This window comes from Lachnoclostridium sp. An131, from assembly GCF_002160825.1.
Lineage (GTDB): Bacteria > Bacillota > Clostridia > Lachnospirales > Lachnospiraceae > Laedolimicola.
The window spans coordinates 57,052-105,497 of sequence record NZ_NFLI01000015.1 but is presented as its reverse complement, the minus strand read 5'-3'; the positions used below and the strand labels follow the sequence as shown (position 1 = coordinate 105,497).

Sequence of the window (48,446 nt, the reverse complement as noted above, 5' to 3'; positions counted from 1 at the left end):
TTGTAGTATACCGAGCTCCCTACAAGAAGAATTATAAAGAAAAACTAAGCTCAGGAAAAACATTTTCATAACGTTTTGTGCCTGAGCAAAGCGAAAGGAATGGATATAAGGATGAAAAGTTAAGAAAGATTTTATAGGAAATGGCAGAACTTCTTCACGGTGTGTATGGAAATCTGCTGAAGGTGTTTTCCATTATTGATGTAAATTTTGTGTACCGGTTAGCATTTAAAGAATGTAATAGTTGAACGGAGCTGCAGAAAATATGTTTGATGCAGATGCGATAAAAGGATTCCTTGACCAAATGAAAAGCAAATCTCAATGGTCGACAGCAGGGAAAATATTCTGCCTGGCGGCTGTACTGTGCCTGTTTATTTTTATTGCACTGGATAAAAGGCTGACAGTGCGGACATACCAGGAGACAACGCCTTTTCTGCGGGAGCCTGTACGTCTGACGGTGATCACAGATCTGCATGCTGGCATCTACGGGGAGGGACAGAATGATTTATTAGATGCGATATCCAGACAAGAGCCAGATGCTGTTTTACTGGCCGGAGATATCGCAGATGATGAAGTGCCAGGCGACGGCGTCTGGATGCTGGTTTCGAAGCTTGGTGGGAAATATCCGTGTTTTTATGTGTCAGGAAATCATGAATTCTGGAGCGGCAGAGCGGAAGAAGTGAAGCAGGAAATGGAAACATACGGTGTGGAAGTTTTGGAGGGAGAAGGCAGGTTACTGGAAGTACAGGGACAAAAGCTCCAGATCTTTGGCGTGGACGATCCCGACTGCTTTGGAAATGGTGCCCGCTTAACCGACGGAACGTCGGAAGAATGGCAGGCACAGCTTGCCTCCTGTAAATACCAGAGGGAAGAGGGTGTCTATTCGATCCTGTTGTCTCATCGACCGGAATTGGTACAGGATTATAAGGACAGCGGATTCGATCTGGTGATTTCCGGACATGCGCATGGAGGCCAAATCCGAATTCCGTGGATATTAAACGGACTGTATGCGCCCAATCAGGGATGGTTTCCTGAATATGCAGGAGGAAGATATGAGCTGGGAGAGCATACAACGATGATTGTCAGCCGGGGACTATGCCGAAATGAGCTGCCAAGGGTGTTTAATCGTCCGGAATTGGTTGTGGTGGAAATCACTCCTGAATAGACAAAGCTTCTCATAGGATAAGCTTTTGATACTCGTAAGAATACTGCAAAACAAAATTTACCGGAAATACATAGGTTACCCAAAGGTAACCATCTGACAGAAAAGTGCCTGCTTGCTAAGATCCTGCGGTTTTTATAAAATATCAATAAGAAAAAAGAAAACGAGAGAAAGCAGGTGGACGCATGAATCCAGCAGAGTTTATGGTTAATGATAAGTGCATTGGCTGTGGTAAATGCATCCGGGTATGTCCCGGAGGCATTCTTTATATGGGAGAGGACAGAAGACCGCGGATAAAAGAATTTGAAGAGTTTGGCTGGAATGGCTGCTGGCAGTGTGAACACTGCCTGGCTGTCTGTCCGGAAGCTGCGGTAAGTATCCTGCATCACCGGCCGGAGGACAGTCTTCCAGTGCCGGAACCGGATACAGCGACCCCTGTCATGGATGCACTCACAGCCAGCCGCCGCTCCTGCCGCAGATATCAGAAGCGCAATGTGCCGCGGGACGTGATCGAGGATATGATATCTAGGCTTGCCAATGCTCCGAACGGCGGAAATAAGTAGCTTGTAGAATATACTCTGATAGATGACATGGAGCAGATAGACTATTTCCGGAATATCGCTTACAGAGAAATGGAGCGCCTGGCGGCTCAGGGGCTCTATCCGGAAGGCTTTGGGAAAGAAGCGTATGAAGATATGAAGCGCTGGGAAAAAACAGTGAGGCCGGACATGCTTTTTTGCGGAGCGCCTCATATCCTGATTCCGCACGCACCGCTTGGACGGGGAGAGCCTGTTCAGGATGTCGTGATTGCGGGCACCTATTTTGAGCTTCTGTGCGCCTCCAGAGGACTCGGGGCCGTGATGATGACATTCCCGCTCAGTGTTCTGAACCTGATGCCGGAGATTAAGGCGATGCTGGAAATACCGGAAGAACATTATATCGGGATGATGATAGGATTTGGATATCCGCAAATCCCTTATGCGAGGGGGACGCAAAGGACTGTGGAGCAGAAGCGGGTGCACCGTCTTTCCTTCACAAACAGCGATACATAGAATACGCGTCAGGAGCTATGGCGACGCTTTTTCTGTTTGCAGATAATTAATTACCTGTGACAGAGAATCGACGACAGCCAGCGACTTTTCCAGAAATTCTTTTCCTGGTCTTTTCATATCGGGCACGCAGATCACCGGGATGTCGGCTGAAAACGCAGCCTGTATGCCTGCTTCGCTGTCTTCCAGCACCAGGGAATGTTCGGGCGCAATCCCGGTTTTCCCGCAGGCTGCAAGAAAAATATCCGGGGCAGGCTTCCCATTGGGAACTTCATATCCAAAGGTCAGCGTGTCAAAATAGTGGTCTACATCGTGATGTTTTAATATGGTAAGCGCTCTTTCCCTTACGCTTGAGGAAGCGAGAGAGATTTTATATTTGTGTGTTTTCAGAAATTCAAGGAGCTCTTTGACGCCTTCTTTCAAATCGAATCCTGTCTGGACATATTTTTCTTCCAGAGCCGTCGAAATGGCCAGTCCCTCTTCCAGGGAGAGGGGCAGATGAAAATCCTGTATGACAAGGTTCATGTTATGTACGGAGGATCTGCCGCACAGATTCTGCGCATAATAGTCGATCGGAAAACCACAGCCATATTTTTTCATCCATTCCTGATAGATCTTATAGGAGACGGCTTCGCTGTCGATCAAAAGTCCGTCCAGATCAAAAATCACAGATTGAATCATAAGTTATCCCTCCCTGTTTTTATCACCCCATTCGCACATTCCGTCCAGAATCGGAATCAGAGATTTTCCCCGTTCTGTCAGACTGTATTCGACTTTGGGCGGAATCTGGGGATATTCCTCTCTGTGAACGAGCTGATCGGCTTCCAGCTCCTTTAAGCTGGAGCTGAGCGTTTTGTAGGAGATGCCTCCGATATATTTTTTCATCTCATTAAAGCGGACGACACCGAATTCCATCAGGGTATAAAGGATCGTCATTTTATATTTTCCGTTAATCAGAGACAGGGTATAGTTGAAGCCGGTAGTCTCTAAGGATTCGTTTGAGATACAGCGTTTTCCCATTTTATACTCTCTTTCAGGTAAGTATATAAAGTATATGTTAGTATCGCACTTTTATGTGCGTACTTGTTTTTTGTTTCATTCTGATTATGATTATAATATGAGAACTGGAGACAGTCAATCAGAGATTATGGAGGAATGAATGTATGAGTAAGAAAATTGTGATTTTAAATGGAAGCCCCCGCAGAAACGGAAACACCTCAACCCTTGTAAAGGCTTTTACGGAAGGAGCCGGGAGCGCGGGCCATACGGTGACAGAATTCTTCCTGGACCGTATGGAAATTCATGGCTGTAAGGGCTGCTTCGGAGGCCGCAGCAGCCGGGAATGTCCCTGTGTACAGAAGGATGATATGATACAAATCTATGCGGCAGTACGGGAATGCGATGTGATTGTCATGGCATCTCCGCTTTATTACTGGAATATGAGCGGACAGCTCCGCACCGCCGTGGACCGGCTTTTTGCACTGGAGGAAGGTGATGGCAATCTTCTGAGAGGTCATGACCGGTCCTGCGCGCTTCTGATGGCAGCAGAAGGAAACGGATTTGAAGATGTGGTTCAGTATTTCGATCATCTGATGGAACACCTGAGATGGAAAAATCTGGGCCATGTGCTGGCCGGTGGAAATGGAGATGTCGGTGATATCCAGGGAAAGCCGGAGATCGAGCAGGCCAGAGCACTTGGCCGGGCGGTGTGAAACGCTGGCCCCGCCGCATTCCTTCCTCGAGATACAGAAACAGGAGCCTTCACAGATGCCTGGGCTTACCAGGCCTATGAAAGCTCCTGTTTTTCTTCTGGTTCTCATTGACGAATTTTCAGAGGACCGATATAATAATATTAAACAATTGGTATTGTGCTGTAATACCAATTTGCGAAGCTGCTGAACAGAACAACACAGGCAGGAAGCTGCCGGAGAAACGATATGGTGAGTTATGGAAGAAATCATTCCTGAAACAGGAGCAGAAGAAAAGAAGCAAACGCTGAAAATTTTTCAGAAGGGCTTCAACTATTCTCAGGACGGCGCAGGAAACCGGCTGGTCTACCATCTGCAGGGCTGTAATATGAAATGCCCCTGGTGCTCCAACCCGGAAGGCATGGATAGAAAGGGCGTACTTCTGACAGAAAGGGAGTGGCTGACAGAGGAATGCTGCCCCAGGGGCGCCGTGCAAAACGGGCGGCTTGACAGAACCGTCTGTGAAGGCTGCAGCGACTATGCCTGCATCCGGAGCAAAAGACAGAAGGGCCTCCGCTTTTCCTGCCAGACCTTCCGTGTGGAAGAGATAGTAGAAGAAGCCGTCCGTGCCAGGCCGATGTTTTTTGACGGAGGAGGAGTAACTCTCACCGGAGGCGAGATCAGCATGCAGTTCGATGCAGTAAAGGAGCTGCTGCAGGAGCTGGGAAGAGCCGGAATTCACCGCGCCATCGAGTGCAATGGCAGCCATCCGCGAATGCCGGAGCTGATTTCTCTCGTGGACGAATGGATCATGGACGTAAAGCATTACGATGAGGAGATACATAAGCAGTGGATTGGCGCCTCCGGCAGGCAGACCCTGGAAAACCTGGAGAAGGTGACGGCTGTGCATCCCCATGTGCTGATCCGGGTGCCGCTGATTCCGGGCTTCAATGATTCTCCGAGGGACGCTGCAGGCTTTGCGGCCCTGTTTGAGGAAAAAATCCGGGGACCGCATACCAAAGTGGAATTTCTCGTCTACCATGAATTTGGAAAGGCCAAGTGGGAGCAGTGCGGAGAGGAATACCGGATGCCGCCGGGCCGCATAGCGCCGGGGACCGTAGAATATTTTGAAAGGGCGCTTCAGGAAAAGGGAATTTCCTGCATCCGGACCTGAAGGGCTGCTGTTTCGTAACCTTTATTACCACAAAATCCGTATTGGGGAAAGGAGCTAGTCATGAGAATTGAAACTGTTTATTCTGCAGAGGAAATTACGGAACTCGCAAAAGCGCGTTTTAAGGAGGAGAGAGCCCTGAATCACCTGGAAGGCTGGTTCCTTGCCAGGGAGATTGCCATGGAATGCGACAGAACCTTTGCGTCTGAGCCGGACTGTATCCGCATAGGACGTACGCTGGTGGAGGTGATGACACGTATTCCGCTGACGCTGGGAGATTATCACCTGTTTGCAGGCAGCCAGGATGATGCCTTTGCCCGTTCCTACGCGCTGATCAATCCTTCCTTCGAGGTGAAGTCCTTTGAGGGATACTGTGATCCGGTTCAGGTATTCGGGGATATCAGCCCGATCGGTGATATCACGGCAGAACGGATCGAGCATGTAAAGGATTACTATTCAAAGAACGATTTTGCAAAGACACTGACGGCAGCCTATGCTTCCGCAGAAACCTATACAGAAGAAGTGATTTTCTTTATGGAGCAGGTGACCGGACATGTAGTTCCGGATGTGAGAGACTATCTGAAAAGAGGAGCCCTGGCAGTCCGCAGGGATATCGAAAAGAAGCAGGATGAGACGGACGACGCGCAGAAAAAGCAATATTATGAAGCGATGAAGTACAGCATCGATGCGCTTCTTGTCCTCGCAGGACGCTATCAGCAAATGGCGCAGGAAAAGGCGGACGCCAGCGAAGGAAAGACAAAGGAGCGTTACCAGCTGATGGCAGATACCCTGCAGAAAGTGCCTGCTTATGGAGCGGGAGATCTCTATGAGGCCATACAGTCCTTTATCCTGATCTGGCAGAATATGACCGTAGAGCAGACGCCGAATCCCTTTGCCCTTTCTGTGGGAAATGCAGACCGGATCTTTGAGCCATACCGGGCCGCAGAAGACACAGGCCGGGATATGACAGCCGCCCTTTTGAAGCATCTGCTGGTATTCTTCAACGTAGCAGACCGGAGCTGGGCGATTTCACAGAGCCTGCTGGTCGGAGGAAAGGACCGCGCAGGAAATGACCTGACAAACGCCACCTCCTATGCGCTCTTTGACGCCTATTTTGACATGAACCTGCCCCAGCCCATCCTGTCCGTAAAGCTGCACAAAAACACGCCGGAGAAGCTGTACGAGGAGATGGGAAAATTCTTCTTTACGCCGGGCGTGCTGACCCCCTCCCTGTTCAACGATGACGCCCTCTTTGAGGTGTTGCGGCGCAGGGGCGTGGATGAGGAGGATCTGGAAAACTACTCCGTCGCAGGCTGCCAGGAGCCGCTGATTATGGGAAAGGACAACGGAAACACGACAAATTCCTGGCTGAATCTCCCGAAGGTTCTGGAGCTGGTTCTGCAGGATGGAAAATCAGAGATATCCGGAAAGCAGCTGGGAAAGACCTGGAAGGAGCTGGGCTATGACAATAGCCTTGACGTGCTGAAAAATATCCGCGAAATCTATTATAAGGAGCTGGAACGCTATACGGGAGAAATGGCCAGTGCAGCGAACGGGGCCTCTCAGGCGGTTTCTCTGTATCAGGTGCCGTTCCTCTCCTCGATGATGGGCGGAATCGAAACCGGCATCGATATGAGGGACACCAAGCGGCAGGGCACGAAATATAACGGAAGCGGCTGCCTGATTCACGGAACAAGCGTGCTGGCAGATTCCTTTATCGCCATCGATACTTTGCTTGCGGAGCGTCCTCAGGATGCAGACCGGATGCTGGAGGCCCTGCGCACGAACTTTGAACAGGATGAAGAGATGCGCCAGTACCTGCTGGCCTGCGACAAGTTTGGAAACAATATCCGGAAGGTGGATGAAGAAGCCGCTCAGATCGTAGAAAGGACAGCAGCAATCGTAGCTTCCCAGAAAAATTACCTTGGGAACCCATTCCGGCCGGATTTCTCTTCTCCCTCCACACATCTGATGTACGGATACTGGGTGGGAGCAACGCCGGATGGAAGAAAGGCAAGAGAAATGCTGAACTACGGCGTAGATCCTCTGTTTGGAGATGCTTCCGGCGGCCTGGGCATGCGGATGCTTTCCAACAGATACCTTCCGTTTGAGACGATGAGCGGAGGCTGCGCGTCCCATTTCGGAATCAATCCTGGTTATTTTAAGGGAAAAACCCTGGAGGAGAAAGGGCTGGAATTCCGGGACAAGATTTTCCGTCCGCTGTTTTTCAACGAGTACGACGAAGGAAGGGTTTCGCCGTTCTACCTGTATGTAAATGTCACGACGCCGGAAATGCTTCGAAAGGTCTTGAAGGATCCAAAGAAACATGCGCCCAGCGGCGTATATATCGTCCGTATTCACGGAACCTTCGTCAATTTCCTGGATCTTTCACCTGAAATTCAGGAGGATATTATCAAGAGGCTGGATCCTGCTTCTACCGCAATGAGCGCTTAAGAGCAGCTTCCACGGATTTGCAGAAAGGAAGAGAGGACCGGAAGTACCGGCCCTCTTCAGGGCAAAAGAGATGCGGCAGAAATCAGAGAACCTTTATGGAGATGTCAGGGGATATCTATGCAAGGCAATCTACAAGGGACAATATGAAGATGGAGAGCTGCTTCCTCCGGAGCGGAAACTGGCGGAAGAGCTGGGGGTCAGCAGGGTGACTGTACGGAGGGCGCTGGATCTTCTGGAGCAGGAACGCATTATTTCCCGCGTACAGGGGAGCGGAACAAGAGTCTCCCTGTATTATGGGCCAAGAGACGGACAGATGGATATTGTGACTGTAGTAGCTCCTGCACAGAATGAATTCTTTTCCAGAATGATTGACGCAGTGCAGACCAGGGCCGATGCGCAGGATTCCCTCGTCCTGTTTCAGCAGAAGCCGGCCGCTGTGCCTCTGGAAAGCTGCCTCTACCGGATTTACAGCAAGGGATTGAGAAACCTGATTCTCTGGAAGGAGGACATGGCGCTTTCGGAAGACGCGGTCCGGAAGCTGAAGGGCCTGGGTATGAACATCGTTTTATTTGACGCGGTAGACGGAGGCCCATATGTGGATGCCGTCTGCCTGGACAATGCCGGGACAGTACGCAGGCTGCTCACCTATATGAGGCGCAAGGGCTGTAAAAATACAGCCTATGTCAGCTGGGACAATCTGCAGATTGGCAGCCTGAAGCTCCGGGAGGACACCTTTCGGAAGTATGCGCCTGACGGAAAGGTGATTCCTATTCCCTATGAATACCACAACAGAACAGAGCGGATTCCGCAGGAGCTTCTGCGGGATGCACTGGAGCAGATCGAAGCGTGCGACAGCATCCTCTACGCAGTAGGAGAGCTGGGAATGGTCTGTGAAGGGATTCTGCATGACAGGGGAAGCTCCCGGCCGGCTGCCATGATTGGAATGATGCAGGGAGCGGGAGAGCTTGGGATCCATGTGATAGAGCAGGATTTTCCGGCAATGGCGGATCAGATTTTCCGGCGTCTGGCACAGCAGAACAGCCAGGACAGCGGATGGGCGCCGAAGACCTGCCGGGTCAAAGGAAATACGGTTGTATAAGGATTGGAAGCGGCGGGACAAAAAAGCCCTGCCGGACGGAGGAATAAACGATGTATGCTGCTGGAATTGATATCGGAACCACTACGATCAGTATTCTGCTGTTAGATCCGGACAAAAAGACCCTGATCGGGCGCAGGACAATGGAGCATAATTCTTTTTGTGAAGGAGATGCCGCAGACAGCAGGCTTCAGGATCCGGAACAAATCTGGAGCATAACCCGCGGCGCCCTTCGGGAGCTTTTCGCGGAGTACGGAAAACCGGATGTAATCGGCCTGACAGGGCAGATGCACGGCATGCTCTACGTGAACGCTGCGGGAGAAGCGGTAAGCCCGCTCTACACCTGGGAGGACGGCAGCGGAAACCGGCTGCTGAAAAATGGGCAGACCTGTGCAGAGCTTTTAAAGGAGCAGGTGGGAACCGCCGCCTCCGGCTATGGGCTCACTACCCATTATTATCTGCAGCAGACCGGACGGATTCCCAGAGAAGCTGTAAAAATGACGACGATCAGCGATTATATCGCAATGAAGCTAACCGGGAACAGGGAGCCTGTGATCGCGGCGGACATGGCGGCGAGCTGGGGCTGCTTTGATCTGGAACGAGGTACCTTCTCCCTGGACAGGCTGCGGGCAGTGGGAGCAGATGTCTCGTATCTTCCGCCCGTCTGTGCCTCCCACTGTGTCATAGGGCGGACTGCGGAAGGGATTCCCGTGGTTTGCTCCATGGGGGATAATCAGGCCAGCGTGGCAGGAACCCTGCAGGATCTGCAGGATACGCTTGTGCTCAACATAGGGACAGGAAGCCAGGTATCCATGCTTACCTCCGCTTATCTGGACTGCGGCACAAGCGGCATAGAGCTTCGTCCCTTCCCTCCCGAGAGTTACCTCATGGTGGGAGCGGGCCTCTGCGGAGGCAGGGCATATGCCATGCTGGAGCAGTTTTACAGGGAGGTATCAGGCGTACTGTCCGGACAGATGTACGATCAAATGCTCCGGCAGGGCGAACAGTTTCTCGAAAAATATGGAAGAGACCGCGCCTGGAGGATTTTTACAACCTTTTCAGGTACCAGAACAAATCCGGAGGCATGCGGGAGAATGGAAGGGATCCGCGTGGAAAACTTTCATCCAGGGGCGATGACTGTCGGCATGATCGCCGGCATTCTGGAGGAGCTTTACGGATATTATGAAAGGATGTGCCAAATCAGCGGACAGCGCGCAAAAAGAATGGCCGGATCCGGAAATGGCCTGCGCCGGAATGCGCTGATGCAGCAGCTGGCGGAAGAAATATTCGGGATGCCGCTGCAGATGGCGGCCTTTCAGGAGGAGGCGGCCTGCGGAGCGGCATTCTGTGCATCTGGAATCCTTAATCTGTAAGTATGGGTACGGCGCATCAATTCTATATCACAAAGCTTCGGGACATTTTCCTCTTCGTATTTTCGGAATGATCTTCGGAAGCCTGCTTCTGATCGGCGGTTTTCATACACAGATCGTCGTAATGTTTGATAACTGTGACAGCAGGCTTTTTGCCGGATATATGAAAGAATATGAAGGAGGCCCTCCGGCTTTACTGCCGGAGAGCTGGCCGGCTCCTGAAAACGCGGAAGAAAGGAAGAACGCAGGAGGTATGAAAAAACAGTTGCAATCCTTTTGATTTGATAATACAATAAGGTCTGGAGAGGAACCGACACGTCAGCTCCTCTCCATTTTTACGGACAAAAGCGAAATCTGAAAGGAGCAGCGAATGATACGATTTTTCAGGCGGCATAAAATTCTCTGCCTGCTGCTGTTCATACTTGCCTATCTTATCATGGGGGCCACGGCTCCCTTTTTGTCGTATAAAAAGATAGAGGAGAACACGGTAAACCAGTTTGATCCGGCAGCCTTCCGGATGGAGGGCGCAGGCCCTGAGCGGGTCGCGCTTCTGGAAACTAACATGAGCGCCTGGGAGGAGCGCATGCGCCTTCTGGAGCAGGCCGAGGAGCGGATCATTCTTTCTACCTTTGACATGCGGGAGGGGGAAAGCACCCGGGACATTCTGTCCGTCCTTCTGGCGAAGGCGGAGGAGGGCGTGGAGATTCGGATTCTTGTAGACGGCGTCAGCGGTGCGGTGCGTATGCAGGGGCGGGAGCTTTTCTATGCGCTTTCTTCTCATCCAAACGTGGAAATCCGGATTTATAATCCTCTGAATCTGCTGACCCCGTGGAAGCTCATGGGGAGAATGCATGACAAATATGTGATCGTAGACGAAAAGGCCTACCTTCTGGGCGGGCGGAATACCTTCGACTATTTTATTGGAAATTATACAGAGGAAAATGTAAGCTATGACCGGGAGGTTCTCGTCTATAATACAGAGCCTGGAAATCCGGACACCTCTTTAAAGGAGCTTGAGGCATACTTCGAGGGCGTCTGGAATCTGGACGTATGCAAGCCCTTCCATGACAATGAAAAGCTGGCTGATAAGAAAAAGGTAAAGGAAGAAAGAGAGCTTCTTACAGAGCGCTATCATAATCTGAAGGCCGAATATCCCGAGCTTTTCGACGGCTCCTGGGACTACGAGGCACATGCCTATGAGGCTGGAAGGATCAGCCTTCTCTCAAACCCCACGCACATCTACGGCAAGGAGCCTGTGCTTTTTTATGAGCTGATCCAGCTTATGAGCCAGGCGGAGGAACGGGTGATTTTTCAGTCGCCCTATGTAGTCTGCAATTCCTGGATGTATGAGGAGCTTGCAGGCCTTGCAAAAAAGGTTCCGGATACCCGGATCCTTCTGAACTCTGTGGAAAATGGGGATAATTTTGTGGCCTCCAGCGATTACCTCCGCCATAAAGATGAGGTGGTCGCTACGGGAATCCAGCTCTACGAATACGATGGAGGAACCTCCAATCACGGAAAAAGCGTGCTGATTGATCAGGATTTGTCTGTCGTCGGATCCTATAATCTCGATCTGCGGAGCACCTACCTGGATACGGAGCTGATGCTGGTGGTACAGAGTGAGGAGCTGAACCAGGAGCTGGAAGGCTATCTGACAGCGATGCAGGAAAGCTCCAGGAAGGTCATTGACGCAGACACCTATGAGCTCCCTGAGGGGCTGGAGGTGCAGACTGCACCGGTTTCAAAGCGGATCGCCTGGGCGGTGTTTGGATTTATTCTCCAGCCGTTCCGGTGTCTTGTCTGAAGGCTGTCTGCAAAGCAGGCAAAATACAATAAGCGAGGAAGAATGTCATGAGCAATTATGCGGAAATTCAGGCGCAGGCCCCTGCTGCGGAGCCTGAACGCCAGTACTATTTCATAGAGGTATGCCGCCAGAAGGTTCAGGAGGAAAGCAAAAGGCTGGGCCGTCCCCTGACCTTCTGTGTAACCACCTTTGGCTGCCAGATGAACGCCCGGGATTCGGAAAAGCTGGCCGGGATCCTGGAACAGGTCGGCTATCAGCCTGTACAGGAGGAGGATGCCGATTTTGTGATTTACAACACCTGCACAGTCCGGGAAAACGCCAACCTGAAGGTGTACGGCCACCTGGGACTTTTAAAGCACCGGAAAAAGGAGCGGCCCCAGATGCGGATCGCCCTCTGCGGCTGCATGATGCAGGAACCGGATGTGATAGAAAGGCTGAAAAAAAGCTACCGTTTCGTAGATCTGATCTTCGGTACTCACAATATTTTTAAGTTTGCAGAGCTTCTGGCCGAAAGCCTGGAGTGCGGCGGCCAGGTGATCGATATCTGGCAGGGGACAGACCAGATCGTGGAGGATCTGCCCATTGAGCGGAAATATTCCTTCAAATCCGGCGTGAACATCATGTTTGGCTGCAACAATTTCTGCAGCTACTGCATCGTTCCCTATGTGCGCGGCCGGGAGAGAAGCCGGAAGCCGGAGGATATCCTGAAGGAAATCCGTTCTCTGGCAGCAGACGGCGTGACGGAGATCATGCTGCTTGGACAGAATGTAAATTCCTACGGGAAGACCCTGGAGGAGCCTTTGTCCTTTGCGGAGCTCTTAAGGAGAGTGGAGGAAATTGAGGGAATCCGCCGGATCCGTTTTATGACCTCTCATCCAAAGGATCTTTCTGACGAGCTGATTGCGGTGATGCGGGATTCCAGGAAAATCTGCCGCCATCTGCATCTTCCCCTGCAGTCCGGAAGCAGCCGGATCCTGAAAGCCATGAACCGCCGCTATACGAAGGAGCAGTATCTGGAGCTGGCAGGGAAAATCCGCAGGGAAATTCCGGATATCTCGCTGACGACGGATATCATTGTGGGCTTCCCGGGCGAGACGGAGGAGGATTTTCTGGAGACTCTGGATGTGGTGCGCCAGGTTCGTTATGACAATGCCTATACCTTTATATACTCAAAGCGGACAGGCACGCCTGCGGCTGTCATGGAGGACCAGGTGCCGCCGGAGATCACAAAGGACCGCTTTGACCGCCTGCTTGCGCTGGTACAGGAATCTGCAAAGTCTCAGACCGCCCGCTTCGCCGGGACGGTTCAGGAGGTGCTGGCAGAAGAGGTGAACGATCACAGGCCTGGCTTCCTGACCGGCAGAATGAGCAACAATCTTCTGGTACATTTTCCCGGAGATGAGACACAGATAGGAGCGTATCTGAACGTACGCCTGGAGGAATGCAAGGGCTTCTATTATATGGGAAAGGTAATAGAATAAAACCATATTTTATCCGGTCATCAGCCGGGGGCTTTTTTAATGACAGCGACGTGAAATTGTGCTATACTTTTTATTAGAATGCAGAAGAGAAGCGAGGAAACATGTATGGAAATGAAGCGCTGCTGCCTGCGGTACCCATATCTCACGGTAAAGACGCAGAACGGACCTTCTTTCGGCGGAAGCCAGACCTGGTGCAGCTCCCGCATTATGCGCAGATCCGGCTGCGGGGTCGTAGGAATGGGAGATATCTTACTTTACATGGGGCTCCACCGTCCTTCCTGCAGCACTGATCTGCAGTATGGAATCCAGAGGGAGGACGGAGACCTGTCTTATCCTCGGTATGAGCGCTATCTGCGCAGGATCCGTAGAAAATATCTGGGTATTATTCCTGGTCTTGGCGTTCCGGGTTTTCTGATCCCGCATGCCATGAACCGCTATTTCCGCCATTATAAGATGGAATTTCGCGCCAAATGGTGCATCAGCCAGGGAAAGCTGTACGAACGGGTAGAGAACAGCCTGGCCCATGATCTTCCTGTACTTCTCGCTATCGGACAGAACATACCGTTTTGGAGCCGGCATAAGCTTGTACTGTACCGCCAGGAGAACGGGGAATATCTTCCGGCCACGGAGGTAAAGGCTCATTTCGTGGTTGTGACCGGACTGGAAAACGGGTATTTTCAGGTATCCTCCTGGGGAAAGGAATATTATATTTCCTGGCAGGAATACCAGAAATATGCAAAGAAATACAGCAGCTTTCTGGTGAGCAACATCTGCCTGATATCTGCGAAGGAGGCTTCCGGAAGCAAGAAGCGGAAAAAGAAGGGCTCCGGCGCCGGCACAGATGACGTTTTCAGTTGATTCTGTCAAAGAAAGAAGGGTATGATGAACAGCTTTTTTGCAATGATGTCCCGTATGAAATATATTGACCGCTGGGCGCTGATGCGCAATTCCAGGCAGGAAAACTTAAGCGAGCACAGCCTGGAGGTCTCCATGATCTCTCATGCTCTGGCGGTGATTGGAAATTCCTGTCTTGGGAAAAGCCTGGATGCGCAGAAGGCGGCTGTGCTTGGCATGTACCATGACGCCACGGAAATCATCACGGGCGACATGCCGACACCGGTAAAATATTATAATTCGCAGATCAAGGACACCTATAAGGATATCGAACATCAGGCAGCGCAGAGCCTGCTTTCCATGCTGCCGGAGCCGATGCGGGAGGCATATCTGGAGATTTTTGAAAAGCAGGAGGAGGACGCCTACCTCTGGAAGCTTGTGAAGGCCGCCGACAAGCTTTCCGCCTATATCAAATGCATCGAAGAGGAGCAGGCGGGAAACCGGGAATTTACAAGTGCGAAGGAGATGGCGCTGAACCATATCCAACGCATGAAGCTTCCCGAAACAGAGCTGTTTTTGGAATATTTTATAGACGCTTACGGAAAAAATCTGGATGAACTTACAGGAGGAGAGAAATGAGTGAGAACAGAGATTATGGCTTCTGCCCCCGCTGCGGAGCTCTGATGCGGGACGGTGTATGCAGCAGCTGCGGCTATACCAGCCGGCCTTCGGCCCAGCCGAATGTGCCTGGCGGCGCCGGACAGGGACAAGCCGCCCAGGGAAATCCCGGTCAGCAGCCTTATGGAACAGCCGGCCAGCCCTATATGCAGGGAACACCCTATGTGCAGGCTCAGGAGCGCAAAAAAAGTAAAAAGGGGCTCTTTATTGCACTTGGCGTTATCGCTGGAGTGCTCCTGTTGATCGGCCTTATCCTGGCGATTGTATTCTTTGGCCAGGCAGTGGGAAGAGCAGTCTCTTTGGAACAGGAAAGCTCCAATGACAGCTATGACGACTATTATGACGACGGCTATTACGATGATTACTATGATGATTACGAGTATTATGAGCCCAGCGAGGACGATCCCTACTACCGGGAGATTGTAGATTCCACAAGAACGGATCTGGATTATGGAATCTCCTGGATCGTGGATTCGATTACCCCGGACGACGTTGAGGATTACTGCACCTACTATTCCACCTATCCTCTGCTGACAGGCGGCGACGGCGCCTATGACGCAGTCAATGATACCATTGCAGAGAAAGCGCTGGAATACAAGGATACCTACAGCGATTATTCAGGCGGCTGTACCACCTACGGATATGTCACATATATGGATGAGACCAGAATCAGTGTCGTCTTCCAGCACAGCATTTATGAGGAAACTCAGACTATTCCGCGCGTAAGCGCTCTGACCTTTGATCTGGAGACAGGGCAGGAGATCACCCCGGACCAGATGACAGAGATTGATGATGAGCTTGTAATGCGTTTCCGTTCACAGAACGAAACACAGAACGGCAGCATAGAGTTTATAGACAATGCAAGCGATGAAGAGCTTCTTGCGCTTCTGCAGGATCCGGACCAGAATATCTTTTTCTATTCTCCGGTAGGACTGGAGGCAGGCTTTAATTACGACAGCGAGGAATATGGCGGCGGCTGGGTCACCGTCACCCTGAAGGATCTGGCCTTATGAGCATGAAGATAGGAAGCCATATCTCGTCAGCCAAAGGATATGAGGCCATGGGAAAGCAGGCCCTGAAGCTTGGGGCCTCCACCTTTGCCTTCTTTACCCGGAATCCCCGGGGAGGAAGCGCCAAAGCGATCGTACAGGAGGATGTGGAAGGATTTCTGGCGCTCTGGAGAGAAAAGGGATACGGAAAAATCGTCGCGCACGCACCCTATACGCTGAATGCCTGCTCGGACAAGGCGGAGGTTCGCCGGTTTGCCAGGGAGGCGTTTGCTGAAGACCTGAAACGCATGGAATATACGCCGGGAAATTACTATAATTTTCATCCGGGAAGCCATGTAGGGCAGGGCACAGAGGAAGGCATCCGCCTGATTGCAGAGCTCTTAAACGAATGCCTGTATGATGAGCTGACTACAACAGTACTTCTGGAGACAATGGCCGGAAAGGGCAGCGAGATCGGAAGAAGCTTTGAAGAGCTGCGCGCCATCCTCGATAAGGTTGTGCTTTCAGAGAAGGTGGGAGTCTGCCTGGATACCTGTCATGTCTGGGACGGCGGCTATGATATCGTAAATGATCTGGACGGCGTGCTGGAAAAATTTGACCGAATCATTGGCCTTGGCCGCCTGAAGGCTGTCCACATCAATGACAGCATGAACGGCCTCGGCAGCCATAAGGACCGCCATGCCCGGATAGGAGAGGGGCAGATAGGCTGGGAGGCCTTTGTACGCATCATCAACCATCCGGCTCTCAGGGATCTTCCTTTTATTCTGGAAACGCCAAATGACGATGCGGGCTGGACAAAGGAGATTGCCATGCTCCGCAGGGCATACAGGGATTAGCCCCGGTTGCCGGAATGCATGGAAACGTTGAAAATAAACGTTCGTCCATATTTAATATGAGAAGGGGCGCCGGCAGGCTGTAAATCTTTTGTTTCACAGCCTGCCGGCGCCCCTTCTCATGCATTGCAATGATTTAAATTTATTATTTTTCTTCCTTCTGTTCCTCCTCAGAAGAGGCCTCGTCCTCCGGAAGCTTTGTGACAAGCACCTGTTCAATCCGCTTGTCCTGAATTTTCTGAATCTCAAAGCGGAGGCCGTCTACCTCCACCGTCTGAAGATCATTTTCCTCCGGAATATATCCAAGCTCATCCAGCAGAAGCCCGGATATGGTATCATGGCTTTCGGATTCCAGCTCGGTATCCAGCTCATCATTCAGATCGTTGATGCTGACAAGGCCCTTCAGCAGCCAGGTATGATCGTCAATCGCCTCAATCTTAGGCTCATCATCATCATCCCCGGTATCATCAATAGGTCCCATCACTTCCTCAACCAAATCCTCGATGGTAACGATGCCTGAGAAGCCGCCATACTCGTCAATCAGTACGGCAATATACTGATGCGATTCCTGAAGCTCCTTAAAGAGCTCATCGATATTCTTGCTTTCCAGTACAAAATATGGCTTGTGCAGCAGCGAACGGATATCCACATGCTCAAAGCCGCAGCGGCGCGCTTCCAAAATGAAATCCTTCATATAGAGGATACCGATGATATTGTCGATGTCCTCCTCGTAAACCGGAATCCTGGAATGGCGGGTCGCCAGCATCTCATCCAGATAAGAGGAGAGCGGTTCGTCCACGTCGATTGCATAGACGTCGGTGCGTGAGGTCATGACCTCTCTTGCGAGAATATCATCAAATTCAAAAACCGAATCCAGCATTTCAGATTCATATTCGTCAAACAGACCGGATTCCACACCGTTTTCGATCAGAGCGCGGATCTCAGCTTCCGATACTTTTTCCTCTGATACTTCATCGTGCATTCCCACCAGACGGAGCACCAGCCCTGTGGACACGGAAAGCAGCTTGACAATCGGCGCCGTGATTTTGGAAAACACCCGAATCGGGCCGACTACAAACATACTGAAGGATTCAGCTTTCTGCTGAGCGATGCGCTTGGGCACCAGCTCTCCCAGCACCAGGGTAAAATAAGACAGAATCAACGTGATGATGACTACAGATATCGTATCACTGTTCGGGATATGTAGATTCACCAGCACAGCCTCAAGCCGTTTGGAAATACCGGTAGCGGCAGAAGCACTGTTGAAAAATCCTGCCAGTGTGATTACGATCTGGATCGTCGAGAGAAAACGTGAGGGTTCCTTCAAAAGCTCCAGAACGAGGGCGGCTTTCTTATTGCCCTCCTCAGCTTTTTGCGACAACTTGCTCGGGCTGGCGGATACAAGCGCCATCTCCGCTCCGGCAAAAAACGCGTTCAATGCCGTCAGAAATACAAGCAAAAGTAACTGCAGCCATAAATTGTCAGGGTCAGGATCCATAGAAATAAAACCTCCTAAAAATAAAATAGAAATATATAACGCTTTCCATTCTAACACAAATCTGACTTCCGCTCAAGAAATTTTTAATTTTTCCTGAATTTGTTGTTTTTTATATTACCTAACGGTATAATAAAAAGAAAGTGAGTCTTGAAATAAAAATCATAAGGAGATGAGACAATGAAGCTGACATTTCTCGGTGCGGCTCATGAGGTTACGGGAAGCTGTCACATGCTGGAGGCCTGCGGCAGAGTGATGCTGGTGGACTGTGGTATGGAACAGGGACCGGATATCTATGAGAATCAGGAAATTCCTGTGGATGCAGCACAGATCGACTATGTGTTTCTGACCCACGCCCATATTGATCATTCGGGGCTTCTGCCGCTGCTCTACAAGCGGGGATTCCGCGGCACCATTTTTACGACCTATGCTACCTGGGATCTCTGCGATATCATGCTTCGCGACAGCGCGCACATTCAGATGTTTGAGGCAGAATGGAGAAACCGGAAAGCCAAAAGAGCCGGGAAGCCGGAGTATGTTCCCCTCTATACGATAGAGGACGCCGACGGCGCCGTAAAGCTTTTCTGCGGCTGTCCTTACGGAGAACGGATTCAGATCACGGAGGAAATCAATATCCGTTTTACAGATGTGGGCCATCTGCTGGGCTCATCCTGTATTGAAATCTGGCTGAAGGAGGGCAGGGAGGAGGTCAAGCTGCTGTTTTCCGGCGACGTCGGCAATGTCCACCAGCCTATTCTGAAGGATCCCCATACTGTGGACATGGCGGACTATGTAATTATGGAATCCACTTACGGAGACAGAAGCCACGGGGAACGCCCGGACTATATTGCAGCCTTAACTCAAATTCTTCAGGAGACCTTTGACCGGGGCGGCAATGTGGTCATTCCCTCTTTTGCCGTAGGGCGCACGCAGGAAATGCTCTATTTTCTGCGGGAAATCAAAAGCAAGGGGCTGATAAGCGGGCATGGAAGCTTCAAGGTCTATGTGGACAGCCCGCTGGCAGTTCAGGCTACGACCGTGTTTAACAAAAATATGTATGAGTGCTTTGACGAGGAGACTCTTGCGATGGTAAACGCAGGCGTCAATCCTATCAGCTTTCCGGGACTGAGGCTCTCTATTACAAGCGACGAATCCAAGGCTATCAATTTTGACGAAGAGCCAAAGGTCATTATTTCCGCTTCGGGCATGTGTGAAGCGGGCCGTATCCGCCATCACCTGAAGCACAATCTGTGGCGTCCGGAATGCACGGTTCTTTTTGTAGGATATCAGGCCGTCGGAACGCTCGGCAGGGCGCTTGTGGAGGGCGCAAAGGAGGTAAAGCTTTTCGGAGAGCCGGTGGAGGTACAGGCCCGGGTGAAGACGCTGGCAGGAATCAGCGGCCATGCAGACAAGCAGGGCCTGATAGACTGGCTGGAAGGGCTCCGCACAAAGCCCCGGCGTGTGTTTATTGTACATGGAGAGGACCATGTCTGCGATTCCTTCGCGGACTGCCTGCGCAGCGAATACGGCTACAGCACAGTGGCTCCTTACAGCGGAGAGAGCTGGGATCTGGCCTCCAACGTCCGCATCGCAGAAGGCAGCCGGGAGCGCGTCCTGAAGAAAACAAAGGCAAGACAGGCTTCTACAGTATACGACCGGCTCGTGGAATGCGGAAAGCGCCTGATGAGCCTGATAGAAAAGAGCAAAGGCTTAGCCAATAAGGATCTGGCGAAATTCGCAGATCAGATTCAGGCACTTTGTGATAAATGGGAAAAATAATGAGGGGAGAATAAAAGACATGGATACAAATGAAAAGCAGCGCCTGACTCCGGAGCAGCGCCGCCGGAAAATGGAAATCAAGAAAAGAAAGCAGAGGGAGCTTAAGCGCAGAAAAAGAAAAAAGAAAATCCTGATCGGAGTGGGAATTGCGGCAGGCGTATTGGTTCTGGCGCTTGCCATCTACCTGATCATAACGCTTCTGGGCGGCGGCTCTCATGAGATTGCCGCTAAGGGTGAGACCTTTGTGATTGCTCTCGATCCGGGACATGGCGGCGAGGATACAGGCATGACAAACGGCGAAGCCGTAGAAAAGGAAATAGACCTTAAGATTTGTTCCAAGCTCAAAATCATGCTGGAAAGCCAAGGCTATCAGGTTGTCCTTACCAGAGAGGACGATACCCGCCTTTCCAAAGAGGAGAGGGTTTCTCTTGCCAACGAGTCAGACGCGGATCTGCTGGTCAGCGTACACTGCAACTATTCTGAAAGCGATGACAGCCTCTCCGGAGCAGTAAGCTGTTACCAGGAGGGCAGCAGCCAGAGCCAGGCTCTGGCAGAAAACATCCAGTCCCATCTGATATCGGAGAGCGGAGCTTCGGATCACGGAACTGCAGCCGGCAGCTATTCCATCCTGAACGACACAGAGATGCCGGCAGTTCTGATTCAGCCGGGATATCTCAGCAACGAATCGGATGCTTCCAGCCTGGCAGATGACAGCTATCAAAATGATGTGGCAAAAGGAATTGCTTATGGAATCATAGCAAGCCTGGACAGGAGGTAAGCAGTATGCTGAAGGAGCTTGTTTTAAAAAACAGAAGCTTCCGCGGATATGACGGAAGCTTCCAGCTGAGCCGTGGGGAATTACTGGAGCTGGTGGATCTGACACGTTACACAGCGTCTACCGTCAATGCACAGCCGCTGAAATATTATATCGCCTGTGAAAGGGAAGAGGTAGAGAAAATTCTTTCTCTGACCTTGTGGGCAAAGGCCCTAAAGGACGTGCAGCTGCCGCATCCCGGCATGGGGCCCTCGGCATTTATCGTCATCTGCCAGGATATGAGCATTGGCTCCGGCACTACCCGGTTTTTGAGGGATATCGGAATCGCGGCTCAGACCATTCTGCTGGGAGCTGTGGAAAAGGGGCTGGGAGGCTGTATGATCGGAAGCTTTCGAAAGCCTGAATTAAAAGAGCTTCTGTCACTGCCTGAGGAGATAGAGCCAAACCTGGTGCTTGCTCTGGGAAAACCGGCAGAAAAAATCGTGCTGACAGAAGTAAGCGCAGATGGAGATACCACATATTACCGCGATGAAAACGACGTCCATTACGTGCCGAAACGGAAGCTGGAGGATTTGATTTTGTAAAACACCTGTTTCATCCGCAGAAAGCGGATATTGGAAGAAAATTGTCAGATATCGTTGTGTGAATATTATATATTGCATATTTAATTTTTCTTTTATATTTAATTTATGGTTTCTTTATAAATATTAGCACTCGTTAATTGACAGTGCTAACAAAAAGGACTATGATACTTATTGTCAAGAGGAAAGGAAAAGAGAACCGAAAGAAAGGGAGCTCTGATCCGGAACCTTAAGACAAAACATAATGTTTATGGTTAAAGAAAAGGAGCGATATATATGTTGACACCGAGCGTATTTGGAAAAGATTTCCTTGATGATTTTGATGACCTTTTTGATTTCCCGTTCTGGGACGATCGCGATATGAAGAGGCTGGAAAAGAAGCTTTACGGCCGCAGAGGCAAGAACCTGATGAAGACAGACATCAAGGAGAGCGACACCGGCTATGAGCTGGAGATGGATCTGCCGGGATTCCAGAAGGATGAAGTAAAGGTAGCTCTGGAGAACGGATATCTGACCATCAGCGCCGCAAAGGGCCTCAACAAGGACGAACAGGATAAGGACACTTCAAAATATATCCGCCGGGAGCGTTATGCTGGAGCCTGCCAGAGAAGCTTCTATGTGGGCGACGCGGTAAAGCAGGAGGATATCAAGGGCGAATTTAAGCATGGTATCCTGAAGCTGACGATTCCGAAAAAGGAAGCAAAGCCGGAAGTGGAAGAGTCAAAATATATTACGATTGAGTAATGGGAGGCACAGACCGTGCGGAACGGCTGATTGAATCCTCATAAATATGAAGCAGGAGCCCGGAAGAGTAAAGCAGCTGCCTTACTCTTCCGGGCTCCTGCTTTTTGCGCGCTTGCTGAAAGCTGGCATGTGCCAGATGTGTGACACAAAAAAATCATTTGTATTCACACTTTTTATGGAAAAATTATGATATACTTGGCACTACATGAGAGTTCTGAAATGGGGGGGATGCTTTTGCAGTTATTCAGCGAATATCTTAAAGAGCTGATCAAGAAAAAGGGGATGACAGTTTCGTCTTTGTCGCGGCTTTCTGGTGTGGAACGTACAACTTTATCAAAAGTTCTGACAGGACAGCGAGTGCTTCCATATGATAGTTTGGAACTGCTCGCATATCACCTGCGTCTGACTCTGAACGAAGAAGAACGGTTCCGGCAATATTACGATATGCAGTTCGAAAAAGGAGAAAATCTCAGAGCCAGGGAAATGATATCCGAGCTGTTCGCCGATTTGGCAAATCTGAATTTTTCTGCTCCAGCCTTTGAGGAAACACGACTGCTTATGTCGCTGAACGCCTATGCTGGCGGACGAAGTATTTTTTCAGGAAATACTAACGTTCAGCCTTTGTTAAGAGGCGTACTGGCAGAAGAGATTGCACGTACAGACGCCAGAGTAGAATTAACGGTGCCGCCGTCCGCGGCATTTATCAACGATGAAATTCTGCGCTTATACCTGAACGGGAAGACACCGGCAATCACACAGATTACCATGTTTGCTTCTGTTGGCATGCCCGATGAGATCAGTATTCATAATCTGGGCTGTTTTCAGAAAATACTTCCTGTCTGTCTGCTTTCAGCACAGAAATATCATCCTTATTATTACTATGAGGAAACAGATCGTACCAAATATATGGATCCATTCCCATATTTCCTGCTTACACATACCTGCGTTGTCTGTCTCTCAGAAGACTGTACCCAGGCCATGCTGCTGAGAAAAGAAGATCAGGTTTCCCAGTATCACAGGCATTTTCAGATGCTTCTGTCCCGATGCCGAAGTCTGATCCAATATACCTCAAATCCTCTGGAAATTCTGAATGCTTATCAGACATGTACAGATTCAGACGGGTTTTATATGATCATGGACCAACCTTGTTTTGGCCGTTTTTATACGGAAGAAGCTGTTAATCAATTCTGCCGGGAGGAACTTCCGTTTTACGAACAAATTGTAGAAGCTGCGCAAAGGCGTTTCAGGCTTCTGCGATCGGTTGAAAAGTTTTATACTCTGTTTTCCGCATCCGGTATTCAGCGTTTTGCCGAGACAGGTACACTGGACGATTACCCGGTAGCTGTAGTCAGCCCTTTTCCGCTGGAATGGCGTATTCAGCTGCTGAGGAAAATGGCAGAAGGGATTCGCTCCGGTGAAGTGACGGGACGCCTTTTGGAACACGGAGTATTTCCAGATTATCTGAGCATGTGCACATCCAGAGAATCCGGCGTGGGATTTTTTACAACAGAGCAGTTTCCATTGACAGAAGGCCTTTGTTCCGTGCAGATACGGGAACCCGGATTATGCCAGGCATTTCATGACTGGCTGATACATCTGCCCGGAGGGGAAAAAGTCCTAAGTACTGAGGAAACAGCTGATTTTTTAAAAGCAACAGCCGATAGACTGGCTGCTGAAGAAAGAGGGAGTAAGAAATGAAAAGAAGAATTTTTAGCGTCTGTCTGGTATGTTCCCTTGTTTTGGGAATGAGTGCTCCGGCAAACGCGCAGGAAGCAGTTTCTCTTCAGGAGATAACAGAAACATCGGATTCTGAAAATCTTACCGAAACAGAACCGTCAGATTCCTCAAATACAGAAGAATCAGGAGAAAATACTGGTTCGTCTTCAGAAGAATCAGAAACGATTTCTGATTCCGAGACTTCCGAAAAGTCAGAAAAGGACAACGCACCTGTTATACCCGAAACTGTTGTTCTGGAAGATGAAAACAGTGATCAGTTCCCTGTGCAAAATGTGGAAGAAGATGTAACAGAGTCTGCGGAAGAAACTGAAGGAACTGAAACCGGATCAGGTAATGAGGATGAGCCTGAAACTCCCCCATTTTCCGGAGTCTGCGGAGCAGACGAGGATCATGCGAATCTGACCTGGGTTTTTGATGAAGCGACTGGAACGCTTACTATCAGCGGAACAGGGGAAATGGATAATTATACAGCCCCCTATAAAGATCCAGATCCTGTATTCCTTTTAGCGGATGAAACTTCTTCTGAGAATGAACAGGATGAAAATACTGGAGAAGAGGATGAGAAAGATGAATATTTACCTCCCTGGGAAGTTCTCAAGGAAGATATTTTCACAGTTATTCTGGAAGAAGGTGTCACTTCTCTGGGAAGTTACGCTTTTTATGAATGTACTGCTCTGGAAAGCATTCTTCTTCCGGAATCATTAATGAAATTAGGAGAATATGCATTTTCGGGATGCTATCAGCTGAATTTTGTAGAGATTCCCTCAAAAATCACGAGTATTCCGGAAGGAATTTTTGAAGCTAATGAAGCGCTTTCTGATATTTCGCTTCCTGGTACAATCACTGAAATTGGAGCAAAGGCATTCGAATACTGTGGATTTACACAATTTAAAGTTCCGGAATCCGTAAAAACGATAGGGGAATATGCATTTTATGATTGCTTACAAATGAAAGAAGTTTTTCTGCCTGAAGATCTGGAAAACATCGGAGAATGGGCTTTTGCTTCTACTGGTCTTATACAAATCGAAATTCCTCAAAATATCACTGCCCTGAAACGTACATTTACTAACTGTGAGAATTTAGAGCAGGTGATTCTGCCACACGGATTGATCACTTTAGGAAATGAAACCTTCTGGAAATGCAGTAGCCTGAATACAGTCACTCTGCCAGACAGTGTTCAGGAAATAGGCTTTCATGCATTTGCCGAGTGCACCAGCCTGGCAGACATTCATCTTTCAGCAAATTTAACAGTGATAGGAGATGGAGCTTTCTACAAATGTATAGCGCTTAGAACGATTGAAATTCCTGAAGGCGTTACCCTAATCGAACGCGAAGCCTTTCGGGATTGTGAAAATCTTTTTTATGTAAATTTGCCTAGCAGCGTAAAAATCATAGAATACGATGCGTTTGGCAGTACAGCAATTGAGAACATTGATTTAAGCTATGTAACGGACCTGGGAGACCTGGCATTTGCCGGCTGTAACCAGCTGAAAAGCGTTCAGCTGTCTGACCAGCTGACAGAAATCAAAAGACGTACTTTTATAAACTGTTCTTCCTTGACAGATATTAATATTCCAGACAGTGTTACATCAATCGGGGAAGGTGCATTTATGAACTGTGACTATCTCCCGTCTGTAGATCTCCCAGATGGGATTACGAGCATCGGAGATAGAGCGTTTGCCGGTTGTATTCGAATGAAAGAAATACATATGCCTGCTAATCTTACAGAGCTGGGAGAATGGGCTTTTACGGAGTGCGGCTTCCTTACAGAAATAGAAATACCGGAACAGGTTACTGTATTGAAGGAAGCTGTTTTTCAAAACTGTTATGATCTGGAGAACATTTCTCTTCCCAAAGGCCTGAAAACCGTTGAAGCCTATGCTTTTGCAAATTGCCGCAGTCTTACACGCGTCTATTACGGCGGTCTTTGCGCAGAATGGGATGCGGTTGAAATAAATGGGACGAGCAACAGTGAGCTCGAAAATGCCCTGATTTACTGTGCAGATGGGTATTACGGGGTGGATATTCCGGACAGGCAGCCGGGAACGATCGATATGGTGTTTTTTCATACGATAGTGAATCCTGAATCAGAAGCGCTTCCCTTGTATTCATCGCCGACTGTAAAAATATATCCGAGCGGCTCCTGGTTCACAGATAACAGTGACTTAATCAGGGGGCAGACAGGAGAAGAATATTTACATGTAGCAGTTAAGATTTTGGCAGAAGATGGATCAGAGGTGTATCGCTATATCAAGCCGCGATATACGCCACAACAGGAACTGTATCCTGACAGCTTTGATGAAAGGCAGTTTATTTCCTTTAATATGACACCTGGCGATTTACAGCAGCCCATACTGCCAAACCAAACCTACACACTGCAAATTTGTTATCCGGAAGATACTGTATTAGGTGAATATAAAGTTCATTCTGCCCGTTATCAAATGACGACTGTGGGGAACCCCGATGAAGAAATTCCCAAAGACATGATTGATGACATGTTCGGAAAAGAAAGAAGCAGAGAACTGAGAAAAAAGGTAAAGAATCCAATAGGCTCCACTGGACAGTGCTTTGGTGTCTCTCTTGTATCTTCTCTTATGAACGAGGGCGGCTCCTTGAGTGTCGATCTGCTGGATGGCTGTGCAGTTTTGGATCAGGCTCGTCTTAATACAACTATGTCCAAAACTTCTACGGAAAACTTTGGGACTCTGATTATGGAAGCCCATTTGCTGCAGTTCATGGAATCTATTCAAAAAGAATTGGCGGATAATAAAGGTAATTATACCGGTCTTATAGATGAAATTCAGGGATTTAAACAAGGAAAAAACGCCATGCCGCTTATTTACATTACAGATCCTAAAGGTGTTCAGCACTGTCTGCCTGCATTTGACTACAACATTGATGGAACTATTCTTTACATAAATGCTCAGGAAATTAACATTACGGGAAGAATAGCTGAACTCAGGATTATAGACTATACTGATTCAGATAATGCCAGCTGGATGTATACGAACAATTCAGTATACCACGGGGAATCCGATACTTTCAGCTGGGTTTCAGCCAGTGGTGTAAAAAACGACGGGCAGCAGCATCCTCTTCTAAGCACTCAAAAAAATTACATTGCTGGCTCCTTTGGTATAGACAGAGTCAATATTATGCATATAGCCAATGATTCAGAAGGTACAGAACTTTTCAACACCGGCGTGGTGCTTTCCTGGATTTCGGGAACTGGTGCAATGGAGTTTAATAATATTTCTGATGACGTATCGGTGGCCGATGACGATGGAATCTTTGTCATCACCAGAGGTGAGAAAGGCGCTATCGCCATGAAGGAGAATGAAATCCAGAATATTTCTGCAAAGGGAGAGAAGATTACTCTTTCACACCAGATTATTATAACCAGGCCAGACGGCACGGATCGTCTCGTTACTGTAGGATTTACAGGAACACCAAAGGTGGATGGTGGAAGCGTAATTCTAACCTATGATCCGGACAGCAACAAGACAAAAATAGATGGCGCAGGAAGCGGAACAGTGAAGGTTTCTTATGGAACAGAAGAAAATCTTGCGGAGAATGCTGTCTGGACAGAAGAAATAACAGAAGATGGTACAATTTCTATATCTGCAGATGGGATGGAAAATCCGGATATTCAAATTGCAAATACCGGGGAGCATCCAGATAATCTGCCGGACGAAAATCCCTCTGACACGGATAGACCTTCCAGCGAAGAAGGCTCCGATTCTGGTACTTCGAACGGAAGCAGCAGTTCGTCAGTCAGCTCGTCCTCTGGATCCGATACAACAAAGGCTGGAAATGCGGCCACCGGCGATTCATCACCTGTGCTGGCTCTTGTTGTTACAGCTTTTACTGCAGCCACTATTGCAGGATGTATTATCATAAGAAACAGACGTGTGAAAAAAGAAGTGAAGTAACAGCATTAAACCGGTTTTGAAACTGAAAAATTTTACAGTTTCAAAACCGGTTTAATTTTGAAGAAAAATTATTATACACAGTCAGAACAGAGCACCAAAGCTGCTGGAAGATAAGATACCTTTACCAGCTTGGAGTATGACTCAACAAATAGATTTTCATTTCCAAATCCGTCTGGATTATGCTATAATGGAGCCAGGCTGAGGAAAAGCTGAAGAAAAGCCCGCTGGGATTCTTCCAGACATTTTTCTTCGGAAATTTCTGTCAGAATATCAAAGAAAAGGAGCGGTTTTGCATGGATAAGCAGGTACTTGATTTTGTAACAGAGCAGACTCACGCCCTGATCGCAGCTCCCAGCTGCTGCAAGGAGGCAAAGGAGGCAGCTCAGAGCTGGCTTGCAGCTGTGGGCACAGAAAAGGAAACGGAAGAGACAAAAAAATATATTGCAGAGCTCGAGGAGGATCTGGTTTCTATCGATGCGCTGATCGGACTTGCAGAATCTGAGATGGGCGCTAAAATCTTTGGTGACAACGCAAAGAACGTGGCTGAGGAGGGACGCAAGGCAAAGGCTGCCGGAGCGAAGAACTGCTTTTGTGACGCCTGCAGAGCTGTGGAAGCGATTCTATCCAAAAAGAATGAAATGCTGGCATAGAGGATAAGGAGGCTTTTATGGGCGAGACATTGAAAACTATCAGGGAGAGAAGAAGCGTAAAAAGCTATAAGCCGGATATGGTTCCGGAAGAGATTGTTCAGAAGATCGTAGAAGCCGGAACCTGGGCTCCCAGCGGAATGGGGAGACAGTCCGCAATCATCGTGGCTGTCACCAATAAGGAATTGCGGGACAGGCTTTCCCGCATGAATGCCGAAATTATGGGGACCAGCATCGATCCCTTTTACGGTGCGCCTGTTGTGCTGATTGTACTGGCGGATAAGCGCGTGCCCACACACGTATATGATGGTTCTCTCGTGATGGCAAACCTGATGCTGGCAGCTCAGGATCAGGGGATCGGAAGCTGCTGGATTCACCGGGCAAAGGAAGAATTTGAAAGCGCAGAAGGGAAGGAGCTTCTGAAGTCTCTGGGAATTGAAGGAGATTATGAAGGAATCGGCCACTGTATCCTCGGCTATCCGGAAGGAGAGCCAAGAAAAGAGGCTGAGCGGAAGGCTTCTTACGTGTATTATGCCAGATAATTTCGGCTGTTTTTCGAAGAAATCAGGAAAGAACAGGAAGAATTTTGCGAACTTCCGGTTTTCTTTTGGTTAGATATGTTGTATAATATATACAAGAAATACTGGAAAGGAGACGGAGGTATATGGCAAATAATACAATCATCACAATTGCCCGCCAGTATGGAAGCGGTGGACATGATATCGGGAAAAAGCTTTCGGAGGAGCTGAAGATTCCTTTCTATGACAAAGAGCTTCTGGAGCGGGCCGCAAAGGACAGCGGATTCTGCCAGGAGATATTCGAGAATTACGACGAGAAGCCGACAAACAGCTTCCTGTATTCTCTTGTTATGGATACCTATTCCATGGGATATTCGACAGCCGCCTTTGCGGAGATGCCTTTGAATCACAAGATTTTCCTGGCACAGTTTAATGCAATTAAGGATATTGCCAAGGAAGGCCCCTGCGTAATCGTAGGACGGTGTGCAGATTATGCGCTGGCAGATTTCCCGAATGTAGTCAATGTCTATCTGTATGCGGATATGCAGTCCCGTATCGCCCGGATTGCCCGCCGTCATGATGTGACAGATTCCAAGGCAAAGGATCTGATTCAAAAGACGGACAAAAGCCGTGCCAGCTACTACAATTATTATACGAATAAGAAATGGGGCGAAGCGACAGGCTACGATCTCTGCCTGAATACAGCCAGTCTCGGTATTGACGGAACCATTCACATGATCCGGGAATTCGTGGCTTACAAAGAAAGGGATCACGAAAAAATCTGACAGACAGCAAAGGAATCGCAGATGAAGCTTGTAATACAAAGAGTTTCCCGCGCATCGGTGACGGTGCGCGGGAACGTGATAGGCCGCATCAGCCAGGGCTATCTTGTTCTGGTGGGCATCGGTCAGGGAGACACAAGAGAGGACGCAGACCGTCTGGTTCGCAAAATGATCGGCCTGCGTATTTTTTCGGACGAAAACGGGAGGATCAATAAATCGCTGAAGGATGTGGACGGCCAGCTGCTGATGATATCGCAGTTTACGCTGTACGCAGACTGCAGACACGGCAACCGGCCCGGATTTACAGACGCGGGCGATCCGGAAGCAGCCAGAGAGCTGTACGAATATATGATAGCATCCTGCCGCCGGGAGATTCCTGTGGTTGAGCAGGGAGAGTTTGGCGCCAAAATGCAGGTAGAGCTGGTCAATGACGGCCCCTTTACCATAATATTGGATTCAGAAATGTACAGGGAGAAGAAAAAATGAGTAAAAGACAGGACATCCACAAGGTATTGATTATCGGTTCAGGCCCCATTATCATTGGTCAGGCCTGCGAATTCGATTATTCCGGCACCCAGGCCTGCAAGGCTTTGAAAAAGCTGGGTTATGAGATTGTACTCGTAAATTCCAATCCGGCCACGATCATGACAGATCCGGGAACGGCCGATGTCACCTATATTGAGCCGCTGAATGTGGAACGGCTGACACAAATCATTGAAAAGGAAAGGCCAGACGCGCTCCTTCCGAATCTGGGAGGCCAGTCCGGTCTTAATCTCTGTTCTGAGCTTTCAAAAGCCGGTGTACTGGACAAATATGGCGTAAAGGTTATTGGCGTTCAGGTAGACGCTATTGAACGCGGCGAGGATCGGATTGAATTTAAGCATACGATGGACAGCCTTGGCATTGAAATGGCACGCAGTGAGGTGGCCTACAGTGTAGATGAGGCAGTGGCTATCGCAGAAAAGCTGGGTTATCCGGTAGTGCTGCGTCCCGCATATACCATGGGCGGCGCAGGCGGCGGCCTTGTATATAACGTAGAAGAGCTGAAAACAGTCGTTGCAAGAGGCCTGCAGGCCAGCCTTGTGGGCCAGGTACTCGTAGAAGAGTCTATCTTGGGCTGGGAGGAGCTGGAGCTGGAGGTAGTCCGCGACAGCAAGAACAATATCATTACCGTATGCTTTATTGAAAATATCGATCCTCTTGGCGTACACACGGGCGATTCCTTCTGTTCCGCGCCCATGCTTACGATTCCGGAAAACGTCCAGAAGCGTCTCCAGGAAAAATCCTACAAGATTGTGGAAGCAATTCAGGTCATCGGCGGAACCAATGTACAGTGGGCCCACGACCCGGTGACAGACAGAGACATCGTCATCGAGATCAATCCCCGTACCTCCCGTTCCTCTGCTCTGGCATCCAAAGCAACTGGCTTCCCGATCGCACTGGTTTCCGCGATGCTGGCCTCTGGTTTGACACTGGATGAAATTCCCTGCGGCAAATACGGAACACTGGATAAGTATGTGCCGGACGGAGATTATGTGGTAATCAAGTTTGCCCGCTGGGCCTTTGAGAAATTTAAAGGCGTGGAAGACAAGCTGGGCACGCAGATGCGCGCCGTAGGTGAGGTCATGAGCATCGGAAAGACCTATAAGGAAGCCTTCCAGAAGGCTATCCGAAGCCTGGAGATTGGCCGCTACGGCCTTGGCTTTGCGAAAAACTTCCATGATAAGACAAAGAAAGAGCTCCTGAAGATGCTGGATGTAGCTACAAGCGAGCGTCAGTTTATCATGTATGAAGCTATCCGCAAGGGAGCCACCACAGAGGAGCTTTATGAGCTCACCAGGATCAAGCCTTACTTCATCGATCAGATGAGAGAGCTGGTGGAAGAGGAGGAGGAGCTTCTGAAGTCAAAGGGAAGCGTTCCGTCTCCGGAAGCTCTGAAAAAAGCAAAGCAGGACGGATTCTCCGACCGTTATCTGGCTCAGATTCTGGAGGTTTCCGAGGATGAAATCCGGAAGGCCCGGACAGAGATCGGTGTGACTGAGGCCTGGGAGGGCGTACATGTAAGCGGCACAAAGGACAGCGCTTATTATTATTCCACCTACAACGCGCCGGACAGAAGTACCGTCAATACAGACCGGCCCAAGATTATGATTCTGGGCGGAGGCCCCAACCGAATCGGCCAGGGAATTGAATTTGACTACTGCTGCGTACACGCGGCCATTGCTCTGAAAAAGCTGGGCTTTGAGACGATCATTGTAAACTGTAATCCGGAGACTGTGTCTACAGATTATGACACCTCAGACAAGCTGTATTTTGAGCCCCTGACGCTGGAGGATGTATTAAGCATTCACGAAAAGGAAAAGCCTGTGGGTGTGATTGCACAGTTCGGCGGCCAGACTCCCCTGAACCTCGCGGCGGATCTGGAGAAAAACGGTGTGCGCATTCTGGGAACCAGTCCGGAGATTATCGATCTTGCGGAGGACCGGGATCATTTCCGGGCTATCATGGAAAAGCTGGGAATTCCCATGCCGGAAGCCGGCATGGCAGTCGATGTGGAAGAAGCTCTGGAGATCGCTGAGAAGATCGGTTATCCTGTTATGGTGCGTCCTTCCTACGTGCTGGGCGGCCGGGGTATGGAGGTCGTTCACGATCCGGAAAGCATGAAGGAATATATGCGGGCCGCTGTCGGCGTGACTCCGGACCGTCCGATTCTGATTGACCGCTTCCTTCATCACGCGATGGAATGCGAAGCCGATGCCATCTGCGACGGAACCCATGCCTTTGTGCCGGCCGTCATGGAGCATATTGAGCTGGCCGGCGTACATTCCGGAGATTCCGCCTGCATTCTGCCTTCCCTGAATATTTCTGAGGAAAATGTAAGGACTATCAAAGAATATACAAAGAAGATTGCGGAAGAGATGCATGTCTGCGGCCTGATGAATATGCAGTATGCCATTGAGGACGGCAAGGTATTCGTGCTGGAGGCAAATCCGAGAGCCTCCCGTACTGTGCCGCTGGTATCGAAGGTTTGTGATATCCAGATGGTGCAGCTGGCTACTCAGGTTATCACAGAAGAGCTGACCGGAACTCCGTCCCCCGTACCGCAGCTGAAGGAAAAGAAATTCCATCATTACGGCGTAAAGGAAGCAGTCTTCCCGTTCAACATGTTCCAGGAGGTAGATCCGCTGCTTGGACCGGAAATGCGTTCTACAGGCGAGGTGCTGGGACTGGCCTCCAACTTCGGAGAAGCCTTCTACAAGGCTCAGGAAGCCACTCAGACGCCTCTGCCCCTTGAAGGAACGGTTCTGATCAGCGTAAGCGACCGCGATAAGCCTGAGGTGGTGCAGGTTGCCCGGGGCTTCTACGAGGACGGCTTCAAGATTCTTGCGACAGGCCGCACCTGTGATATGATCCGGGAAGCAGGGATTCCTGCCGAAAAGATCAAGAAGCTGCAGGAAGGCCATCCGAATGTATATGATGTCATTGCCAACGGCCAGATCCAGCTGATCGTCAATACGCCTTCCGGTAAGGAAAGCCGTTTCGATGACAGCTATATCCGCAAGGCTGCCGTAAAGGGTAAGATTCCTTATATGACCACCATGGCGGCGGCCATCGCTACGACAGAAGGCATCCGCAAGGTAAGGGAAAAGGGCGGCAAGCTGGAAGTAAAATCTCTGCAGGAATTCCACAGCGAGATAGAAGAGGCCTGAGAGCCAGGGCCGCAGGGCTGAAGCACATGCAAAAAGAATTTCCTGGATATAAGAAGGGAGCGTTCTCCAAAATCAGCGGAGAATGCTCCCTTCTTATATGAATATTATGGTTTGGAATGAAATGGATTCCGAAGGCTCTGGATATATTCCAGCTCTCGGTAGGGACTGTAAATTCCATCCACAACAGCCCGGAACATCCGTTCCTTGGCGCCGGGATTTTCACGGCAGAGCTTCTGCAGAAGCTCTTTTGCATATTCCCGCTTGGTATGTCCGTCCGCAGGACAGGGGCTTTTGCAGACGGGAAGCTGGTATTTATGCTGAAATCCGATGACATCCGCTTCGTCCACGTACATCAAAGGCCGGATTACAGTCAAATCCATACGGTCCAGATAAGTGACCGGGGCAAAGGAATGAAAACGTCCCTCGAAGATCAGGGAAAGCAGCATGGTTTCCACCACATCATCCTTATGGTGGGCATAGGCCACCTTATTGCAGCCGGTTTCCTTGATTGCCTGATTAAGCGCGCCCTTTCGCATTTTTGCGCAGAGAGCACAGGGGCTGCTTTCTTTTCGGACATGAAATACAACCTCATAAATATCTGTTTTTACGATTGTATAGTGAACATTCAGCTCTCTGCAGAGAGCCTGAATCTGGCTTAAATCAAAGTCCGGAAAGCCCAGATCCACCGTAATCGCCTCGATCTCAAAGGGCGCGGGATAGAAACGGCGTAATCCGTGAAGGGCATAAAGCATCGTAAGGCTGTCCTTTCCCCCAGAGATGCCCACAGCGATTTTATCCCCAGGCTCTATCATGTGAAAATCATCTACGGCACGTCTCGTATAGCTTAAAAGCTGCTGCAGCTTCATATGATTCCTCCCTTTTCTGATTCTGAAAATCCTGTATCCTTGTCAGCTTAAGGTACACCTTTTCCATTATACCTGCATGAGGAGGGGCTGGCAAGAAAAAGATGAGCCGTTGACTTTTTTGTTCTGGAGCGGTAAGATACCCTTAAATAAAATTGGAGAAAAGGAGATTATCAGAATATGGCAGTTATTTATCATAATATCATGGAGCTTATCGGAAATACGCCTCTGGCAGAAGTGGAAAACATCGAGAAGGAGCTTGGACTTTCTGCCTCCGTTCTGGTTAAGCTGGAGTATCTGAATCCATCAGGCAGCGTCAAGGATCGTGCAGCAAGGTCCATGATCGAGGATGCAGAAGATAAAGGACTTTTAAAAGAGGGGGCCGTGATCATAGAGCCCACCTCTGGAAATACAGGCATTGGTCTGGCCGCCATTGCCGCAGTCAAAGGCTACCGCATGATATTGACGATGCCAGACACGATGAGCGCAGAGCGCAGAAATATTTTAAAGGCATACGGTGCAGAAATCGTGCTGACTCCTGGCTCTGAAGGAATGGCTGGCGCTATCCGTAAAGCGAAGGAGCTGTCTGCAGAGATTCCTGGCAGCTTCATTCCCGGACAGTTTGACAATCCTGCCAACGCGGCAGCTCATAGAGCCGCGACAGGTCCGGAAATCTGGAAGGATACAGACGGACAGGTGGACATCTTTGTGGCAGGCGTAGGGACAGGCGGCACATTGACAGGAGTGGGAGAGTACCTGAAGGCCCAGAAGCCGGACGTTAAAATCGTAGCTGTAGAGCCGTCAGATTCCCCGGTATTATCCCAGGGCAAAAGCGGTCCTCACAAGCTTCAGGGAATCGGCGCGGGCTTCATCCCGGCTGTACTGAATACAGAAATTTATGACGAAGTCATCCCTGTAAAGAGTGAAGACGCTTTCGCCGCAGGCCGTCTTCTTGCCAGGAAAGAAGGAATCCTGGCAGGGATCACATCAGGCGCCGCGCTTTGGGCGGCCCTGGAATTGGCCAAACGGTCCGAAAATAAGGGGAAGACCATCGTGGCTCTTCTCCCTGACTCCGGCGACCGGTATTATTCCACGCCGCTGTTTACTGCCGAATAAATCCCTTTATTGCCAGGGACCGCGTGCGCGCTTGCGGTCTCCCTATTCTATGTTGTGTTCTCAAAACAAAGCTCTTCGAAAATCGAACACATTTTCCGAACATATGTATTGACAAACGAATGTTCGTGTTTTATAATACATTCATAAGAACAGTTGTTCGTTTCTATTGAGTCAGATTATTTGAGGACATGTCTGGAGAACATGTTTTGGGGAGGCACATCTTATGTACGAAAGAAAGAATGCTTACGCGAGAAGAAGGCAATACAGAAGACAAAAGAACCTGATGATCCTGATCTCATCCCTTTGCCTTGCTTTGGCCCTGGCGATTCTTTTCGGCAGCTTTCTGTCAGAAGCCGAGGCAAAGGAACCAGAGGTCACATATTACAAATATTATGCCAATGTAGAGATTCAGCCCGGAGATACCATCTGGGAGCTGGCAGATGATTATATGGATGAACAGCATTATGAATCCCGCGAGGCTTACATTCGTGAGGTACAGGAATTAAATTCCCTGGCAGATACGGATTCCATCGTTTCCGGACAATATTTAATTCTTCCATATTATTCGACAGAATATAAGCTGTAATCGAGAGATTGCAGCTTTCTTTTTTAATCTGTTTTGCGGTTCCTTCGAGTGATCGCTGATTGGCATGCCTGTTCACGCAGGAAGATAGGCTCAGAGATCTATACGACAAATCCATGTTTTTCTCATAGATTGACATAAAAAGCACCGGATGCTATACTTATCCTATAGGCTTTTACACAACTGAAAGGAGAAATTACCGAAATCATGGAATACAGAAGCTACCACGAACAGACAGACATGACAAATATTCAAAAGCTGAGGGAAATCTTAAAGACGCTTCCTCCATTTGCCAAAGACTATTTCCGAGCTGTGGAGCCTACTACATCCACCCGTACACGAATTTCCTATGCATACGATATCAGAGTCTTCTTCCGCTTTTTGATGGAGGAAAATCCATACTACAAAAATTACCAGATCACAGATTTTAAGGTGACTGATCTGGACAGGCTGGAGGCTGTGGATATCGAAGAATATGAAGAATACCTGAAATTATACCAGAGGGATGAAACGGACGGCTCTACCGTCTCTGTGACAAACGGAGAACGCGGACTGAAACGGAAAATGTCGGCCCTGCGAAGCTTCTATGCCTACTATTACAAACGTCAAATGATCCAGACGAACCCTACCGTCTTTGTGGACATGCCGAAGCTCCACGAAAAAGCCATCATCCGTCTGGACGCTGATGAGACCGCACGCCTGCTCGATTTTATCGAGCACGGCGGAGACAGCCTGACCGGTCAGCGAAAGGTATATTATGAAAAAACAAAGGAGCGCGATCTGGCGATTGTCACGCTTCTTCTGGGTACGGGAATCCGCGTGTCAGAATGTGTTGGACTGGATATCACAGACATTGATTTCAACAATAACGGCATTAAGGTGACGCGAAAAGGCGGCTCTGAGATGATCGTCTATTTTGGAGAGGAAGTGGAGCAGGCACTCAGAGGCTATATCGAAGGCAGCCGGAAGCTGGTGATCCCTCAGACCGGTCACGAGCGGGCCCTCTTCTATTCCACGCAAAACCGGCGTATCAGCGTAAGCGCGGTAGAAAACCTGGTAAAAAAATATTCACGCCAGGTGACGCCGCTGAAAAAAATCACGCCTCACAAGCTTCGGAGCACCTACGGTACAAGTCTCTATCAGGAAACAGGCGATATTTACCTGGTAGCAGACGTCCTCGGACATAAGGATGTAAATACCACAAGAAAGCATTATGCGGCGCAGGATGAAAACCGGCGGAGAAGGGCCGCAAAGGCCGTCAGGCTCCGTGAAACCTTGGATTGAATGGAATATCATCCTCGTTCCCAAACCCCATCCATGCAAAATAAAATTCATGCAAAAGCGCAGACAAGACTGAACGTTTGTCTGCGCTTTTTCTGATATAACATCTATGTATCTATCGATTACTCAATTACCAGCTGATCCCACACTTCATCAGCCACAAAAGCGATATAAGTCTTTCCAGTATTGACGGTGATTTCATCGCCTGTCATATCATAATAGATCGTGCGGTCCGTATCGGAAATCTTGCTCCAGGTAATCGGTATCGCCTGACCGTTTGTAATGTAATAGCCTTCCATTCCAGTCGCCAGGCAGTTCCAGACCATATAACCATGATCGTCAAGCTGATTGTAGCTCATTTTCTGAAGAATGACATTCTTGAATGCCAGCTGCTGGTTTCCATTGCCCGGATCCAGGTGTGCGGAGCCATATTCGGAATACAGATAGGTTCCGGAGGCCTCGTCGTAATTAAGCTCTGAGCCGTTGTGCGGGAACGGAAGATCCACCAGTGTGCAGGCCTTGCTTCCGATCTCATCCGTCAAATCTACCGGATTGCTCTCAGAAGCGAATTCAAAATGAGGCTCTGTGGGAGCATATTCATTGTAATTACGATCTACGTCAGAATTATTGAAATTCTTGTCCATATCACCCGGCAGTATGTACTCAGTGAATTCCCGGGGCTTTCCATTGTCTACGCGGGAAAAGGTACCGCTGAAATGATCTACGTAATCATTTTCCAGGAAGCTGTTGATATAGAAAGGTCCTCCGTCGTGGCATACGATAGCGTTCCACTCAGGAGCAATCATAAAGTTGGTCGGACGTACGCTGCGGACGCTGCCGAGCTGATCAATGCTGTCGTAATCCTTTACCAAAACCATAAAACGCGTGATCTGTCCATTCTGTGTGCTGTTCATCATCTCATAAATGACGTCGGCCTGAGTCAGCCCGTAATGAGGAAGCGCTGTTTTTTCGTTGTCCACCATCACGGCAATCGGCCGCTGGTCCTTCAGATCCTCGCTGATCCACTCGTTCGTCAGCTCACTGCGGTACATTCCCTCCGGAGCTACCTCTTCCTCTACCTCCTCTTCCTCTTCTGTCTCTTCAGGGATAACTTCATCCTCCGTAGAAAAGGTATCTGCAGTTGAAACCTCTTCCTCTTCCCTGCTTCCGCAGCCTGCAGCGCCTGTAAGACATACAAGGCTTAACGCCAGCAGAAGCCATGCTGCATGTTTTTTCATCTTCTGGTTCCTTCCTGTGTGTTTTCCCCCAGCATGCAAAAACATTCTCTGCAATCAAACGCTGAGAGTGTAATAATTTAGTAATAATTATATCATAAATCATTACGGGATACCAGATAAAATTATGGATTCCTTTAAAGTTCATGGATCGTTTACATTTACAGCGTATTTGTTATACAACGTTCATATAGTAGACATAATTTATTTACGTAAACCTGCCAGACCAGAACAAATTTTCTAAACATTTGTTTGCATCTGCCGGATACATGTGCTATACTGAAGTATATAATGAAGGAGGAATATACAGCATGCCCTACGGAAAAATTTCAAAAAAGCAGTCAGAAATACTTGAATATATAAAATCCCAGATTATCAACAAGGGCTATCCCCCTTCGGTTCGTGATATCTGTGAAGCCGTGGATCTGAAATCCACCTCCTCCGTCCACTCCCATTTGGAGACCCTGGAAAAGAACGGTTATATCCGCCGCGATCCTACAAAGCCCAGGGCGATTGAGATTATCGATGACAATTTCAATCTGGCGCGCAGAGAGGTTGTAAATGTTCCTATCGTTGGAAAAGTGGCAGCCGGTGAACCGATCCTGGCTGTGGAGAACATAGATTCCTATTTCCCCGTTCCGATGGAATTTATGCCGAATGAACAGTGCTTTATGCTGAAGGTAAAGGGAGATTCCATGATCAACGCGGGGATTTTCGACGGAGATACCATTATTGTAGAGCAGAGCCAGACCGCCCGGAACGGGGATATGGTAGTAGCTCTTGTGGATGACTCAGCGACAGTAAAGACCTTTTACCGCGAAGCGGATCACATCCGCCTTCAGCCTGAAAATGATACGATGGAGCCGATTATTGTGCCAGACTGTCAGATTCTTGGAAAGGTATTCGGCGTATTTCGGTTCTTCCGGTAACATAAAAAGAATTGCAAGCCTTTAAAGCGCTATGAAAAACCTTCTGATAAACAGCCCTTTGCAGAAAGGACGCATCAGAAGGTTTTTTTACCAGACTCTCTTCGACATGGAAAGATAAGGCACATTTTTCTGACGGCTCCGTTTTCTGGCCGCCTGCATCCGGCAATAATCCAGAAGCTCCCGCGCATCCTCCCAGAATTTCTGGGTCTCGGGATCGGATGAAATCAGCAGAAAGATCTTTTCGAAATAAGGAATCGCCTCTTCCTCTCTGTCCAGCCAGTAAAGCGCAAAGCCCATACGGAAATTCCAGTTGGGATCCTCCTCTTCCACCGCGCTTTCCAGCAGCTCGATTGCATGAAGATGATACTCCGGATGTTCTGTGCCGCCTGCCGCGTTTTCATAGGCCCGCGCCAGAAGTCCGGTCAGCTCATGACCGCGCTCTGCATCCGGAATCCTTTCCAGCTCGTCAATGATTTTCTGATATTCGTTATTCTGATGCCAGATTTCCAGCTGTTCTTCCAGTGTCATGCTTCTACCTCCAGAAACGCAAACGGATCGGCGGGATCTGAATGGAGAAAATGCATCATCATATATGCGCACATCAGAGATACATTTTCTTCCTTCAAAATTCTCCGGATCTCTGTCCTGTCCGCAAGAACCACTTCGATCTCCTCACTGTCCTCCAGCCCTTCCCTGGAAATCCGGCCGTCTGCCGTGCCATATACGGCCGCGCAGGATTCATCGGTCATTCCAATGGTGGTAAAATAGGGCCTCGAGTACATGGGATCGACCTCCAGGGGATGGAAGGTCAGTCCTGTCTCCTCTTTCAGCTCCCGAATACCTGCCTCATGAAAATCTTCCCCTTCATCTACAAGACCAGCCGGAAACTCATAGATATAATCTGCAATGCTGTATCGGTACTGCCGGATCAGAACCACCCGCTCCCTCGCCTGCCCGTAAAGGGCATATATGATCACGCCGTCCGCCTTATTGACCCTTGTCGAGAGCTTCAGCTCCGCAACGCTGCAGGCCCGGGAAGCCACATGGTAGAGGCCCTTTTTCCCCGTCCGGTGCACGACATCCAGATCATACATATTCAGAAAGCGGTTCTGTGTAATCTGCGTAATCTTTTGAATACTGCTCATGTCTTTTTCTTCCCCCAATCCGATCTCTGCCCGTTAACTGTTTTTTATCGAATGCCTGCCGCGGCAGCCTTTACTTTACATCAGTCTGCACAGCAGAATTGGCAGTAAAACGGCAGGTATGGAATTCATAACACGAATCCTGTTTTTAAACATCATATTAATACCGATGCCAATGATCAGCAGCGAGCCTACGCAGGTCATTTCATTGATCACGGAGGCTGTGAGATATGGCTCGAGAAAACCTGCGCACACAACAATGCAGCCTTCATAGAGAAAGCAGAGAATACTGGAAAACATTACTCCGATTCCCATGCTGGATGCGAGTATGACAGCTGTTATGCCATCAATCAGGGATTTGGCTATCAGGGTGCTGTGATCCAGCGACAGACCGCTCTGAAGAGAGCCTACAATCGCCATAGCTCCGATACAGAACAAGAGGCTGGCATTGACAAAGCCTTCCGCCACCGAGACACCATTTTCTGAGGGGCGGCATTTTGACTGCACCCAGGCGCCCAAGCGCTCCAGGCGTTCCTGCAGCGACAGCGCTTCTCCAATCACAGTGCCGGCAGCCATGGAAATAATCACAATCAGCACATTTTCTCCGTCCAGAGAACCGCTGATGCCGATATATATCACGCAGAGTGCTATGGCCTTCATCACAGACTCTCCCATGCTCTCCGGAATCCCCTTTTTAAGCAGAAGTCCGGCTGCGCTGCCGAGAATAATCGCCGTAAAATTGATAATGACCCCTGTCAATATCATGGAAGCCTACGCCTCCTTCAGAGCCTCCGGGGAGATGAAGGCACCGTCTCTCCAGATACGCTCCAGATCATAAAACAGCCTGTTTTCCTCATCAAAAATATGGACGATAATATCGCCGTAATCCAAAAGGATCCAGCTGGCCGTCTGATAGCCTTCCACCTGCCGCGGTGAGAAGCCCGCTTTGTGAAGCTCCTCCTGCACATTATCGACCATAGCCTGAACCTGGTTTTTATTGGAACCACTGGCAATCAGAAAATAATCTGCCAGGACCGAAATCTCTGAAATATCCAGAATACGGATATCCTTTGCCTTTTTGTCTTCCAGCGCCTCGTAGGCCAGCCGGGCCATCTGCTTCGACTGTGTCTGTGTCATTCCTTTTCCTCCTTATCCGATTTACCTTCCAACGCCTCTTCTCTCTCCGCCTTATAATATTCATAGGCTTTCAGCGTCATCTCATCGATCTCTCCGGAGCCCTTATCCAGATAATTCAGGGTATCTGAAAGTATCTTGTAGAGCGCCTCGTCCAGGTCGAGAAACGCCAGCTTTCGCACTTCCGGAAGATTCGGAGCCTTATTGCGGCGCGGTTCGATATAATCTGCCACATAGACAATCTTATCCAAAAGCGACATGTTAGGCTTTCCTGTTGTATGATTTAAGATGGCGCTGACGATCTCTCTGTCATTTACGCCATACTGATGCATCGCCAGAAACGCCCCCAGCTTCGCGTGAAGCAGAAACGGATTCCGGCGTTCCACTTCTGTAATCTGAATATTGTGCTTTTCACAAAGCTTCAGCTTTTTTCCATTTGGAATACACTTTGCGCAGTCATGGAGAAGACCTGCCAGCTGCGCCTTCTGAATGTCATACTCATAACGCATGGCCAGGGCGGCGCAGGTATACATGACTCCCAGCGTATGCTGGTACCTGCCGTCGTCCATTTCATGCTTAAGCTTCTTCTGATAGGCCTTCATATCATAATTTTTCATTCAGCTTTCCCTCCCCGGCAGATACAGTCCCTCTGCATAAATATACGCTTCCACCGGAGCAGGCACATAATAGCGGATACTGCGGCGGCTCTGCACTTTTTCCCGAATCATATTCGAGGATATATCAATATTCGTGGTCGAAAGCGGATAGATCCTTGCCCCGTATTTTTTCGTAAGCGCCTCTATCCAGCTTTCAAGCTCCAGAGGCCTCATGCCATCCCGGACAGCAGCCAGAATCGCACACTGATCACAGATTCTCTGGGGCTCCTTCCAGGTATGAAAGAGCATCAGGGAATCCGCCCCCAGAATAAAATAATACTCTGTATCCGGATTCTGCTCTGCGAGAAACTCGAGCGTCTCGTAGGTATAATGATAATCCTGGGGGGTTTTTTCAAAATCAGAGACACGAAGGTGCGGATTATCCGCCACCGCAAGCTCCGCCATCCGTGTGCGCTGAGCCATGGATGCGTGAACCTGCCCTGCCTTGTGGGGCGGATTGCCGTTCGGCATGATCAGCACATAGTCCAGAGAAAAAGCCTCGCAGGCCTCCTCCGCCAGGATCAGATGCCCCGTATGAATGGGATCAAAGGTTCCCCCGAGAATCCCTACTTTCTTTCGTCTTTCCTTCCCCATAAGCCGCCTTCGCTCCAAATTCCTTCCCGATTATACGGGAAGCACAATTTTCTTCTTCCCATTTTTTTCGTCCTTGTTTTCGCGGTAAAGAACGATCTTCTTTCCAATTACCTGCACGACCTGGGCACGTGTTCTGTCCGCGATCAGCTCCGCAATTTCCCGGGGATCATCGGCGCAGTTCTGCAGCACACTGAGCTTGATCAGCTCCCTGGCTGCAAGTGCCTCTTCAATGGCCTTCGTAAGCTCCGGCGTAACGGAGGATTTTCCCACCTGAAAAATCGGATCCATCGTCATCGCCAGGCTTTTCAGATATGCCCGCTGCTTGCTTGTCATAATTTCTCCTTTATCTAAACAGGCGGATGATTCCGCCTGTCCTTTTGTTTCCTATCGATAATAATCAAAGGCGAGTCCGTACATCCGCACGGTATCTCCCTCCTGGATCCCCGCTTCCTCCAGCTCGTCCAGGATGCCTGTATCCTTCAGGAATTTCTGGAAGAACGCAAATCCCTTCTCGGAATCCAGATTTGTGTAGCCCAGCATCTTTTCGATACGGGGACCTTCCACAATATAGACGCCCTCCTCTTCCTCGGATTTCTCCACAGTATAAGGCAGATTTACATAAACCAGCTCTTCACTCGGGAAGAATTCCGGCTCAAAGATGACGGCCTCCTGCGGCGCCGCATCCAGAAGCTCTTTCACATGGTAAAGGAGCTCCTTCAGTCCCTGTCCTGCTACTGCCGATATGGGAAATACCCGGATTCCCTGGGGCTCAAATTCCTTTTTCAGCCGTTCTATGGGCTCTTCGTCTCCGCCCAATACGTCCACCTTGTTGGCTGCGATTACCTGAGGACGGGCCGCAATCTCTTCGTTATAGGCCTTCAGCTCCTTGTTAATCGCATAAATATCCTCGATTGGATCGCGGCCCTCCGTGGAGGCTGCGTCCACCATATGGATCAGCACACGGGTGCGCTCAATATGGCGCAGGAACTCATGGCCCAGTCCCACGCCCTCGGAAGCTCCCTCGATCAGTCCCGGAATATCCGCAATCACAAAGCCTCCGCCGCCTTCCAGATCCACAACACCCAGATTCGGCGTCAGCGTCGTGAAATGATAATTGGCAATCTTGGGCTGCGCGTTCGTCACTCTGGAAAGAAGCGTGGACTTTCCTACGTTCGGGAAGCCTACCAGGCCTACGTCCGCGATGACCTTCAGCTCCAGCACCACCTCCAGCTCCTGAGCCGGCTGCCCCGGCTGGGCATACTTGGGAACCTGCATGGTAGAAGTGGCAAAATGCTGGTTGCCGGCTCCGCCCCGGCCGCCCTTCAAAATGGTCTGGCGGCGGTTCTCTCCCGACATATCAGCGATTATCCTGCCGCTTTCTGCGTCCCGAATGATCGTTCCCTCCGGAACCTTTAATATGATATCGCCGCCATCCTTTCCATGGCAGCGCCGTTTTCCGCCTTCTTCTCCGTCCTGCGCCTTAAACTTACGCCTGTGACGGTAATCGTAGAGGGTATTCAGTCCCTCGTCTACTTCAAAAATCACATCGCCGCCCCGGCCGCCGTCACCGCCGTCGGGCCCGCCGTTCGGCACGTACAGCTCCCTGCGGAAGCTCACATGTCCGTCGCCGCCCTTGCCTGAACGGATATATATTTTTGCTCTGTCTGCAAACATTTTTAATCTCCTGCAAAAAGCTGTCTGCTTCCGGAGAAGGACCTTACCGCCCCTGCCAGCCGGAAGACTTATTTCTGAGTAAAAGAGGCTTCAAATCTACCGACTTGAAGCCTCAAACCAACTTATTCTGCTGCTACCGGGACGATAGAAACCTGCTTCTTATCTCTTCCCTTTCTCTCGAATCTGACAACTCCGTCAGTCAGAGCGAACAGGGTGTCATCTCCGCCGCGTCCTACGTTCACACCCGGGTGAATCTTGGTTCCGCGCTGTCTGTAAAGAATGTTTCCAGCCTTTACAAACTGTCCGTCAGCTCTCTTGGCTCCCAGTCTCTTGGACTCGGAATCACGGCCGTTCTTTGTGGAACCTACTCCCTTTTTATGAGCGAACAACTGAAGGTTCATCTGTAACATGATCTTACACCTCCTTGAATACAATCCTGATGTATGATTTTCCATAGCTTCGTTGAATGTCTGTCAGTCCAAGTACCATGGAATCCAGCAGCAATACGGCTTTCTCCGACAGCGCTTCCGGAAAGCTGCAGCTCAAATAGCCGTCCTTCTCTTCTCCTGAAAACCTGTCTTCGGTAAAGGCTTCTATGGAATTCAGCGTATTCAGCGACAAAACGCTGACTGCTGCGCACACAATATCCTCGCCTTCCTCGCCATATCCGGCATGTCCTTCTATGACAAAGCCTGCGTACTGTCCGGATCTCTTATATATGGTAACGGCTGTCATGACGATTACTGAACAGAGATCTTCTCGATCTTAACTGCCGTGTACTGCTGTCTGTGGCCGTTTTTCTTGTGATATCCAGATTTTCTCTTGTACTTGTAAACGATGACCTTCTTGCCCTTGCCGTCACCGATTACAGATGCAGTTACCGTAACGCCGGCTACTGTCGGGGTTCCTACGGTCAGAGTGTCTCCGCCGACTGCCAGAACCTGGTCAAAATTGTAGGTCTCGCCTGCCTCTACGCCAAGCTTCTCTACTCTGATGACATCGCCTTCGGATACTTTGTACTGTTTACCACCTGTTGCAATGATTGCGTACATTCTGTGGCACCTCCTGATTATTTACTCGCCAATTTTGGTGATGCGCCTCTTCTCTCCATCCGTTTTTTCTCTTGTCTTCCGTCTGAAAAGCCGGCTAGATAAAACTGGAACAGATAAAAATGCGCATACTTATACCTCGTTGTGCGGCATCCGTAATATAATAGCATAGGTGTACCGGGCTGTCAAGAGGAGGTTCAGAAATTTTTGCTTTGTGCCTGGGATGATGTGCTGTATTGGACAGAGATACGTGGTGCCCGCCTGCCGGCTGAGTATTCCCTCCAGAACTCGCTTCCGCTCCTGTCGAGCGTAACGGTACTAAGGCATGCCGGGCCAAAAAGCGGCCCGGCATGCCAAGTGCCGACGCTCTCCAAGGGTTCTTCCGGGAATATCTCAGCCGGCAGGCGCTTCCGCTTCATGCTCTGTCCGATATAGCCCGTCAGAAAGACACAAATAAAAATGTCTTCACTGTGCGTAAAACAGCACGGGCAGGGTATTGGAAAAGCCAATGGAAATCACGAGCTGCTTATCTGGCGCAGTGAATTTCAATGGCTCTTTTTACAAACTCGGCTGTTCCTTCGCCGCCGGCTTTGTCGATATTGCGCTTAAAGCGCTCGTCGTCCACATACATTTTTCCCATCTCACCAAGAATTTTGTCAGTACAGGTATAGTAATTATCTGTAATAAAGTTCTGCAGCGCAATGATTTTTTCCTGTACTGATCTGTCGGATGGCGAAAGCTGCCTCAGCGCTCCAAGCTCAGCAAATATATTCATCATCCGCCGTCCTGCTTCAGCGGAATCACCGGCTTTTTCCTGTTTCTGCTCATATTCCTGATATTCTCTGGTGCCGCCCCATCTTTCCTTTACTTCTGACTTATAGTCTTCCATCCTTTTCGTGTCAAAAACCTGAAAATCCATATTTCTTACTCCTTTTTTCTGGATTTCACGGGCAAAAGAGATAAGCTCCCCGATATGCTGATACTGCAGTTCCAGCAGTTTGATCTGCTGTGCCAGAGCTTCCGATGGATCAAAATCCCGGCTGTCGAGAATTGCTTTGATCTCCTTCAGTGGAAACTGCAGTTCCCGAAACAGTAAAATATTCTGCAGACGGCCAAGTGCCGTATCGTCATACAGCCGATAACCCGCTTCCGTTACTTCTGCAGGTTTCAGAAGACCGATTGCATCGTAATAATGCAGGGTGCGCACACTTACCCCTGTGAGCCTGCTTACTTCTTTTACTGTCCGCATAACTATCCCTCCCGTGTAAGGCCATTGTAAGCCATGACGCAGCGTCAGGGTCAAGAGTTTTCAGGAAATTATTTATACAAAGACATATTTCTTCAGGCGGTCGAAGGCTTCTGTGACAAGACTGTGAGGCAGCGCTAGATTCATGCGGATATGGCAGTCTCCGTGGAAGGGCCGGCCGTCCTGCCAAATCACCCCCACCTCAATGCCTGCCTTCTGCAAATCATCAATCGTCGTATGGTGTTCCCGGCACCAGTCTGTACAGTCCAGAAACAGCATATAGGTCCCCTGAGGCATGACCGTCCGGATTCCCGCAAAATTGTCATGGATAAAGGAAACCGCATACTCCAGATTGCTCTTCAGGACCTGGCGAAGCTCATCCAGCCATTCCTGTCCTTCGGGGCTGTAAGCAGCAATCAGAGCATGCATGGAAAGTACATTCATGGAATTGTAATGGGTGGAGGCTCCTGCTTTTGTGATCCGATCCCTCAGCAGGGAATTGTAAATCACATGATAAGAGCCCACAAGGCCGGCCAGATTAAACGTCTTGGAAGGCGCATAGAAGGCTATGGTGCGCATCCTGGCGTCATCCGAGATCATCTGTGTGGGAATATGGCGGTATCCGGGCATTGTCAGGTCAGCCCATATCTCATCCGAGATCACATGCACATCATATTTCTGATAGAGCTCCATCAGCCTTCGGATTTCCCACTCTTCCCATACACGGCCTGCCGGATTATGGGGAGAACAGAAAATGGCCGTATGAATCTTTCCATCCGCAATCTTTTTTTCCAGATCCTCATAGTCGATCCGCCACACTCCCTGCTCATCCTGTAGGAGCGGATTCAGGACCAGATTCCAGCCATTGTCTTCTGCGCAGTGTGTAAAACCGATATAGGTAGGGGACTGGACCACAATGGAATCCCCTGGCTGGCACAAGATCTTCAGAGCACTCACCACTCCGCCCAGCACACCATTCTCATATCCGATACATTCCTTCGCAAGGCCCGTGGTACCATAGCGCTCCTCATGCCACCGGATAATTCCATCAAAATAGGCTTTTGTGGGCTGAAAATATCCATAAGCCGGATGTGACGCCCTCTCCACAATCGCCTCAGAGACCGCCGGAAGTGTGGGAAAATTCATGTCTGCCACCCACATGGGGATCACAGAAAAGCCGTCCTTTATTTTTGCATCTGCGAAAAAACCGTTTCCGCTGCCGGAGCTGGGAATATCCACAGCAATGGCATCCTTCCCAAGCCGGTCCATAATTGTCGTAAAATCGTACTTCATATACTGCCTTCCTTTCCTGTGCGGCTTTTTCAGGAGGTGTACAGGGCCTGTCACGAACAGCCCCGCCGCCCCGGTTTCCTGAAAGAACCCTTGGAGAGCGTCGAAACTAAAGCTTCCCGGGCCGCTCTTTGGCCCGGGAAGCCTTAGTACCGCTACGCTTGACAGGAGCGCAAGCGGGTTCTGGAAGGAAACCGGGGCGGCGGGGCGTCCGTGCTCAGTCACTGTATACCTGCTCAAAAAGCGACTTCTGCGTTTTCTTCCGTGTAATCTCCACCAGCCCCAGCGCCGTCATATCCACCAGCGTCGTCTTTACCGGATCGTGCTTCA

The 48,446-nt window shown here is 49.5% G+C and carries 46 protein-coding genes and 1 pseudogene (1 of these 47 running past the window's edge); 28 read left to right on the top strand and 19 right to left on the bottom strand.

Annotated elements, in window-relative coordinates; genetic code table 11:
- The first annotated feature begins 301 nt into the window (after window positions 1–301).
- Together B5E77_RS13050 and B5E77_RS17315 are read left to right on the top strand one after the other, a co-directional pair.
- Window positions 302–1,162 (top strand): metallophosphoesterase, encoded by an 861-nt coding sequence (locus B5E77_RS13050; protein ID WP_087165793.1) that lies wholly within the window; start codon window positions 302–304, stop codon window positions 1,160–1,162.
- A gap of 182 nt (window positions 1,163–1,344) precedes the next feature.
- Window positions 1,345–2,211: pseudogene (locus tag B5E77_RS17315) on the top strand (nitroreductase family protein).
- A gap of 15 nt (window positions 2,212–2,226) precedes the next feature.
- On the opposite strand, the gene B5E77_RS13040 reads toward B5E77_RS17315, so the two are convergent.
- Window positions 2,227–2,889, bottom strand: a complete 663-nt coding sequence (locus B5E77_RS13040; RefSeq protein WP_087165785.1) for an HAD family hydrolase — start codon at window positions 2,887–2,889, stop codon at window positions 2,227–2,229.
- A gap of 3 nt (window positions 2,890–2,892) precedes the next feature.
- Window positions 2,893–3,228, bottom strand: a complete 336-nt coding sequence (locus B5E77_RS13035) for a winged helix-turn-helix transcriptional regulator (RefSeq protein WP_087165784.1) — start codon at window positions 3,226–3,228, stop codon at window positions 2,893–2,895.
- 143 nt (window positions 3,229–3,371) lie between these two features.
- On the opposite strand from B5E77_RS13035, the gene B5E77_RS13030 reads away from it, so the two are divergent.
- The 11 genes from B5E77_RS13030 to B5E77_RS12975 all read left to right on the top strand — a co-directional run bounded on the left by B5E77_RS13030 (window position 3,372) and on the right by B5E77_RS12975 (window position 16,630).
- Window positions 3,372–3,920: a flavodoxin family protein gene (locus B5E77_RS13030; protein WP_087165783.1), complete on the top strand. Its 549-nt coding sequence runs from the start codon at window positions 3,372–3,374 to the stop codon at window positions 3,918–3,920.
- Between the two features lie 235 nt (window positions 3,921–4,155).
- Complete coding sequence (locus B5E77_RS13025; protein ID WP_242963737.1) at window positions 4,156–5,070, top strand: glycyl-radical enzyme activating protein; 915 nt, start codon at window positions 4,156–4,158, stop codon at window positions 5,068–5,070.
- A gap of 60 nt (window positions 5,071–5,130) precedes the next feature.
- Window positions 5,131–7,521, top strand: a complete 2,391-nt coding sequence (locus tag B5E77_RS13020) for a pyruvate formate lyase family protein (RefSeq protein ID WP_087165782.1) — start codon at window positions 5,131–5,133, stop codon at window positions 7,519–7,521.
- 70 nt (window positions 7,522–7,591) lie between these two features.
- The gene (locus B5E77_RS13015) at window positions 7,592–8,620 is read left to right on the top strand and encodes a GntR family transcriptional regulator (protein ID WP_087165781.1); all 1,029 of its coding nucleotides are present in this window, start codon (window positions 7,592–7,594) and stop codon (window positions 8,618–8,620) included.
- Between the two features lie 50 nt (window positions 8,621–8,670).
- Window positions 8,671–9,990, top strand: coding sequence for a sedoheptulokinase (locus tag B5E77_RS13010; RefSeq protein ID WP_087165780.1), 1,320 nt, complete (start codon window positions 8,671–8,673; stop codon window positions 9,988–9,990).
- A gap of 367 nt (window positions 9,991–10,357) precedes the next feature.
- Window positions 10,358–11,791, top strand: coding sequence for a phospholipase D-like domain-containing protein (locus B5E77_RS13000; RefSeq protein ID WP_204248056.1), 1,434 nt, complete (start codon window positions 10,358–10,360; stop codon window positions 11,789–11,791).
- Between the two features lie 47 nt (window positions 11,792–11,838).
- Window positions 11,839–13,272 (top strand): tRNA (N6-isopentenyl adenosine(37)-C2)-methylthiotransferase MiaB, encoded by a 1,434-nt coding sequence (miaB, locus tag B5E77_RS12995; protein ID WP_087165778.1) that lies wholly within the window; start codon window positions 11,839–11,841, stop codon window positions 13,270–13,272.
- 105 nt (window positions 13,273–13,377) lie between these two features.
- Complete coding sequence (locus B5E77_RS12990; RefSeq protein ID WP_087165777.1) at window positions 13,378–14,130, top strand: hypothetical protein; 753 nt, start codon at window positions 13,378–13,380, stop codon at window positions 14,128–14,130.
- Between the two features lie 21 nt (window positions 14,131–14,151).
- Window positions 14,152–14,745: a 5'-deoxynucleotidase gene (gene yfbR, locus B5E77_RS12985; RefSeq protein WP_204248055.1), complete on the top strand. Its 594-nt coding sequence runs from the start codon at window positions 14,152–14,154 to the stop codon at window positions 14,743–14,745.
- Complete coding sequence (locus B5E77_RS12980) at window positions 14,742–15,797, top strand: zinc ribbon domain-containing protein (RefSeq protein WP_087165776.1); 1,056 nt, start codon at window positions 14,742–14,744, stop codon at window positions 15,795–15,797. The genes yfbR and B5E77_RS12980 overlap by 4 nt, the downstream gene beginning before the upstream one ends.
- A gap of 2 nt (window positions 15,798–15,799) precedes the next feature.
- A complete protein-coding gene (locus B5E77_RS12975; protein ID WP_087165789.1) occupies window positions 15,800–16,630 on the top strand; it encodes a deoxyribonuclease IV in 831 nt (276 codons plus the stop codon).
- Between the two features lie 142 nt (window positions 16,631–16,772).
- Here the strand turns inward: B5E77_RS12975 and B5E77_RS12970 are convergent, their stop codons facing one another.
- Entirely contained in the window at window positions 16,773–18,125 is a 1,353-nt protein-coding gene (locus B5E77_RS12970) for a hemolysin family protein (protein ID WP_087165775.1), read from the bottom strand.
- Between the two features lie 177 nt (window positions 18,126–18,302).
- Here B5E77_RS12970 and B5E77_RS12965 point away from each other — a divergent pair, with 177 nt between their 5' ends.
- The 11 genes from B5E77_RS12965 (at window position 18,303) to carB (ending at window position 33,324) form a co-directional block, all read left to right on the top strand.
- A complete protein-coding gene (locus tag B5E77_RS12965) occupies window positions 18,303–19,901 on the top strand; it encodes an MBL fold metallo-hydrolase RNA specificity domain-containing protein (protein WP_087165774.1) in 1,599 nt (532 codons plus the stop codon).
- A gap of 19 nt (window positions 19,902–19,920) precedes the next feature.
- Window positions 19,921–20,679: an N-acetylmuramoyl-L-alanine amidase gene (locus B5E77_RS12960; protein ID WP_087165773.1), complete on the top strand. Its 759-nt coding sequence runs from the start codon at window positions 19,921–19,923 to the stop codon at window positions 20,677–20,679.
- 5 nt (window positions 20,680–20,684) lie between these two features.
- Window positions 20,685–21,260 carry a nitroreductase family protein gene (locus B5E77_RS12955; RefSeq protein WP_087165772.1) on the top strand — a complete coding sequence of 192 codons (576 nt, stop codon included), beginning with the start codon at window positions 20,685–20,687 and terminating at the stop codon, window positions 21,258–21,260.
- A 273-nt stretch (window positions 21,261–21,533) separates the two neighbouring features.
- Window positions 21,534–22,001, top strand: a complete 468-nt coding sequence (locus B5E77_RS12950; RefSeq protein ID WP_087165771.1) for an Hsp20/alpha crystallin family protein — start codon at window positions 21,534–21,536, stop codon at window positions 21,999–22,001.
- Between the two features lie 234 nt (window positions 22,002–22,235).
- The gene (locus B5E77_RS12945; protein WP_162609697.1) at window positions 22,236–23,699 is read left to right on the top strand and encodes a helix-turn-helix domain-containing protein; all 1,464 of its coding nucleotides are present in this window, start codon (window positions 22,236–22,238) and stop codon (window positions 23,697–23,699) included.
- Entirely contained in the window at window positions 23,696–27,667 is a 3,972-nt protein-coding gene (locus tag B5E77_RS12940; protein ID WP_087165769.1) for a leucine-rich repeat domain-containing protein, read from the top strand. The genes B5E77_RS12945 and B5E77_RS12940 overlap by 4 nt, the downstream gene beginning before the upstream one ends.
- A gap of 293 nt (window positions 27,668–27,960) precedes the next feature.
- Window positions 27,961–28,317, top strand: a complete 357-nt coding sequence (locus B5E77_RS12935; protein WP_087165768.1) for a molecular chaperone Hsp90 — start codon at window positions 27,961–27,963, stop codon at window positions 28,315–28,317.
- Between the two features lie 17 nt (window positions 28,318–28,334).
- Window positions 28,335–28,856, top strand: a complete 522-nt coding sequence (locus tag B5E77_RS12930) for a nitroreductase (RefSeq protein WP_087165767.1) — start codon at window positions 28,335–28,337, stop codon at window positions 28,854–28,856.
- 122 nt (window positions 28,857–28,978) lie between these two features.
- The gene (locus B5E77_RS12925) at window positions 28,979–29,617 is read left to right on the top strand and encodes a cytidylate kinase-like family protein (RefSeq protein ID WP_087165766.1); all 639 of its coding nucleotides are present in this window, start codon (window positions 28,979–28,981) and stop codon (window positions 29,615–29,617) included.
- A 21-nt stretch (window positions 29,618–29,638) separates the two neighbouring features.
- Window positions 29,639–30,100: a D-aminoacyl-tRNA deacylase gene (gene dtd, locus B5E77_RS12920; protein WP_087165765.1), complete on the top strand. Its 462-nt coding sequence runs from the start codon at window positions 29,639–29,641 to the stop codon at window positions 30,098–30,100.
- Window positions 30,097–33,324 carry a carbamoyl-phosphate synthase large subunit gene (carB, locus tag B5E77_RS12915; RefSeq protein ID WP_087165764.1) on the top strand — a complete coding sequence of 1,076 codons (3,228 nt, stop codon included), beginning with the start codon at window positions 30,097–30,099 and terminating at the stop codon, window positions 33,322–33,324. The genes dtd and carB overlap by 4 nt, the downstream gene beginning before the upstream one ends.
- A 104-nt stretch (window positions 33,325–33,428) precedes the next feature.
- On the opposite strand, the gene B5E77_RS12910 is transcribed toward carB, so the two are convergent.
- The gene (locus B5E77_RS12910) at window positions 33,429–34,190 is read right to left on the bottom strand and encodes a tRNA lysidine(34) synthetase (protein ID WP_087165763.1); all 762 of its coding nucleotides are present in this window, start codon (window positions 34,188–34,190) and stop codon (window positions 33,429–33,431) included.
- Window positions 34,191–34,367: 177 nt separating this feature from the next.
- Between B5E77_RS12910 and cysK the strand changes: the two genes are divergently transcribed.
- The 3 genes from cysK to B5E77_RS12895 all read left to right on the top strand — a co-directional run bounded on the left by cysK (window position 34,368) and on the right by B5E77_RS12895 (window position 37,170).
- A complete protein-coding gene (gene cysK / locus B5E77_RS12905; protein ID WP_087165762.1) occupies window positions 34,368–35,303 on the top strand; it encodes a cysteine synthase A in 936 nt (311 codons plus the stop codon).
- A gap of 223 nt (window positions 35,304–35,526) precedes the next feature.
- Window positions 35,527–35,889, top strand: coding sequence for a LysM peptidoglycan-binding domain-containing protein (locus B5E77_RS12900; RefSeq protein WP_087165761.1), 363 nt, complete (start codon window positions 35,527–35,529; stop codon window positions 35,887–35,889).
- A 204-nt stretch (window positions 35,890–36,093) separates the two neighbouring features.
- Window positions 36,094–37,170, top strand: a complete 1,077-nt coding sequence (locus tag B5E77_RS12895; RefSeq protein WP_087165760.1) for a tyrosine-type recombinase/integrase — start codon at window positions 36,094–36,096, stop codon at window positions 37,168–37,170.
- A gap of 119 nt (window positions 37,171–37,289) precedes the next feature.
- On the opposite strand, the gene B5E77_RS12890 is transcribed toward B5E77_RS12895, so the two are convergent.
- Window positions 37,290–38,405 carry a DUF3048 domain-containing protein gene (locus B5E77_RS12890; protein WP_087165759.1) on the bottom strand — a complete coding sequence of 372 codons (1,116 nt, stop codon included), beginning with the start codon at window positions 38,403–38,405 and terminating at the stop codon, window positions 37,290–37,292.
- A gap of 308 nt (window positions 38,406–38,713) precedes the next feature.
- Here B5E77_RS12890 and lexA point away from each other — a divergent pair, with 308 nt between their 5' ends.
- Entirely contained in the window at window positions 38,714–39,331 is a 618-nt protein-coding gene (gene lexA / locus B5E77_RS12885) for a transcriptional repressor LexA (RefSeq protein ID WP_087165758.1), read from the top strand.
- Window positions 39,332–39,418: 87 nt separating this feature from the next.
- On the opposite strand, the gene B5E77_RS12880 is transcribed toward lexA, so the two are convergent.
- The 14 genes from B5E77_RS12880 to B5E77_RS12815 form a co-directional block, all read right to left on the bottom strand.
- A complete protein-coding gene (locus B5E77_RS12880) occupies window positions 39,419–39,859 on the bottom strand; it encodes a hypothetical protein (protein WP_087165757.1) in 441 nt (146 codons plus the stop codon).
- The gene (locus B5E77_RS12875) at window positions 39,856–40,476 is read right to left on the bottom strand and encodes an NUDIX hydrolase (RefSeq protein ID WP_087165756.1); all 621 of its coding nucleotides are present in this window, start codon (window positions 40,474–40,476) and stop codon (window positions 39,856–39,858) included. The genes B5E77_RS12880 and B5E77_RS12875 overlap by 4 nt, the downstream gene beginning before the upstream one ends.
- Before the next feature lie 75 nt (window positions 40,477–40,551).
- Window positions 40,552–41,238 (bottom strand): DUF554 domain-containing protein, encoded by a 687-nt coding sequence (locus tag B5E77_RS12870; RefSeq protein ID WP_087165755.1) that lies wholly within the window; start codon window positions 41,236–41,238, stop codon window positions 40,552–40,554.
- Between the two features lie 6 nt (window positions 41,239–41,244).
- Entirely contained in the window at window positions 41,245–41,610 is a 366-nt protein-coding gene (gene rsfS, locus B5E77_RS12865; RefSeq protein WP_087165754.1) for a ribosome silencing factor, read from the bottom strand.
- Window positions 41,607–42,224 carry a bis(5'-nucleosyl)-tetraphosphatase (symmetrical) YqeK gene (gene yqeK / locus B5E77_RS12860; RefSeq protein WP_087165753.1) on the bottom strand — a complete coding sequence of 206 codons (618 nt, stop codon included), beginning with the start codon at window positions 42,222–42,224 and terminating at the stop codon, window positions 41,607–41,609. The genes rsfS and yqeK overlap by 4 nt, the downstream gene beginning before the upstream one ends.
- Entirely contained in the window at window positions 42,225–42,857 is a 633-nt protein-coding gene (gene nadD / locus B5E77_RS12855) for a nicotinate-nucleotide adenylyltransferase (protein ID WP_087165752.1), read from the bottom strand.
- Window positions 42,858–42,887: 30 nt separating this feature from the next.
- A complete protein-coding gene (gene yhbY, locus B5E77_RS12850) occupies window positions 42,888–43,190 on the bottom strand; it encodes a ribosome assembly RNA-binding protein YhbY (RefSeq protein ID WP_087165751.1) in 303 nt (100 codons plus the stop codon).
- Window positions 43,191–43,241: 51 nt separating this feature from the next.
- The gene (obgE, locus tag B5E77_RS12845) at window positions 43,242–44,531 is read right to left on the bottom strand and encodes a GTPase ObgE (RefSeq protein WP_087165750.1); all 1,290 of its coding nucleotides are present in this window, start codon (window positions 44,529–44,531) and stop codon (window positions 43,242–43,244) included.
- Window positions 44,532–44,653: 122 nt separating this feature from the next.
- Complete coding sequence (gene rpmA, locus B5E77_RS12840; protein ID WP_087165749.1) at window positions 44,654–44,941, bottom strand: 50S ribosomal protein L27; 288 nt, start codon at window positions 44,939–44,941, stop codon at window positions 44,654–44,656.
- Between the two features lie 4 nt (window positions 44,942–44,945).
- Window positions 44,946–45,266, bottom strand: a complete 321-nt coding sequence (locus B5E77_RS12835) for a ribosomal-processing cysteine protease Prp (protein WP_087165748.1) — start codon at window positions 45,264–45,266, stop codon at window positions 44,946–44,948.
- A 5-nt stretch (window positions 45,267–45,271) separates the two neighbouring features.
- Entirely contained in the window at window positions 45,272–45,583 is a 312-nt protein-coding gene (gene rplU, locus B5E77_RS12830; protein ID WP_087165747.1) for a 50S ribosomal protein L21, read from the bottom strand.
- Window positions 45,584–46,106: 523 nt separating this feature from the next.
- Window positions 46,107–46,829, bottom strand: coding sequence for a MerR family transcriptional regulator (locus tag B5E77_RS12825; RefSeq protein ID WP_087165746.1), 723 nt, complete (start codon window positions 46,827–46,829; stop codon window positions 46,107–46,109).
- Window positions 46,830–46,901: 72 nt separating this feature from the next.
- On the bottom strand, window positions 46,902–48,119 hold the full coding sequence (locus tag B5E77_RS12820) for a MalY/PatB family protein (protein WP_087165745.1): 1,218 nt from the start codon (window positions 48,117–48,119) through the stop codon (window positions 46,902–46,904).
- A gap of 214 nt (window positions 48,120–48,333) precedes the next feature.
- A protein-coding gene (locus B5E77_RS12815; protein ID WP_087165744.1) for a ribonuclease E/G crosses the window boundary here: on the bottom strand, window positions 48,334–48,446 show its final stretch. The gene runs 1,090 nt beyond the window's last position; the window shows 113 of its 1,203 coding nt (coding positions 1,091–1,203); its start codon lies beyond the right edge, outside the window — the gene reads right to left on this strand; the stop codon is at window positions 48,334–48,336.

Coding starts and splice junctions, on each gene's coding strand:
- B5E77_RS13050 (WP_087165793.1), top strand. CDS start 302: ATGAAAAGCAAATCTCAATGGTCGACAGCAGGGAAAATATTCTGCCTG.
- B5E77_RS13040 (WP_087165785.1), bottom strand. CDS start 2,889: ATGATTCAATCTGTGATTTTTGATCTGGACGGACTTTTGATCGACAGC.
- B5E77_RS13035 (WP_087165784.1), bottom strand. CDS start 3,228: ATGGGAAAACGCTGTATCTCAAACGAATCCTTAGAGACTACCGGCTTC.
- B5E77_RS13030 (WP_087165783.1), top strand. CDS start 3,372: ATGAGTAAGAAAATTGTGATTTTAAATGGAAGCCCCCGCAGAAACGGA.
- B5E77_RS13025 (WP_242963737.1), top strand. CDS start 4,156: ATGGAAGAAATCATTCCTGAAACAGGAGCAGAAGAAAAGAAGCAAACG.
- B5E77_RS13020 (WP_087165782.1), top strand. CDS start 5,131: ATGAGAATTGAAACTGTTTATTCTGCAGAGGAAATTACGGAACTCGCA.
- B5E77_RS13015 (WP_087165781.1), top strand. CDS start 7,592: ATGCGGCAGAAATCAGAGAACCTTTATGGAGATGTCAGGGGATATCTA.
- B5E77_RS13010 (WP_087165780.1), top strand. CDS start 8,671: ATGTATGCTGCTGGAATTGATATCGGAACCACTACGATCAGTATTCTG.
- B5E77_RS13000 (WP_204248056.1), top strand. CDS start 10,358: ATGATACGATTTTTCAGGCGGCATAAAATTCTCTGCCTGCTGCTGTTC.
- miaB (WP_087165778.1), top strand. CDS start 11,839: ATGAGCAATTATGCGGAAATTCAGGCGCAGGCCCCTGCTGCGGAGCCT.
- B5E77_RS12990 (WP_087165777.1), top strand. CDS start 13,378: ATGGAAATGAAGCGCTGCTGCCTGCGGTACCCATATCTCACGGTAAAG.
- yfbR (WP_204248055.1), top strand. CDS start 14,152: ATGATGAACAGCTTTTTTGCAATGATGTCCCGTATGAAATATATTGAC.
- B5E77_RS12980 (WP_087165776.1), top strand. CDS start 14,742: ATGAGTGAGAACAGAGATTATGGCTTCTGCCCCCGCTGCGGAGCTCTG.
- B5E77_RS12975 (WP_087165789.1), top strand. CDS start 15,800: ATGAAGATAGGAAGCCATATCTCGTCAGCCAAAGGATATGAGGCCATG.
- B5E77_RS12970 (WP_087165775.1), bottom strand. CDS start 18,125: ATGGATCCTGACCCTGACAATTTATGGCTGCAGTTACTTTTGCTTGTA.
- B5E77_RS12965 (WP_087165774.1), top strand. CDS start 18,303: ATGAAGCTGACATTTCTCGGTGCGGCTCATGAGGTTACGGGAAGCTGT.
- B5E77_RS12960 (WP_087165773.1), top strand. CDS start 19,921: ATGGATACAAATGAAAAGCAGCGCCTGACTCCGGAGCAGCGCCGCCGG.
- B5E77_RS12955 (WP_087165772.1), top strand. CDS start 20,685: ATGCTGAAGGAGCTTGTTTTAAAAAACAGAAGCTTCCGCGGATATGAC.
- B5E77_RS12950 (WP_087165771.1), top strand. CDS start 21,534: ATGTTGACACCGAGCGTATTTGGAAAAGATTTCCTTGATGATTTTGAT.
- B5E77_RS12940 (WP_087165769.1), top strand. CDS start 23,696: ATGAAAAGAAGAATTTTTAGCGTCTGTCTGGTATGTTCCCTTGTTTTG.
- B5E77_RS12935 (WP_087165768.1), top strand. CDS start 27,961: ATGGATAAGCAGGTACTTGATTTTGTAACAGAGCAGACTCACGCCCTG.
- B5E77_RS12930 (WP_087165767.1), top strand. CDS start 28,335: ATGGGCGAGACATTGAAAACTATCAGGGAGAGAAGAAGCGTAAAAAGC.
- B5E77_RS12925 (WP_087165766.1), top strand. CDS start 28,979: ATGGCAAATAATACAATCATCACAATTGCCCGCCAGTATGGAAGCGGT.
- dtd (WP_087165765.1), top strand. CDS start 29,639: ATGAAGCTTGTAATACAAAGAGTTTCCCGCGCATCGGTGACGGTGCGC.
- carB (WP_087165764.1), top strand. CDS start 30,097: ATGAGTAAAAGACAGGACATCCACAAGGTATTGATTATCGGTTCAGGC.
- B5E77_RS12910 (WP_087165763.1), bottom strand. CDS start 34,190: ATGAAGCTGCAGCAGCTTTTAAGCTATACGAGACGTGCCGTAGATGAT.
- cysK (WP_087165762.1), top strand. CDS start 34,368: ATGGCAGTTATTTATCATAATATCATGGAGCTTATCGGAAATACGCCT.
- B5E77_RS12900 (WP_087165761.1), top strand. CDS start 35,527: ATGTACGAAAGAAAGAATGCTTACGCGAGAAGAAGGCAATACAGAAGA.
- B5E77_RS12895 (WP_087165760.1), top strand. CDS start 36,094: ATGGAATACAGAAGCTACCACGAACAGACAGACATGACAAATATTCAA.
- B5E77_RS12890 (WP_087165759.1), bottom strand. CDS start 38,405: ATGAAAAAACATGCAGCATGGCTTCTGCTGGCGTTAAGCCTTGTATGT.
- lexA (WP_087165758.1), top strand. CDS start 38,714: ATGCCCTACGGAAAAATTTCAAAAAAGCAGTCAGAAATACTTGAATAT.
- B5E77_RS12880 (WP_087165757.1), bottom strand. CDS start 39,859: ATGACACTGGAAGAACAGCTGGAAATCTGGCATCAGAATAACGAATAT.
- B5E77_RS12875 (WP_087165756.1), bottom strand. CDS start 40,476: ATGAGCAGTATTCAAAAGATTACGCAGATTACACAGAACCGCTTTCTG.
- B5E77_RS12870 (WP_087165755.1), bottom strand. CDS start 41,238: ATGATATTGACAGGGGTCATTATCAATTTTACGGCGATTATTCTCGGC.
- rsfS (WP_087165754.1), bottom strand. CDS start 41,610: ATGACACAGACACAGTCGAAGCAGATGGCCCGGCTGGCCTACGAGGCG.
- yqeK (WP_087165753.1), bottom strand. CDS start 42,224: ATGAAAAATTATGATATGAAGGCCTATCAGAAGAAGCTTAAGCATGAA.
- nadD (WP_087165752.1), bottom strand. CDS start 42,857: ATGGGGAAGGAAAGACGAAAGAAAGTAGGGATTCTCGGGGGAACCTTT.
- yhbY (WP_087165751.1), bottom strand. CDS start 43,190: ATGACAAGCAAGCAGCGGGCATATCTGAAAAGCCTGGCGATGACGATG.
- obgE (WP_087165750.1), bottom strand. CDS start 44,531: ATGTTTGCAGACAGAGCAAAAATATATATCCGTTCAGGCAAGGGCGGC.
- rpmA (WP_087165749.1), bottom strand. CDS start 44,941: ATGTTACAGATGAACCTTCAGTTGTTCGCTCATAAAAAGGGAGTAGGT.
- B5E77_RS12835 (WP_087165748.1), bottom strand. CDS start 45,266: ATGACAGCCGTTACCATATATAAGAGATCCGGACAGTACGCAGGCTTT.
- rplU (WP_087165747.1), bottom strand. CDS start 45,583: ATGTACGCAATCATTGCAACAGGTGGTAAACAGTACAAAGTATCCGAA.
- B5E77_RS12825 (WP_087165746.1), bottom strand. CDS start 46,829: ATGCGGACAGTAAAAGAAGTAAGCAGGCTCACAGGGGTAAGTGTGCGC.
- B5E77_RS12820 (WP_087165745.1), bottom strand. CDS start 48,119: ATGAAGTACGATTTTACGACAATTATGGACCGGCTTGGGAAGGATGCC.